Annotated in this window: 50 protein-coding genes and 2 pseudogenes (1 of these 52 cut by a window edge); 24 read left to right on the top strand and 28 right to left on the bottom strand. The window is 72.0% G+C overall.

What is annotated here, in order from left to right; translation table 11 throughout:
* Positions 1-2094: the 3' portion of an ATP-dependent chaperone ClpB gene (clpB, locus tag AB0G15_RS21365; RefSeq protein WP_362842293.1), read on the top strand. The gene continues 513 nt to the left of window position 1, outside the view; only the last 2094 of its 2607 coding nucleotides appear in the window; its start codon lies beyond the left edge, outside the window; its stop codon occupies positions 2092-2094.
* A gap of 580 nt (positions 2095-2674) precedes the next feature.
* Here the strand turns inward: clpB and AB0G15_RS21360 are convergent.
* Together AB0G15_RS21360 and AB0G15_RS21355 are read right to left on the bottom strand one after the other, a co-directional pair.
* The gene (locus AB0G15_RS21360) at positions 2675-4978 is read right to left on the bottom strand and encodes an AAA family ATPase (RefSeq protein WP_362842291.1); all 2304 of its coding nucleotides are present in this window, start codon (positions 4976-4978) and stop codon (positions 2675-2677) included.
* Positions 4979-5245: 267 nt separating this feature from the next.
* The gene (locus AB0G15_RS21355; RefSeq protein WP_362842288.1) at positions 5246-5986 is read right to left on the bottom strand and encodes a GntR family transcriptional regulator; all 741 of its coding nucleotides are present in this window, start codon (positions 5984-5986) and stop codon (positions 5246-5248) included.
* 236 nt (positions 5987-6222) lie between these two features.
* On the opposite strand from AB0G15_RS21355, the gene AB0G15_RS21350 reads away from it, so the two are divergent.
* The 3 genes from AB0G15_RS21350 (at position 6223) to AB0G15_RS21340 (ending at position 9853) form a co-directional block, all read left to right on the top strand.
* On the top strand, positions 6223-7026 hold the full coding sequence (locus AB0G15_RS21350) for an inositol monophosphatase family protein (RefSeq protein ID WP_362842285.1): 804 nt from the start codon (positions 6223-6225) through the stop codon (positions 7024-7026).
* Between the two features lie 142 nt (positions 7027-7168).
* A complete protein-coding gene (locus tag AB0G15_RS21345; RefSeq protein WP_362842283.1) occupies positions 7169-8491 on the top strand; it encodes a lanthionine synthetase LanC family protein in 1323 nt (440 codons plus the stop codon).
* Positions 8492-8962: 471 nt separating this feature from the next.
* Positions 8963-9853: a hypothetical protein gene (locus AB0G15_RS21340; RefSeq protein WP_362842280.1), complete on the top strand. Its 891-nt coding sequence runs from the start codon at positions 8963-8965 to the stop codon at positions 9851-9853.
* A 224-nt stretch (positions 9854-10077) separates the two neighbouring features.
* Here the strand turns inward: AB0G15_RS21340 and AB0G15_RS21335 are convergent, their stop codons facing one another.
* Entirely contained in the window at positions 10078-11064 is a 987-nt protein-coding gene (locus tag AB0G15_RS21335; protein WP_362842278.1) for a sulfotransferase, read from the bottom strand.
* A 640-nt stretch (positions 11065-11704) separates the two neighbouring features.
* Here AB0G15_RS21335 and AB0G15_RS21330 point away from each other — a divergent pair.
* The 3 genes from AB0G15_RS21330 to AB0G15_RS21320 all read left to right on the top strand — a co-directional run bounded on the left by AB0G15_RS21330 (position 11705) and on the right by AB0G15_RS21320 (position 14666).
* On the top strand, positions 11705-12688 hold the full coding sequence (locus tag AB0G15_RS21330) for a sugar ABC transporter substrate-binding protein (protein WP_362842275.1): 984 nt from the start codon (positions 11705-11707) through the stop codon (positions 12686-12688).
* Positions 12685-13713 (top strand): ABC transporter permease, encoded by a 1029-nt coding sequence (locus AB0G15_RS21325; RefSeq protein WP_362842273.1) that lies wholly within the window; start codon positions 12685-12687, stop codon positions 13711-13713. The genes AB0G15_RS21330 and AB0G15_RS21325 overlap by 4 nt, the downstream gene beginning before the upstream one ends.
* Positions 13714-13835: 122 nt before the next feature.
* A complete protein-coding gene (locus tag AB0G15_RS21320) occupies positions 13836-14666 on the top strand; it encodes an ATP-binding cassette domain-containing protein (RefSeq protein WP_362696067.1) in 831 nt (276 codons plus the stop codon).
* A gap of 141 nt (positions 14667-14807) precedes the next feature.
* Here AB0G15_RS21320 and AB0G15_RS21315 read toward each other — a convergent pair whose 3' ends face one another.
* Both AB0G15_RS21315 and AB0G15_RS21310 read right to left on the bottom strand, forming a co-directional pair.
* The gene (locus AB0G15_RS21315; protein ID WP_362842271.1) at positions 14808-16217 is read right to left on the bottom strand and encodes a ferric reductase-like transmembrane domain-containing protein; all 1410 of its coding nucleotides are present in this window, start codon (positions 16215-16217) and stop codon (positions 14808-14810) included.
* Positions 16214-16813, bottom strand: a complete 600-nt coding sequence (locus tag AB0G15_RS21310; protein ID WP_362842268.1) for a DUF305 domain-containing protein — start codon at positions 16811-16813, stop codon at positions 16214-16216. The genes AB0G15_RS21315 and AB0G15_RS21310 overlap by 4 nt, the downstream gene beginning before the upstream one ends.
* 389 nt (positions 16814-17202) lie before the next feature.
* Here AB0G15_RS21310 and AB0G15_RS21305 point away from each other — a divergent pair, with 389 nt between their 5' ends.
* The 3 genes from AB0G15_RS21305 (at position 17203) to AB0G15_RS21295 (ending at position 20889) form a co-directional block, all read left to right on the top strand.
* The gene (locus AB0G15_RS21305) at positions 17203-19113 is read left to right on the top strand and encodes a sigma-70 family RNA polymerase sigma factor (RefSeq protein ID WP_362842265.1); all 1911 of its coding nucleotides are present in this window, start codon (positions 17203-17205) and stop codon (positions 19111-19113) included.
* A gap of 44 nt (positions 19114-19157) precedes the next feature.
* On the top strand, positions 19158-19787 hold the full coding sequence (locus tag AB0G15_RS21300) for a YigZ family protein (RefSeq protein ID WP_362842262.1): 630 nt from the start codon (positions 19158-19160) through the stop codon (positions 19785-19787).
* Positions 19788-20253: 466 nt separating this feature from the next.
* Positions 20254-20889, top strand: a complete 636-nt coding sequence (locus AB0G15_RS21295; RefSeq protein ID WP_362842258.1) for a DedA family protein — start codon at positions 20254-20256, stop codon at positions 20887-20889.
* Between the two features lie 141 nt (positions 20890-21030).
* Here the strand turns inward: AB0G15_RS21295 and AB0G15_RS21290 are convergent, their stop codons facing one another.
* The gene (locus tag AB0G15_RS21290) at positions 21031-21867 is read right to left on the bottom strand and encodes an NAD(P)H-binding protein (RefSeq protein ID WP_362842256.1); all 837 of its coding nucleotides are present in this window, start codon (positions 21865-21867) and stop codon (positions 21031-21033) included.
* Complete coding sequence (locus tag AB0G15_RS21285; RefSeq protein ID WP_362842254.1) at positions 21864-22151, bottom strand: antibiotic biosynthesis monooxygenase; 288 nt, start codon at positions 22149-22151, stop codon at positions 21864-21866. The genes AB0G15_RS21290 and AB0G15_RS21285 overlap by 4 nt, the downstream gene beginning before the upstream one ends.
* Before the next feature lie 62 nt (positions 22152-22213).
* Here AB0G15_RS21285 and AB0G15_RS21280 point away from each other — a divergent pair, with 62 nt between their 5' ends.
* The 3 genes from AB0G15_RS21280 to AB0G15_RS21270 all read left to right on the top strand — a co-directional run bounded on the left by AB0G15_RS21280 (position 22214) and on the right by AB0G15_RS21270 (position 25220).
* Positions 22214-22666, top strand: coding sequence for a helix-turn-helix domain-containing protein (locus AB0G15_RS21280; RefSeq protein ID WP_362842251.1), 453 nt, complete (start codon positions 22214-22216; stop codon positions 22664-22666).
* Between the two features lie 289 nt (positions 22667-22955).
* The gene (locus AB0G15_RS21275) at positions 22956-24338 is read left to right on the top strand and encodes an FAD-binding oxidoreductase (RefSeq protein WP_362842249.1); all 1383 of its coding nucleotides are present in this window, start codon (positions 22956-22958) and stop codon (positions 24336-24338) included.
* 318 nt (positions 24339-24656) lie between these two features.
* Positions 24657-25220, top strand: a complete 564-nt coding sequence (locus tag AB0G15_RS21270) for a TetR/AcrR family transcriptional regulator (RefSeq protein ID WP_362842247.1) — start codon at positions 24657-24659, stop codon at positions 25218-25220.
* 616 nt (positions 25221-25836) lie between these two features.
* On the opposite strand, the gene AB0G15_RS21265 is transcribed toward AB0G15_RS21270, so the two are convergent.
* The gene (locus AB0G15_RS21265) at positions 25837-26313 is read right to left on the bottom strand and encodes a DUF6194 family protein (protein WP_362842244.1); all 477 of its coding nucleotides are present in this window, start codon (positions 26311-26313) and stop codon (positions 25837-25839) included.
* Between the two features lie 87 nt (positions 26314-26400).
* On the opposite strand from AB0G15_RS21265, the gene AB0G15_RS21260 reads away from it, so the two are divergent.
* From AB0G15_RS21260 to AB0G15_RS21250, 3 genes are all read left to right on the top strand, one after another.
* A complete protein-coding gene (locus AB0G15_RS21260; RefSeq protein WP_362842241.1) occupies positions 26401-27093 on the top strand; it encodes a MerR family transcriptional regulator in 693 nt (230 codons plus the stop codon).
* 136 nt (positions 27094-27229) lie between these two features.
* The gene (locus AB0G15_RS21255; RefSeq protein ID WP_362842238.1) at positions 27230-28432 is read left to right on the top strand and encodes a histidine kinase; all 1203 of its coding nucleotides are present in this window, start codon (positions 27230-27232) and stop codon (positions 28430-28432) included.
* On the top strand, positions 28423-29067 hold the full coding sequence (locus AB0G15_RS21250; RefSeq protein WP_329079758.1) for a response regulator transcription factor: 645 nt from the start codon (positions 28423-28425) through the stop codon (positions 29065-29067). Before AB0G15_RS21255 ends, AB0G15_RS21250 begins: the two co-directional genes overlap by 10 nt.
* A 220-nt stretch (positions 29068-29287) precedes the next feature.
* Here the strand turns inward: AB0G15_RS21250 and AB0G15_RS21245 are convergent, their stop codons facing one another.
* The 3 genes and pseudogenes from AB0G15_RS21245 to AB0G15_RS21235 form a co-directional block, all read right to left on the bottom strand.
* Positions 29288-29998 carry a L,D-transpeptidase family protein gene (locus tag AB0G15_RS21245; RefSeq protein WP_362842236.1) on the bottom strand — a complete coding sequence of 237 codons (711 nt, stop codon included), beginning with the start codon at positions 29996-29998 and terminating at the stop codon, positions 29288-29290.
* Positions 29999-30219: 221 nt separating this feature from the next.
* Positions 30220-30951, bottom strand: coding sequence for a M15 family metallopeptidase (locus AB0G15_RS21240; protein ID WP_362842233.1), 732 nt, complete (start codon positions 30949-30951; stop codon positions 30220-30222).
* 28 nt (positions 30952-30979) lie between these two features.
* Positions 30980-31854 (bottom strand): annotated as a pseudogene (locus tag AB0G15_RS21235) (IS5 family transposase).
* Between the two features lie 220 nt (positions 31855-32074).
* Between AB0G15_RS21235 and AB0G15_RS21230 the strand changes: the two are divergent.
* Positions 32075-32221, top strand: a pseudogene (locus AB0G15_RS21230) (RHS repeat-associated core domain-containing protein); the annotation flags it as partial.
* 263 nt (positions 32222-32484) lie between these two features.
* Here AB0G15_RS21230 and AB0G15_RS21225 read toward each other — a convergent pair.
* From AB0G15_RS21225 to AB0G15_RS21215, 3 genes are all read right to left on the bottom strand, one after another.
* Positions 32485-33852, bottom strand: a complete 1368-nt coding sequence (locus AB0G15_RS21225) for a hypothetical protein (protein ID WP_362842230.1) — start codon at positions 33850-33852, stop codon at positions 32485-32487.
* 173 nt (positions 33853-34025) lie between these two features.
* On the bottom strand, positions 34026-34580 hold the full coding sequence (locus AB0G15_RS21220; protein WP_362842228.1) for a GNAT family N-acetyltransferase: 555 nt from the start codon (positions 34578-34580) through the stop codon (positions 34026-34028).
* Positions 34581-34761: 181 nt separating this feature from the next.
* Positions 34762-35955 (bottom strand): isochorismate synthase, encoded by a 1194-nt coding sequence (locus AB0G15_RS21215; RefSeq protein ID WP_362842225.1) that lies wholly within the window; start codon positions 35953-35955, stop codon positions 34762-34764.
* Between the two features lie 215 nt (positions 35956-36170).
* Here AB0G15_RS21215 and AB0G15_RS21210 point away from each other — a divergent pair, with 215 nt between their 5' ends.
* Positions 36171-37049 (top strand): GDSL-type esterase/lipase family protein, encoded by an 879-nt coding sequence (locus AB0G15_RS21210; protein ID WP_362842222.1) that lies wholly within the window; start codon positions 36171-36173, stop codon positions 37047-37049.
* Positions 37050-37075: 26 nt separating this feature from the next.
* On the opposite strand, the gene AB0G15_RS21205 is transcribed toward AB0G15_RS21210, so the two are convergent.
* The 5 genes from AB0G15_RS21205 to AB0G15_RS21185 form a co-directional block, all read right to left on the bottom strand.
* Positions 37076-37681 (bottom strand): response regulator transcription factor, encoded by a 606-nt coding sequence (locus tag AB0G15_RS21205; RefSeq protein WP_362842337.1) that lies wholly within the window; start codon positions 37679-37681, stop codon positions 37076-37078.
* 17 nt (positions 37682-37698) lie between these two features.
* Positions 37699-38877, bottom strand: a complete 1179-nt coding sequence (locus AB0G15_RS21200) for a sensor histidine kinase (RefSeq protein WP_362842219.1) — start codon at positions 38875-38877, stop codon at positions 37699-37701.
* A gap of 61 nt (positions 38878-38938) precedes the next feature.
* Positions 38939-39664, bottom strand: a complete 726-nt coding sequence (locus AB0G15_RS21195; RefSeq protein WP_362842215.1) for an ABC transporter permease — start codon at positions 39662-39664, stop codon at positions 38939-38941.
* Positions 39664-40596 (bottom strand): ABC transporter ATP-binding protein, encoded by a 933-nt coding sequence (locus AB0G15_RS21190; protein ID WP_362842213.1) that lies wholly within the window; start codon positions 40594-40596, stop codon positions 39664-39666. Before AB0G15_RS21190 ends, AB0G15_RS21195 begins: the two co-directional genes overlap by 1 nt.
* A gap of 211 nt (positions 40597-40807) precedes the next feature.
* Positions 40808-41557: an alpha/beta hydrolase gene (locus AB0G15_RS21185; RefSeq protein WP_362842210.1), complete on the bottom strand. Its 750-nt coding sequence runs from the start codon at positions 41555-41557 to the stop codon at positions 40808-40810.
* A gap of 77 nt (positions 41558-41634) precedes the next feature.
* Between AB0G15_RS21185 and AB0G15_RS21180 the strand changes: the two genes are divergently transcribed.
* The 3 genes from AB0G15_RS21180 to AB0G15_RS21170 all read left to right on the top strand — a co-directional run bounded on the left by AB0G15_RS21180 (position 41635) and on the right by AB0G15_RS21170 (position 44426).
* Positions 41635-42594, top strand: a complete 960-nt coding sequence (locus AB0G15_RS21180; protein ID WP_362842208.1) for a YafY family protein — start codon at positions 41635-41637, stop codon at positions 42592-42594.
* Positions 42595-42851: 257 nt separating this feature from the next.
* Positions 42852-43178: a hypothetical protein gene (locus tag AB0G15_RS21175; RefSeq protein ID WP_362842205.1), complete on the top strand. Its 327-nt coding sequence runs from the start codon at positions 42852-42854 to the stop codon at positions 43176-43178.
* A 444-nt stretch (positions 43179-43622) separates the two neighbouring features.
* Complete coding sequence (locus AB0G15_RS21170) at positions 43623-44426, top strand: inositol monophosphatase family protein (RefSeq protein WP_362842202.1); 804 nt, start codon at positions 43623-43625, stop codon at positions 44424-44426.
* 35 nt (positions 44427-44461) lie between these two features.
* On the opposite strand, the gene AB0G15_RS21165 is transcribed toward AB0G15_RS21170, so the two are convergent.
* Entirely contained in the window at positions 44462-44959 is a 498-nt protein-coding gene (locus AB0G15_RS21165; protein WP_362842199.1) for an SRPBCC family protein, read from the bottom strand.
* A 168-nt stretch (positions 44960-45127) separates the two neighbouring features.
* Here AB0G15_RS21165 and AB0G15_RS21160 point away from each other — a divergent pair, with 168 nt between their 5' ends.
* Positions 45128-45523 (top strand): VOC family protein, encoded by a 396-nt coding sequence (locus AB0G15_RS21160; RefSeq protein WP_362842197.1) that lies wholly within the window; start codon positions 45128-45130, stop codon positions 45521-45523.
* A 102-nt stretch (positions 45524-45625) separates the two neighbouring features.
* On the opposite strand, the gene AB0G15_RS21155 is transcribed toward AB0G15_RS21160, so the two are convergent.
* Complete coding sequence (locus tag AB0G15_RS21155) at positions 45626-46486, bottom strand: alpha/beta hydrolase (RefSeq protein ID WP_362842194.1); 861 nt, start codon at positions 46484-46486, stop codon at positions 45626-45628.
* An 89-nt stretch (positions 46487-46575) separates the two neighbouring features.
* On the opposite strand from AB0G15_RS21155, the gene AB0G15_RS21150 reads away from it, so the two are divergent.
* Complete coding sequence (locus AB0G15_RS21150) at positions 46576-47688, top strand: sigma-70 family RNA polymerase sigma factor (RefSeq protein WP_362842192.1); 1113 nt, start codon at positions 46576-46578, stop codon at positions 47686-47688.
* Between the two features lie 82 nt (positions 47689-47770).
* Here the strand turns inward: AB0G15_RS21150 and AB0G15_RS21145 are convergent, their stop codons facing one another.
* The 4 genes from AB0G15_RS21145 to AB0G15_RS21130 all read right to left on the bottom strand — a co-directional run bounded on the left by AB0G15_RS21145 (position 47771) and on the right by AB0G15_RS21130 (position 49938).
* On the bottom strand, positions 47771-48061 hold the full coding sequence (locus tag AB0G15_RS21145) for a DUF1905 domain-containing protein (RefSeq protein ID WP_362842190.1): 291 nt from the start codon (positions 48059-48061) through the stop codon (positions 47771-47773).
* Positions 48062-48216: 155 nt separating this feature from the next.
* Positions 48217-49407 carry a transposase gene (locus AB0G15_RS21140; protein WP_362842187.1) on the bottom strand — a complete coding sequence of 397 codons (1191 nt, stop codon included), beginning with the start codon at positions 49405-49407 and terminating at the stop codon, positions 48217-48219.
* A complete protein-coding gene (tnpA, locus tag AB0G15_RS21135; protein WP_362842335.1) occupies positions 49394-49645 on the bottom strand; it encodes an IS200/IS605 family transposase in 252 nt (83 codons plus the stop codon). Before tnpA ends, AB0G15_RS21140 begins: the two co-directional genes overlap by 14 nt.
* Complete coding sequence (locus tag AB0G15_RS21130; RefSeq protein WP_362842184.1) at positions 49645-49938, bottom strand: transposase; 294 nt, start codon at positions 49936-49938, stop codon at positions 49645-49647. Before AB0G15_RS21130 ends, tnpA begins: the two co-directional genes overlap by 1 nt.
* 34 nt (positions 49939-49972) lie before the next feature.
* On the opposite strand from AB0G15_RS21130, the gene AB0G15_RS21125 reads away from it, so the two are divergent.
* Positions 49973-50719, top strand: a complete 747-nt coding sequence (locus AB0G15_RS21125) for a hypothetical protein (RefSeq protein WP_362842181.1) — start codon at positions 49973-49975, stop codon at positions 50717-50719.
* Between the two features lie 187 nt (positions 50720-50906).
* Here the strand turns inward: AB0G15_RS21125 and AB0G15_RS21120 are convergent, their stop codons facing one another.
* The 3 genes from AB0G15_RS21120 to AB0G15_RS21110 form a co-directional block, all read right to left on the bottom strand.
* Positions 50907-52736 (bottom strand): ABC transporter ATP-binding protein, encoded by a 1830-nt coding sequence (locus AB0G15_RS21120; protein WP_362842178.1) that lies wholly within the window; start codon positions 52734-52736, stop codon positions 50907-50909.
* 73 nt (positions 52737-52809) lie between these two features.
* Positions 52810-54621 carry an ABC transporter ATP-binding protein gene (locus AB0G15_RS21115; protein ID WP_362842175.1) on the bottom strand — a complete coding sequence of 604 codons (1812 nt, stop codon included), beginning with the start codon at positions 54619-54621 and terminating at the stop codon, positions 52810-52812.
* Between the two features lie 314 nt (positions 54622-54935).
* Positions 54936-55268 carry an Atu4866 domain-containing protein gene (locus AB0G15_RS21110; RefSeq protein WP_362842172.1) on the bottom strand — a complete coding sequence of 111 codons (333 nt, stop codon included), beginning with the start codon at positions 55266-55268 and terminating at the stop codon, positions 54936-54938.
* Between the last annotated feature and the right edge of the window lie 305 nt (positions 55269-55573).

Genomic DNA, 55573 nt, shown 5'->3' with positions numbered 1-55573 from the left:
GACCTGGTGGCGGACGCCGTCTCGGGCAAACTCGACCCGGTCGTCGGGCGCGACGCCGAGATCCGCCGCGTCGTCCAGATCCTGTCCCGCAAGACCAAGAACAACCCGGTCCTCGTCGGCGACCCCGGGGTGGGCAAGACCGCCATCGTGGAGGGGCTCGCCCTGCGGATCAGCCACGGGGACGTGCCGGAGGGGCTCAAGGGCAAGACGGTCTTCAGCCTCGACATGGGATCGCTGGTGGCCGGGGCCAAGTACCGGGGCGAGTTCGAGGAGCGGCTCAAGGCGGTGCTCAACGAGGTCAAGGCCGCCGAGGGGCGGATCCTGCTCTTCGTCGACGAGATGCACACCGTGGTGGGCGCCGGGGCCGCCGAGGGCGCCATGGACGCGGGCAACATGCTCAAGCCCATGCTGGCCCGCGGCGAGCTGCACATGATCGGGGCGACGACCGTCGTCGAGTACCGCAAGCATGTCGAGAAGGACGCCGCCCTGGAGCGCCGGTTCCAGCCGGTGATGGTCGACGAGCCCTCGGTGGAGGACGCCGTGTCCATCCTGCGCGGCCTGCGCGAGCGCCTGGAGATCTTCCACGGGGTGAAGATCCAGGACAGCGCGCTGGTGGCGGCCGTCGTGCTGAGCCACCGCTACATCTCCGACCGCTTCCTGCCGGACAAGGCCATCGACCTGGTGGACGAGGCGTGCGCGATGCTCCGTACGGAGATCGACTCGATGCCCGCCGAGCTCGACGAGCTCACCCGCAGGGTGATGCGCCTGGAGATCGAGGAGGCCGCGCTCGCCAAGGAGGAGGACGCCGCGAGCGGGACCCGGCTGGAGGAACTGCGAAGGGAGCTCGCCGACCTGCACGCCGAGTCCGACGCCATGCGGGCGCAGTGGGAGGCCGAGCGGCACGCCCTGCGCGCCGTCCAGGCCCTGCGCGCGGAGATGGAGCAGGTACGCGCGGAGGCCGAGCGGGCCGAGCGCGACTACGACCTCAACCGCGCCGCGGAACTGCGGCACGGCAGGCTGCCCGAGCTGCTGCGGCGGCTGGAGTCCGAGGAGGAGCGGCTGTCGGCCAAGCAGGGTACGTCGCGCCTGCTGCGCGAGGTCGTCACCGACGAGGAGATCTCGATGATCGTCTCCCGGTGGACGGGCATCCCGGTGAGCCGGCTGCGCGAGGGCGAGCGCGAGAAGCTCCTGCGGCTCGACCAGATCCTGCACGAGCGGGTGATCGGCCAGGACGAGGCGGTACGGCTGGTGGCCGACGCCGTCATCCGGGCCCGCTCCGGCATCAAGGACCCGCGCCGCCCGATCGGGTCGTTCGTCTTCCTGGGACCGACGGGCGTCGGCAAGACGGAGCTGGCCAAGGCGCTCGCGGAGGCGCTCTTCGACACCGAGGACAACATGATCCGCATCGACATGAGCGAGTACCAGGAGCGGCACACGGTCAGCCGCCTGGTCGGCGCGCCCCCCGGCTACGTCGGGTACGAGGAGGGCGGCCAGCTGACCGAGGCCGTGCGGCGCAAGCCGTACTCCGTGGTGCTCTTCGACGAGGTGGAGAAGGCGCACGCCGACGTCTTCAACACGCTGCTGCAGGTGCTCGACGACGGGCGGCTCACCGACGCGCAGGGCAGGACCGTCGACTTCCGCAACACCGTCCTGATCATGACCTCCAACCTCGGCTCCGTGTACCTCCTCGAAGGCGTCACGTCGAGCGGGGAGATCGAGCCCGAGGCGCAGCAGCGGGTCATGGCCGAGCTGCGCGCCCACTTCCGCCCCGAGTTCCTCAACCGCGTCGACGACATCGTGATCTTCAAGCCGCTCACCCCCGAGGAGATCGAGCGCATCGTCGGCCTGATGTTCGTCGAGCTGCGGAACCGCCTCGAGCAGCGGGGCATCCGGCTGGAGGTCACCGAGGCGGCGCTGCGGCACATCGCCGAGCGGGGCTACGACCCCGTGTACGGCGCCCGCCCGCTGCGCCGGTTCATCGCCAGGGAGGTCGAGACGCGCATCGGCCGCGCGCTCCTGTCGGGAGAGGCGGACGAGGGAGCCGTGGTCCGGGTGGACCTCGCCGGGGACGAGCTCGCCGTCACCTACGGATGAGGATGGCCGTTCATACCACCAAATATCGTGCGATGTCGGAACTGTGGGAAGCGGAAACGGAAACGGATGCCGCCGGGCACCGCCGGCTGAGGAGGATCGCCACCCGCGACCGCGGACTCGGGGACCTGCTCCTGCGGGCCTGCCTCGCCCGCCGCCCGCTGCCCACCGCCGGCGGGGCCGGACTGAGGATCGTCGGTTCCCGCTACTCGCCCGGCGGCCGCGGGAGTTCGCCGCCAGGAACCGGTCGCCGCACCGCTGGATCGACCTGGAGGAGGACGGGGAGGCCGAGGCGCTCGTCCTCAACCTCGGCGTCGCGCCGGACGAGACCCCCGTGGCGATCCTGGGCGGGACCCGGGTCCTGCGCAACCCCTCCGACGCCGAGCCGGCCCGCGCGACCGGGCTGCCCGCCCGGACCGCGCCCGGGGACGTCCACGACCTCGTCATTGTCCGCAGCCTCGCCTGGCAGGGCCGTTCCCGCCCGGCGGGGCCCCGAAGCAGGCCCCAGATCTCAGGCCGGGTGTCCCCGGCCGGGTGTCTCCGGCAGGGCCTCGGGCCTCGGGGCAGGCGCCTCGGCCGGGCCTCAGAGGGGGCGCCGGTGGCCGTTCTCCTCCGCCGCCAGCCTGGCCAGCTCGACCCGCGAGCGGATGCCCAGCTTGCGGAAGACCTGCCGCAGGTGGAAGGCGACGGTGTGCTCGCTGATGAACATCTGCTCGGCGGCGTGCCGGTTCGTCAGCCCCTGGGAGACCAGGCCGCAGACGGCCTGCTCGGTGCCGGTCAGGCTGGCCCACCCCGACACGGGATGGTCGGTCCTGGCCCAGTGGCGGCATCGCTCGCCCAGCAGCCGCAGCCTGCCCCGTACCCGCGCCGCGTCCCGCGCGGCCTCCACGGCCCCGTAGCAGGCCAGAGCGGTCTTCAGGCTCTCCACGGCCAGGTCCCGGCAGCCGCCGCCCGCGCCGAGCAGCACGCCGAGATCCTCCGCGGCCGACCCCCTGGCCCAGGGGTCGGCGTGCCCGGCCACCGCGCGGCCCAGCGCCTCGGAGTCACCTTCCCGCAGCCCTCGCGCGTGGTCGGCGGACGCCGACGGGCCGGGCAGGGCGGGGTTGCGCCGGGCGATGTCCTCGGCCGCGCCGACCACGGCGTCGGCCCTGCGCCGGTCGTCCACCGCCATCGCCACCCGCACCAGCCACGCCGCGGCCGCGGGCTCGCCGTTCAGCGCCCCGATGTGCCGGGGCAGCGCGTCGTAGATCCCGCCGAGCGAGCTCATGCCGCCCGCCGCGCCGTCGCGCGCCTCGCTGATCCGCCCGGCCGCCAGTTCCGACCGCAGCCGGGTGCACGGCGGTATACCGGGTGCCGACCTGACCAGGTCCCTCTCCATGTACCTGATGGCCCCCGGCAGGTCGCCCGACCGCAGCGACGCGGTGCCGAGCACCGACAGGGCCGAGGAGGCCAGGAGCGGGGCGTCCAGGATCCCGGCGGCGGCCAGGCCGGCCTCGCCGTGCTCGATCGCGCCGCCGGGCCGGCCCGCGGCCAGCGCCAGCCGGGCGCGCAGGACGGGGATCTCGGCGGCCCAGGCGGGCTCACCCTCGGCGTCGGCCTCCCCGGCGGCGCTCTCCGTCGCCGACTCCGCCTCGTCCAGCAGCCACAGGTCGATCAGCATCGAGGCCAGCACCGCCCTCGGCTGCCGGTGCCGGCCGCGGGCCGGTCGCTCCACGGCCTCGCGCGCCAGGTCCAGCCCCCGCGAGAGCCCGCCCTCGTCCCAGGCGAGCAGGGCCAGGTCCACGAGCCTGCCCGTCCCGCCGTCGCCGCCGCCGCGGGACGCGAGGGTCCCGCGGGCCCCGGCGGCGCGCTCGACCTGCTCCCGCAGGGCCCGCCGCACCGGTGACGGCACCTTGTCGACGATCGACCGCCACACCAGCTCGTGCCGGAAGGTCAGCTCGTCGCGGGTGGCCACGAGCACCCCGGCCGCCAGGGCCTCCTCCAGGGGGGGAAGCAGCGCGGCCGGGGTCTCGCCGAGCATCTCGGCCGCGTACGCCGGGGTGAACGAGCGTCCGAGGACCGCGACGGCCTCCAGCAGGTACCGGGTCCTGGTGCCGAGCTCGTCCAGGCGCCGCCGGACGGCGGTGTGCAGGCGCAGGGGCAGCACCGCACCGGCGGGGGTGATCCCGGCCAGCCGGGCGACGCCGTCCTCGACCAGGATGGCGTCCTCCTCGCGCAATCCGGTGAGAAGCTCGGCGAGCAGGAGCGGGTTGCCGCCGGCCTGGGCGGCCAGCGCCGCCAGCCCCTCCCCGGGGGCCGCGCCCAGGATGTCGGCGGAGACCTCGGCCACCGTCCCCTCGTCGAGGGGACACAGGGCGATCCGGGTGGCCCCCTCCTCCTCCAGCAGGTCGAACAGCCGTCCCGCCTCGCCGCGTCCCGGGGTGTCGCGGCAGGCCAGCAGCCACGCCACGGGGTGCGAGGCCAGCCGCGAGGGCATCGTCCGCAGGGCCATCACCGTGGCGGGATCGGCCCACTGGAGATCGTCCAGCATCACCAGCAGCGGCCCCGAGGCCAGCCTTCGCTCCAGCGAGGTCCGGACCTGCTCGGCCAGCCACAGCAGCAGTCCCGGCCCGTCGGGGAAGGCACTTCTGGTCAGGGGCATCGAGGCCGTCGGCGACTCCTCGAGCGCTGCCAGCAGCGGTCCCAGCGGGGTCAGCCGCCCCAGCTCGTCGGCCCGCCCGCTCGCCACCGCCGTCCCCCGCGCGGTCGCGACGCTCGCGGCCTCGGCGAGCAGCAGCGACTTCCCCGTCCCCGGCTCGCCCTCGACGAGCATGACGCTCCCGGTCGCGGACGTGACGCCTCCCAGCAGGGCGAGGACCGCCGCCCACTCATCTTTCCGGCCGCGCATAGTCTTGTCTCGGATCTGGGGTCATACGGCGGGCTTCCTGAGCAGTGATTACGCATATGACATCCCCAAGGGACGAATCATCACGCGCCGGGCACTGCCGCGCGCCGGTGGTTTGGGACAGATTTGACCTCGGGGACCCCGCCACCCGGTCACCCCGCCGGCGTCCGGCCGGCGCTCGACCGGCGTGCTCTCCTCGTCCGGCCGATGTTCGGCCAGGGTGCTCTCCCCGTCCGGCCGGTGTCCGACGAGCGTGTCCTCCTCGCCCGGTCAGCGCTCGATGAGCGTGACCTCCAGGGAGTAGTGCGAGGCGCGGTAGACGTGGGAGCCGTGCTCGACGGCCCTGCCCTGGTCGTCGTAGGTGGTGCGGACCATCGTGAGCAGCGGTGCCCCGCGCCGCTCGCCGAGCAGCCTCGCCTCGGCCGCCGTGGCCGCCCGCGCCCCCACGCGCTGGTTCGCCACGCGCATCCGCACCCCCGCGGCGCGGAGCATCTCGTACAGCCCGCGCTCCTGGAGACCCTCGGCGGTCAGCGGCGCTAGCCCGGAGGGCAGCCAGTTGTGCAGCAGGGCCAGCGGCTCCCCGGCGGCGTAGCGGATCCGCTCCAGGCGGAGCATCTCGGTGCCGGGCGCGACGCCGAGGACGGTGGCGACCTCCTCCTCCACCGGGGCCGGCCCCAGGACCAGCACCCTGGTGGCCGGCTCCTGGCCGGCCCTGCGCAGGTCGTCGTAGAGGCTGGTCAGCTCGACGGAACGCTTGACCTGGCCGTGCACCACCTGGGTGCCGACGCCCCGCTTGCGCACCAGCAGGCCCTTGTCGACCAGATACTGGATCGCCTGGCGGACGGTCGGACGCGACAGGCCCAGCCGGTCGGCGAGCAGGATCTCGTTGTCGAGCCGCGATCCCGGGGGCAGGTCGCCGCGGCGGATGGCCTCGGAGATCTGCTCGGCCACCTGGAAGTAGAGCGGGACCGGGCTGGACCGGTCGAGATCGATGGCGAGCTGCGCCGTCATTCGCCCTCCCGGTTGACACGCCGCGCCGTCAGGCTAGCGGACATCAGAATGTCTTGACAAAAACCGGCCAGGGCCCGTCGAGGTGCCCGGCGGACGCGTACGGGGCCGGTGTCCTCGTACAAGATGGAAAGCGGTTCGCGCACCGGGTTCACGCCGCCGGGTTCGCGTCACCGAGCTCGCATCACCGGGTTCGCGTCGCCGGGTTCAAGCGCCGGATTCGCGTCAATGGAGGAAGCATGGATCAGAGCACCGCAGCAGATCTCTCCGCCGTCGCGGTCGAGGCCGCCCGCGCGGTGGGCGACCGGCTCCGCGAGGCGTTCAGGTCGCGTCCCGCGGTCGAGACCAAGAGCGACTTCCACGATCCGGTGACCGAGCACGACCACGCCGCGGAGGAGACCATCCGGGAGGTCATCGACAGGCGCGTCCCGGGAAGCACGATCATCGGCGAGGAGGGCGGCAGCATGGGCTCCGGCGAGATCCGCTGGTACGTCGACCCGATCGACGGGACCGCGAACTTCGCCGCCGGGCTGCCGTTCTTCTGCGTGTCGATCGCCGCCGCCGTCGGGGACGAGGTGGTCGCCGGGGTGGTGTACGACCCGGTGCGCGACGACGAGTTCCGGGCCGACCTGGGCGGGTCCTGGTGCAACGGCGTGCGGCTGCGCAGCTCCGGCGCCGTGCGCGACCGGGAGGGGGTGCTGCTGACCAGCTATCCCACCCCCTGGGAGCTGGCCGAGGGCGGGGAGGAGGCGCTGCGCCGGTTCGGCAGGATGGTGGAGGCGTTCGCCTCCACGCGCCGTCCCGGCAGCACCGCGCTCAAGCTGGCGCACGTCGCGGGAGGGTGGGCGGACGTCGCCTACGGCAGTAGGGTCAGTCCGTGGGACATGGCGGCGGGGTCGCTGCTGATCCGCCAGGCGGGTGGCGTCTTCATCCCGCTGGACGGGTCGGTCTTCGAGCCTGGCGGCTACCTCGCCCATGTCGGAGGCTTCGACCTGGCGGGGTCGGTCATGAGCGACCTGCTCCTCCGCGATCGCCCGGCCTGAGCGCCGGTGACCCGGGAAGGGGCGCGGACGGGCCCGCAGGGAGACTCCCGCGGGCGGGTTCCGCGTGTCGGCCACCGCATTACCTATTGATCCTGTAGGAAATACAGGTAAAATGATTGTCTCGCCGTACGAAGGAGCCGCCATGAGCCTGGAGCCGGAGGCCGAGAGCCCGCTGGCCGCCGCGGTCGGGGCCGCGCGCTGGATCCGTTCGGCGGCGGTGGACGACGAGCGGGGGCGCCACTGGCGGGCCAACCCCGATCCCCGGGGCCGGGCCGCCATGCCCGACCACCCCCTGTCGCTGTACTCGGGGGCGGCCGGGATCATCCTGTTCTTCCTGGAGCTCGCCGCGGCCACCGGCGACGACGGCTATCTGGACGACGCCAGGGCCGGGGCCCGCTACCTCACCGCCACCTGGCGGGAGCAGGCGGACCTCTCCCTCCACCACGGCCTGACCGGAGTGATGTTCGCCCTGGCCGAGGCCGGATGGGCCACCGGCGAGGGGGCCTTCGAGGTCGAGGCCGGCGCCGTCGCCGACCGCATCGTGCGCAGCGCCCGCCCCATCGACGGCGGCCTGGGCTGGACCGGCGACCCCGCGCAGCGGGGCGACGGCGGGATCATCCTCGGCCTGCTGCACGCCGCGGGCATCCTGGGGGTGCCCGCCTACCAGGAGGTCGCCGTCGAGGCCGGCGCCCGCATCGCCACGCTCGTCGTCCCCGGCCACCGCTTCGGCGAGGGCGCCTGCGCGGACCTGCCGCTGGACGCGGTCACCCCGGGCTTCCTGTCCGGCACCGCAGGGACCGCCTTCCTGCTCGCCCGCCTGTACGGCGTGACCGGTGAGAGCGACTTCCTCGGCGCCTCCCGCAGGGGGGCCGACTTCGTCCGCGCGGTCAGCGCCGTGACCGAGAGGTGCGCGCTGGTGCCGCACCACATCCCGCAGGGCCGCGACCTGCACTACCTGGGCTTCTGCTCCGGCTCGGCCGGGGTCGCCCGGATGTTCTACGAGCTGCACCGGGTGTCGGGCGACGCCGGGGACCTCGACTGGGCCGAGCGGCTGGCCAGGGGGATCGTCCGCAGCGGCGCCCCCGCCAACCAGAGCGGCGGATCCTGGAACTCGGCCTGCCAGTGCTGCGGCACCGCCGGCCTGGTGGAGCTGTTCGTCGGGCTCTGGGCGGCGACCGGCCACCGCCGGCACCTGGAGTTCGCCCGCACGCTGGGGGAGAGCCTGACCGGCCGGGCCACCGGCCACGACGGCAGGGGCACCCGCTGGTACCAGGCCTACCGGCGGTTGCGCCCCTGGGAGGTCACCGCCGACACCGGCTACATGGTCGGCGCGGCGGGGATCGGGGCCGCCCTCCTGCACCTGGACGCCACCGCCCGCCCGCAGGAGGCCCGGCGGCTCGTCCTGCCCCCGGACAACCCGTTCCCCGCCATCCCGCTGCCGAGCGCGACGCTCCGCCGGTCCTGAAAGATCATGAAAGGCACGTCGCCGGTGAGCCGGCCGGTCATCGCCGACGAGCGTGACGCGAGGGCCGGCAGGCAGGGCCGTGAGGTTTTCGGCGGGAGCGGCACGGGTCGCCGTGACCCGGTGGCGCGGGAGGGCGCGACACGGGGGCCGTTGCGGGGGCCGCCGCAGGGGCCACCTGGCACGCCGCGCCCGCGCACGTCCCCGCACCCTGTACGGTCGGGCATCGAGGCATCCATCGGGCCCGGCGCCGCGGACACGTCCGCCGGCGCCGACCCGGCACTCCGGACCGTGTCACCCCCCGGTACGCCCGACCGTGCCGATCGGGCCGGGAGGGGCGGCAGCCGCCGGTGCCTCTCGCGCCGGAGGAACGAAGGACGATGTGCCCTTTGGCCGTCAAGGGGTGACAAAGCTCGTGATGATGATTGGTGATTCTCCGTGAGTGCTACCCAGGGCTTGCCTAATCTCGGTGTCGTGACAATCGAGGATTTCCTTCCCGACCCCGACCGTTCCACCGTCGCGATCGAACCGGCGCAGCCGGGTGCCGGCCACTGGGCCGGTGCCCCGAGCGCCGTGGCGAGCGACGGCCTGATCTACCTCGCCTACCGGCTGCGCCGCCCCGTCGGCGAGGGCCGGGGCTACGCCGTGGCCGTCGCCCGTTCCACCGACGGCGAGCGGTTCGAGACCCTGCTCACGATCGGCAGGGAGGAGATGGACACCGAGTCGCTGGAGCGGCCGACCCTGATCCGCACGCCGGAGGGGCGCTGGAGGCTCTACCTCAGCTGCGCCACCTACGACACCAAGCACTGGCGGGTCGAGGTGCTGGAGGCCGACGACCCGTCCGGCTTCCGGGCCTCGCAGCGGCAGGTCGTGCTGCCCGGCGACCCGAAGACCGGCGTCAAGGACCCGGTGATCGTGCTGCGGGACGACGTGTGGCACCTGTGGGCCTCCTGCCACCCGCTGGACGAGGCCGACGAGGCCGACCAGATGGTGACCGACTACGCCACCAGCGCCGACGGCATCGAGTGGACCTGGCAGGGCACCGCGCTCAGTGGCCGTCCCGGCACCTGGGACGCCCGGGGCGCGCGGGTGGCGGCGGTCCGCTTCCTCGGCGACAGGGTGGTGGCCTTCTACGACGGCAGGGCCACCGCGTCGGAGAACTACGAGGAGAAGACCGGTGTCGCGGTCGGCACCGACCCGGCGGAGCTGACCCCGATCGGCACCGAGCCCGTCGCGGTCTCCCCGTACGCGGGCGGCGGCCTGCGCTACATGGACATCGTGGACCTGCCGGGTGGCGGGCGGCGGCTCTACTACGAGTACACCCGCGCGGACGGGGCGCACGAGCTCCGCACCGAACTGCGCTGATCCCGGGCACGGCCGCCCCGGCGCCGGTCACGGCACGGTCGTCCCGGACCGGCTCGTCCGTGTCCGGGGCCGGTCTGTCCGTGCCCGGGATCGGCTCGTCCGTGCCCGGGATCGGTCCGTTCGTGCCCGGGGCCGGCTCGTCCGTGCCGGGGATCGGCTCGTCCGTGTCCGGGATCGGCTCGCCGGTCCCGGGAGATCGTTCGGTCACGCCTGGAATCGATCAGCTAGGTCTGGGGGCGGCCGTTGCGCGCCTGACGCTGACCGTTGGGGCGGATGCCCACCAGCCCGCCGGAGCGCTCGCGGGGACGGAGCCAGTCGCTGAAGTCCTCCCCGGTCACCTGCTGCAGCAGCGCCACGTCCTCGGTGAAGTAGGAGATCAGTTTCTCCCGCTGGTCCCAGGTCAGCGGCTGGCGGGAGCGGGCGCGCTCCTGCAGCCTGCGCTCCAGAGGGTCGGTCAGCGCCACGCTCATCCGCGCCGGCAGGAACCGCCCCACGGACGATCCCGCGCGCAGCGCCCGCGACAGCACCCGGTGACCGCGGGTCGGCTCCGGGTGGGCGGTCACGTTCTCCCGGGGGACCTCGGTGACCACGCCGGTCTCCACCCCGAGGAAACGGAAGATCCGGTCGAGGGTGTCGGCGGGGCGGTCGACCAGGTCGCGGTAGCGATAGACGAGCACCTGTTCGCGAGGGAAGAGGGTGAACAGGTGTTCGAGCTGCTCCCCGTACTTGCCGAGCCCGCGATAGTGCCAGAACGGGGCCCAGCCCGCCCTGATCCGCCGCTCCTCCTCGGCGCAGGCCCGCACCACGTCGCCGATCGGTTCCAGCCCGGCCGACCACAGGTGGGTCCAGTTGGAGTGGGCGCGCTCCACCGGGTCGCGCAGCACCACGATGAGCCTGGCGTCGGGGATGGCCTCCCTGATGCGCCGCTGCGCCGCCAGATCGTAGAGATAGAACGGGGTCGACTCGCCGGTGAGCGTTCCCGGCGGTGCCGCGTCGAACAGTGCCTCGTAGTCCTCGCGCCTCCAGACGTGTTCGCGGTAGGTCTGCGCGTCGCCCGGTCCTCCCCTGGTCGGTGGAGGACCGTCGCTGAGGAAGAACTTCGGTTCCTTCACCGGGGACATGAACAGTCCCGGGTGCCGGGCCAGCGCGGCGTGCAGGGCGGTGGTCCCGGACTTGGGAGCACCGATCGTGAGGAAATTCGGCAGGGGCATCGTTATTACCCTTAATCCCTACTATGATTATTGGTAAATATAGCCTCTTCTCCGGCAAAGGCAAGCGTCCGGCCGCGCGATCGCCGTGATCCGAAGGGCTACCCGGTTGCGGGGATTCCAGTCGTCGACGCCTATCTCCAGGTCGTGGATGCGAAGGGTGTCGTCCCGTTCAGTGAACGCTGAGTTCTTTTCCGCTATTTCATTGCGGGGGAGGAGTTTTGTCGTGTTGAGAATAAACAGGATACTCGTGCCGTATTTCAGATTCGAGTCTCCCGCGAACCTTCGCCCCCCGATCTCCCGCGCCCCGGTACGGACGGCCTCCCGCCCGTACCGCCGTCAGATGGCCTCCCGTGGCACCGTGACGTGCCGTGACGTACCCTCGCCGTGTTGTTTGCCGTGCTTTGCCGTGCCGGGGTGGGCTCCCTGGCGGGCCGTGCCGTCACGCCGCGCCGGCGAGCGGCGAAAGCCCCGGCCGCAGCGGGCGTGAATGTCATGGTGCGAAGGGGAAACCCGGCGGGAGCGGGCCGTCGCCGCGATTTCATAAGTCTTAATGTCACGACAAATCATTGACACGCAGGTAATGCGTTGGTTACAAACCAGGGATAAGGGAGATCCGGCGAGGCGACGCGCGGAGGTACCGATGAAGTGGACGACAGGGCTGGTCGCGGTGGCCGTGCTGGGCATCTCCGCCCTGACCGGCTGTTCGGCGGGGCAGCCCTCCGAGGAGACCGCGGGCGCGGCGAGCGGCCCCGCCCCGGCGGCCGGCGGCGGCACCTTCGCCGTCGTCACCCACGCGAGCGCGGGGGACGCCTTCTGGGACGTGGTCAAGAACGGCGCCGAGGCGGCCGGGAAACGGTACGGCGTCACCGTGACCTACCAGGGCGACGGCGACCCGGCCAGGCAGTCCCAGCTCATCGACCAGGCCGTCAGCCAGAAGGTCGACGGCCTGGTGGTCTCCATGGCCAACCCGGACGCCCTGAAGGAGTCCGTCGGCAAGGCCGTGACCGCCGGGATCCCGGTGATCACCATCAACTCGGGCGGCGACGTCTCCCGCGAGTTCGGCGCGGTCACCCACGTCGGCCAGTCGGAGGACGTGGCGGGCCGGGGAGCGGGGGAGAAGCTCAAGGCCGAGGGGGTCACCAAGCTGCTCTGCGTGATCCACGAGGCCGGGAACGTCGGGCTCGACCAGCGCTGCAACGGCGCGACCCAGGGACTGGGCGGCACCGTCGAACGGCTCCAGGTGGACGTGGGCAACCTCGCCGACGCCACCTCCAAGATCAAGGCGAGGCTCCAGTCGGACACCTCCCTCAACGGCGTCCTCACCCTGAACCCCGCGGTGGCCGTCGCCGCCCGCGACGCCATCGCCGACGGCGGCTCGAAGGCGAAGCTCGGCACCTTCGACCTGTCGGCCGACGTGGTCGCCGCCATCGAGGACGGCGAGATCCTGTTCGCGGTCGACCAGCAGCAGTACCTGCAGGGCTGGCTGCCGATCACGTTCCTGACCCTTCACAAGGAGAACCTCAACACCGTCGGCGGAGGGCTCCCGGTCAACACCGGCCCCGGCTTCGTCACCAGGGACAACGCCGCGAAGGTGGCCAAGCTGGCCGAGAGCGGCACCCGGTGACGGTGGCGGACGAGCGGCTGGCCGGGACGGGGGTCGCCCGCAGGCTGCTGATCAGGCCGGAACTCGGCGCGGTCGTCGGCGCCCTCGTGGTCTTCGCGTTCTTCGCGGGGCAGTCGGAGGTCTTCCGCTCGGTCGAGGGCGTGGCCAACTGGCTGGACCCGGCCTCCACCCTCGGGATCATGGCGGTGGCGATCGCGCTGCTGATGATCGGCGGCGAGTTCGACCTGTCGGCCGGCGTGCTCACCGGCACCGTCGGCCTGGTCACGGTGATCCTCGCCACCCGCTACGACCTGCCCGTGTGGGCGGCGATGCTCGCCGCCCTGGCCGTGGCGCTGCTCGTCGGCTTCCTCAACGGCCTGGTCGTGGTCCGCACCGGGCTGCCCAGCTTCATCGTCACCCTCGCCACCTTCCTGATGCTCCAGGGCGTCAACCTCGGTGTCACCAAAGCCCTCACCGGGACCGTGCAGGTCGGCGGCCTGCGCCGGGCCGAGGGATACGAGGAGGTGAGGGCGGTGCTCGCCGGGACGATCCCGGTCGGCGGGACCGACTTCCGGGTGGCGATCCTGTGGTGGCTGGCCGTCACCGCCCTGGCCACCTGGGTGCTCACCAGGACCAGGGCCGGAAACTGGATCTTCGCGGTGGGCGGTGACGAGCGGGCCGCCCGCGCGGTCGGGGTACCCGCCGAACGAACGAAGATCGCGCTTTTCATGACCACCGCCGCGGCCGCCTGGCTGGTCGGCTCGATCATGGCGCTGCGCTTCACCTCGGTGCAGGCGGGCTCCGGCGTCGGCCAGGAGTTCGTCTACATCATCGCGGCGGTCATCGGGGGCTGCCTGCTGACCGGCGGCTACGGCTCCGCGATCGGCGCCGCCGTCGGCGCGGTGATCTTCGGCATGGCGGACAAGGGCATCGTCTTCGCCGGCTGGGACGCCGACTGGTTCACTTTCTTCCTCGGCGCCATGCTGCTGCTGGCCACGCTCGCCAACCGGTTCGTCCGCCGGTACGCGGAGGAGGTGAAGCGGTGACGGGAGACGAGACCGTGACGAACCGCGAGACCGTGACGAACCGCGAAGCGGTGACGGGCCGGGCGGCGGTGACGGGCCGTGAGGCGGCGACGGGAGACGAGACCGTGGCGGAAGACGAGACCGTGACGGAGGGCGGGACGGACGCCCCGCCCCTGCTGGAGGTCCGCGACGTGGGCAAGACGTTCGGCGGCGTGATCGCGCTGCGGGACGTCTCCATGCGGGTGCGCGCCGGGGAGGTGAGCTGCGTCCTCGGCGACAACGGCGCGGGCAAGTCCACGCTGATCAAGATCCTCTCGGGCATGCACGCCCCCGACTCCGGCTCGTACCTGGTGGACGGCGCCCCCGCCGCCTTCGCCAGTCCCCGTGACGCCCTCGACAGGGGTATCGCCACCGTCTACCAGGACCTGGCGATGATCCCGCTGATGTCGGTCTGGCGGAACTTCTTCCTCGGCTCCGAGCCCGTGCTCGGCCGGGGGCCGCTGCGCCGTTTCGACGTGGCGGGGGCGAAGCGGACGGTCCGGGAGGAGCTGCGCTCCATGGGCATCGACATCCGCGACGTCGACCAGCCCGTCGGCACCCTGTCCGGCGGCGAGCGCCAGTCCGTGGCCATCGCCCGCGCGGTCCACTTCGGCGCCCGCGTCCTCATCCTGGACGAGCCCACCTCCGCCCTGGGCGTCAAGCAGGCCGGCGTCGTGCTGCGCTACATCGCCCAGGCGCGCGACCGGGGTCTGGGGGTCGTCTTCATCACCCACAACCCGCACCACGCCTACCCGATCGGCGACCGCTTCCTGCTGCTGAACCGGGGGGCGAGCCTCGGCGAGTACGCCAAGGCGGACATCACCCCCGAGGAGCTCACCTCCCTGATGGCGGGAGGTGCCGAGCTGGAGCAGCTCGCCCACGAGCTGAGCCGGGGCGGCCCTCCGGCCGGGCCGGCGGCACCGCCGCCCCGGTGAGCCGGGGCGAACCAGGCGAACCGGACCGCCGTCCCGGCTGACCGTGCGAACCGGGCCGCCACCCTGGTCAACCGTGCGAACCGCACCGCCGTCCCGGCTGACCGTGCGAACCGGTCGAGCCGGTCGGGCCGGGTGAACCGCTCAGAAGTCGAAGGACTCCACGTGGATGCGGCGGCTGGGGACGCCCGCGCGGCGCAGGGCGTGGCGTGCCGCGACCGTCATCCCGGCGGGGCCGCACAGGTAGACGTCGTGGACGGCCAGGCCGGGGATGAGGGTTCGCAGGGCGCGCCCGGTCAGCGGCACGCTCCGCCCGCCGGACGATCCGGTCAGCTCGTCCACGGTGTAGTGGATCGTGGCGCCGCGCGCGGCGGCGATGGCGTCCAGCTCGTGGCGGAGGATCAGCTCCTCGTCGCGGCGCGCCATGTAGACCAGGGTCACCTCGCCGGGCAGCGTCTCGAAGAGCGCGCGCAGCGGGCTGATGCCCACGCCGCCGCCCACCAGCAGCACCTGGGGCCTGCGGCGCCGCGCGGCGGTGAGGGCGCCGTAGGGACCCTCGGCCCACACGCGGGTGCCGGGCCGCAGCCCGGCCAGCGCGCGGCTGTGGTCGCCGACGCCCTTGACGGTGATCCGCAGGAAGCGGGCGTTGGCGGGTGCCGACAACGAGTAGGGGTTGGCCGTCCACCACATGCCGGGGGCGAGGAACCGCCACCGGAAGAACTGGCCGGGTTCCGCGCCCAGCTCGTCCAGGTGCTCGCCGGTCAGATAGACCGACACCACGGAGGACGACTCCCGGCGGACCTCGGCGACCCGGAGCCCGTGGCGCAGGGCGCGGTGGACGGGGATGAGGAAGCGGTGCCAGACCAGCAGGGCGGCGACGGACACGTACAGCGCGTACCAGAACAGGCTCATGACGACGCCGCCGGCGAAGTCCGGGCCGGTGAGCTGGTGACCGAACCCGAGGAAGACGGCCCCGTAGGTGACGAAGTGCAGGTAGTGCCAGGTCTCGTACCGCATCCGGCGCCGCACCTCGCGCACCGAGACGACCGCGACGCCGACCAGCAGCAGGAGGGCGAACGTCGCCTCCAGCATGGCCGGGCCGTTCAGGACCAGCCCCGCGACCGCCTCCGGCGCGCCCGCGCCGGACCGCGCCACGTGGGCCGCGACGGCGAACAGCATGTGGGCCACCGACAGGACGACGGTGTGGCGGCCGCCCGTCGCGTGCCAGCGGGCCAGCCGGTCGGTCCCCACCCCGCGGTCCAGCGCGGGAACGCGGGCCATCAGCCCCAGCAGGACGGCGCAGGCGTAGCCCGCGAGCAGGCCGGTGAGCCTGCCCGCCCAGGCGAGTGCCCCGGCGAGCCCGGAGACCGAGGTCAGGTCGGACCAGCACGTCGCGGTCGCCGCGACGGCTCCGGCGTGGATCAGGGCGAGGACCAGGGACGGCCGTGCCCGGCGCGCGGGCGGGCGGACGGGAACCCTGCGCCGTCGCGTGCGGGAATGCGTACGCGTGCCGGCGTGCGGGCGCGTACCGGAGTCGGGGGCGGCGCCTCTCACGGCTCCAGCCGGGTGAGCTGGGCGCCGTGGGTCTTCTCCATGGCGGCGGCGAACGCCTTGGTCTCCTGGTCGGCGCCCGACCTCTGCTCGCTCTTCGCGACCAGGACGGACTGCGTGAGGTATTCGCGCGCGTTCTTGGTGAGGAGCCGGTCGAACGCGGCGCCGTCGGCCCGCTCCAGGGCCGCGAAGTCGTCGGAAATCACCATGCCCGGGATGTCATGCCCCTCGTGTTCGTTGCTCTCCGGCACCCCGGACCGCCGCAGCAGGTCGCGCAGTTTCCGGAGTGTCGTACGGCGGTCGGCGACGTGCTCCTCGGCGAACCGCTTGAGCCTCGGATCGGAGGTCCTGCCGGGGGCGAGCTCCAGCAGGCGCACCGCCTGCTCGGTCATCGGGATCATCAGTTGCAGCCATGCGATGTCGGTGCCGTTGAAGGAGCCCGACGCGCTTCCGGTCGGTGTGGGAAGCGCGTCGGGAGCGCTTCGCGACGGCGGGTGGTTCGCGGCCGAATGGGTCTGGGGCTCGGCGGCGACACATCGCGAGACCAGCAGGACGGTGAGCACGACGAGTACCGACGCACCGATCGTGGACGCCTTCATGCCGCTCCTTCGCTCGCCGTTCCCGTGGTGTGGCGAGGCCCGGTATGCCGGGCCTCGCCACGTTCAGGTCAGACGGTACGCTTCCGCCCGAAGACGGTCACCTGCCGTCTCAGGGGGTGCCGTCATGGACGTGGTGCTCGACGGCGTCCCGGCCGGCGCCGGGCGTGTTCTGCTCCTGCACAGGAGACCGGCGGGGGGCCGGGCGACAACACAAACCTAAAAAAGACGCGGAGAAAAATTTTCGTTGTCCGTCTGACCTGCCGCCGGTCTCCATGACGGGGGCTCATCGGTCTTCCGCTATCAGGAGTTATGGAGAGAATCGTCCCTGCCCCGCGCCCGGTGTGGCGCGGGGACGACGAACCGTGGACGGCGACAGGAAGCGGAGTGCGATGCTCGGAACCGGTAGGGGCGGACCCGACTCGGCGATGGTGGCCGCCGCGCGCGACGGAGACCAGCAGGCGCTGGACGCCCTGGTGGCCGATTCCCTCCCGCTCGTCTACAACATCGTCGGCCGGGCGCTGAACGGCCACACCGACGTCGACGACGTGGTCCAGGAGACGTTTCTCCGGGTCGTCCGTGCCCTGCCCGACCTGCGGGACCCGCAGGCGTACCGGTCCTGGCTGGTGGCCATCGCCGTCCGCCAGGTGCGCGACCACGAGCAGGACCGCAGGACCACCCAGCACCGCAGGGCCGACCTCGACACCGCCGAGGAGATGCCCGACCCCGCCTCCGACTTCGCCGCCGTGACCATCCTGCGGCTCGGCCTCACCGACCAGCGCCGCGAGGTCGCCGAGGCCACCCGCTGGCTGGACGGCGACGACCAGGCGCTCCTCGCCCTGTGGTGGCTGGAGGAGACCGGCGAGCTCGACCGCGCCGACCTCGCCGGAGCCCTCGGCCTGTCGGGGCGCCACGCCGCCGTACGCGTCCAGCGGATGAAGGAGCAGGTCCAGACGGCGCGCACCATCGTGCGGGCGCTGCGCGCCGAGTCCGGATGCCCCGAGCTGCGCGCCCTCACCGCGAACTGGAACGGCACCCCCAGCCCGCTGTGGCGCAAGCGCTTCGCCCGGCACATCCGTGACTGCGCCGTCTGCCAGGGGCGCACGACGGGCCTGCTGCCCATCGACCGCCTGCTCAGCGGGCTGCCGCTGCTGCCCCTGCCCATCGGTTTCGCCCTGCACCACCTCCAGGCCGTTCCCCCCGCCGTCGAGGCGGTGGCGCACGCCACGACCTGGGGGGCGTCCCACGGCGCGCACGCCCTCGAGACGACGCGGCCGGGCCTGCCGGCCTCGCTGCCCCCGGCCCCGATCACGATCGGCGGCGCGGCGGCCGTCGTCGTCGTCACGGGCATCCTGATCTTCGGGCAGCTCACCGCCCCCGCCCCCGAGCCCGCCCCGCCGCTGGCCGTACCCACGCGGACGGCCTCGCCGCCGCCCCTGCCGTCGCCTCAGTCGGCGAGCGCCACGCCCGAGCCCTCACCGTCCCCCACCCCCAGCCGTGAGAAGGCCACCCGCACGCCCACCCCCACGCCGGCCCGGACGACGACGCCGCCCGCCTCCGTCGCGAGCTCCCCCAGGAAGGGCGTGGGGGTGTGGAAGATGCCCGGCCTCAGCACGGCCTTCGCGAAGTCCGGCGCGAGCTGGTACTACACCTGGTCCACGCGCCGCGAGGGGGTCACCGGCCCCAGGGCCGACGGGTTCGTCCCGATGATCTGGGGAAAGGGCAGCGTCACCCCGGAGAACCTCGCCCAGGCGAAGAGCGCCGGACCCTACCTGCTCGCCTTCAACGAGCCCGACCTGCCCCAGCAGGCCAACATGACCGTGGAGGAGGCGCTGTCGCTCTGGCCGAAACTCATGTCCGCGGGCCGCGTGCTCAGCAGCCCCTCCGTCGCGTTCGGCGCCGACACCCCGGGCGGCTGGCTGGACCGCTTCATGACCGGCGCGAAGGAACGGGACTACCGCGTCGACTTCATCGCGCTGCACTGGTACGGGGCGGACTTCCGCACCCAGCCCGCGGTGAACCAGCTCAAGTCGTACCTCCAGGCCGTGTACAAGCGCTACCGCAAGCCGATCTGGCTCACCGAGTACGCCCTCATCGACTTCTCGAACGGCACCCGCTACGCCAGTGACGCCCAGCAGGCCGCGTTCGTCACCGCCTCCACCAGGATGCTCGCCTCCCTGCCGTACGTGCGGCGCTACGCCTGGTTCGGCCTGCCCTCCTCCGGCACCGAGCCCAACAGCGGGCTGTTCCGCCACGACGGGACCGTCACCCGCGCGGGCCGCGCCTTCCAGGCGGCCCGCTGACCGCCCTGTCCGGGGGGCGGCCGGCGGGTGGATAGCCTTGCCGGGTGCCCGACCCGTACCTGACTCCGCAGGACACCACGGAACACGAGATCGAGATCAAGCGCTCCCGGTTCCTGTGCGCGGTCGGCCCGGCCTCCTCGGAGGAGGAGGCGAGGGAGTTCGTCGGCGCGCGGAGGCGGCTGTACGGTGACGCCACGCACAACTGCTCGGCGTACGTGATCGGCGGCGACCGCCTGGTCCAGCGGGCCGACGACGACGGCGAGCCCGGCGGCACCGCCGGGACCCCGATGCTGGAGACCCTGCTGCGCCGGGGCGTCGCCGACGCGGTGGCGGTGGTCACCCGCTACTTCGGCGGGGTGAAGCTCGGCGCCGGGGGACTGGTCCGGGCGTACGGCTCGTCGGTCGGCAAGACGCTGGACCTCACGCCGCTGGTCGAGATGGTGCCCGCCAGGATGATGACCGTGACCGTGGACCACGTCAGGGCCGGGCGGCTGGAGAACGACCTGCGTGCCTCGCCGTACGAGGTCAGGGGGGTCGTCTACGGCGAGGAGGTCGGCTTCCGCGTCGCGGTGCGCGAGCGGGACCTGCCCGCCTTCCCCGGCTGGGTCGCCACGCTGACCGCCGGACGCGCCGGGATCGAGCCGGGCGAGGCGATCCACCTCAGGGGCGCCTGACCCGGGCCGGGCTCTCGCCGGCTTCCTGTCTGATCCGCGCCTGAGCCGGGCCGGGCTCTCGCCGGCTTCCTGTCTGATCCGCGCCCGACCCGGGCCGGGCTCTCGCCTGACCCGCGCCGGGTTCGGGCCGGAACCTGAGATCTTTCCCCGGCTGGACCCCGGATACGCGCCGGCCCCGGGGGCGGCGAATGTGGGATGGGTCACACTCGGTGCGGGGCGAGGGCGCCGATCGGCGGCCCCGGCCGCCCTTCCCTGGGTCGTGACGGGCTCGGCGGGCGGCACCGCCGTCCCCGTCCTGACCGCCCGGCACCTCGCTGACGTGCGGAAATCTCGGAGAACACCCGGCCGTCACGGGCGCGCCGCGGGCGGCTGTGGTTTTCCGCAGCCGTGCTGTGCGGTGCGTGCCAGGCGAGACGGGGAGCGTTCCGCATCCACACCGTACGCGGCTCTCCGTAGCCTTGTCCCTATGAGTTCACCGAATGTCGACGGGATCGCCGGATGGGCGATCAACCTTATGGAAACCCTGGGTGCGCCCGGGGCGGGGCTGGCGATCGCACTCGAGAACCTGTTCCCGCCCCTGCCCAGCGAGGTGATCCTGCCGCTGGCCGGGTTCACCGCGAGCAAGGGGGACATGGGACTGTTCGACGCCGTGCTCTGGACGACCATAGGATCGGTGGTCGGCGCGCTGGCGCTGTACGCGGTCGGGGCCCTGCTGGGCCGGGAGCGCGTGGTGTTCATCGCCTCCAAGCTGCCGCTGGTCAGCGTCTCCGACATCGAGAAGACCGAGGCGTGGTTCGCCAGGCACGGCAGGAAGACCGTTTTCTTCGGCCGGATGATCCCCATCTTCCGCAGCCTCATCTCGATCCCCGCGGGGGTCGAGCGCATGCCGATCCTGGTCTTCACCCTCCTCACCACCCTGGGCAGCCTCATCTGGAACACGGCCTTCGTGATGGCGGGGTTCCTGCTCGGTGAGCAGTGGGATCTGGTCGAGCGCTACATGGGGGTGGTGTCGAAGGCGGTGCTGGGCATCGTGGTCCTCGCCGTGGTGGTCTTCATCGTGGTGAGGCTGTCCGACCGGCGCAAGGGCAGGCACCACGCGTAGCCGTGGACGCGCCGAAGGGCCTGCCGGGTAGCGGCGGGGTTCGCGCCGGGGTCTCCTTCCCCGGCCGTTCCCCCTCCTGCCCCGGCGGGCCCTTTCCCGTTCGTGACACGCCCCCCGGAGGCCCGGTCCGGCGGCGCGGCCTCACCCGCCGATCTGGTCGGCGTAGTCGCGGGCGAACTGGGCGAACGTCCTGCCCGGACGGCCCGTCACGGCGGTGTACGTGGGCGTGGTGTAGTCGCCCCAGCCCGCGTCGTAGGCCCTCAGGTACTCCTGGGTGACCTCCGCGTCCCACTCCTTCATCCCGGCCTTCAACAGCACGGGATAGGCGTCCTCGGGGTCCAGCGGCCGGTAGGTGAGCGGCCTGCCGTACACCTCCGACAGCGTGGCCGTCATGTCCCGCAGCCTGATCGTCTCCGGCCCCGTGAGCGTGTAGGTTTCCCCGTGGTGGGGTGCGGGGTCACGGAGCACGGCGGCGGCGAAGTCGGCGATGTCCCGAACGTCGATCATGCCGATCCGGCCCTCTCCGGGAGCGCCGTGGAAGGTGTCGCCGTCGACCGAGCCGAGAATGTTCTGCATGAAGTACGCCGGGCGGATGACGGTCCAGCCGAGGCCGGAGGCCGAGAGCTCGATGTCCGACAGGACGTGCAGCCGGCCGTTGCGGGTCGGGGCGTCGTGCCCCGCGCCGATGGCCGACATGCGGACGACGTGCCGCACGCCCGCCTTCTTGGCCGCCGAGAGCGCGTTGCCGCTGGCGTGCGTGGAGTCCGGGCCCATCGCGGTCAGCAGCCACACCGTGTCCACGCCCGCGAAGGCCTGGCCCAGCGTGTCCGGGTGGTGGAGGTCGCCGACCGCCACCTCGGCGCCCGACGGCGCCTTGGCCCTGTCGCGCACCAGCACCCGCAGGTCCGCCGTGCCCCGCAGCGAGCGCAGTACCTCCGTGGAGACGGTGCCGTTGGCACCGGTGATCAGGATGGTCATCGTGATGTCCCCTCTTCCGTGGAAACGAGTTCGTCGATCAGGGCGAAGAAGGCCTGGATTCCCGGCAGGTTGCCGCCCGTGGCGCGGGAGGCCGCGAAGTCGGCCGGCGAGCGCCACTCCACGATGTCCAGCCATTCGCCGCCGGGCAGCTGGACGAGCCTGGCGCCCAGAAACCCGTCCCGGTCGGCCTGGAAGTCCGAGATCATCCCGCCACGGGCGGCCAGAAGGTCCGCCGTGTGCTCCGGGGAGACGCGGAACCTGGTGATTTCCACTGTCGTCGTCATGCCACGACGATATGGTCAAAATTAGTGACAGTCAAAATCGGTGACTAAATGGGAGGCGTGCGGTGTCGAGGAGCGAGCGCAAGCGGGAGCTGCCCGACCTGGGGATCCTGTCCAGCCGGACGCTGTTCGGCCTGCAGAAGGAGCTGTTCTCCCGGTTGTCGGAGATGGGGCACGCGCAGGTCAGGCCGCGGCACGGGGCCGTGCTGGCCTACCTGGACGTGGAGGGCAGCCGGGCCTCCGACCTGGCCGCGCAGTCGGGCCAGCACAAGCAGGTGATCGGCAACCTGGTGGACGAGCTGGTGGCGCTCGGGTACGTGGAGCGGCGGCCGGATCCCGCCGACCGCAGGGCCAAGCTCGTCGTGCCCACCGAGCTGGGCCTCGATCACATGGTGAAGTCGGACGCCATTCTCGTGGAGATGGAGGCCGAGCACGCGCGGGCTGTCGGCGAGGAGGCGTACGCGGAGTTCAAGCGCGTCTTCCAGCTGGTCGCCGAGCGCCAGGCCGGGGCGAAGTGATCGTTTCCGGCCCTGCGGCGGGCCGGGTCCAGCAGGGGGCGGCGTCACCGGGTGGTGCGGGGGAAATCTCGGAAACGCGCATAAATCGGTATCGTGATACCGTATTGCTGTGCCGATCGCATGACGGTCGGCTCGAACAGAACGCAGGGCGATCGACCACGGATCGCGGATCGCATGCCGGGCGACCCCACCTATGCGCCGGGCGACAGAGGGCCGCCTCCGACGTGCCTGCGGCCATCGGCACCCGGCTCGCACCGGCTGCGCACAACAAGATCGGAAAGACATCCCCATGCCCCTCCGTTCACGTCCCTCGCTGCTCTCATCCGTCGAAGGGCCCGTCCTCTTCCCGGAGGACGACGGTTTTGCCGACGAGGCGTCGGTGTTCAACACGGCCGTCACCCATCGCCCGAGCGTGATCATCGGTGCCACCGGCGTCGCGGACGTCCAGGCGGCGGTGCGCTTCGCCGCGGAGCGGGACCTCCCCGCCGCGGTCCTCAACACCGGGCACGGTCCCTCCGTGTCCGTTCCCGGGGAAGCCGTCATGATCACCACGCGTCGCATGACGGAGGTGAGCGTCGACGGCGCGGCGAGGACCGCGCGGGTCGAAGCCGGCGTCCGCTGGGGTCAGGTGGTGCAGGAGGCCGCCAAGGCCGGGCTCGCGCCCCTCGCCGGTTCCTCGCCGCAGGTCGGTGTCGTCGGTTACACGCTCGGCGGCGGGGTGAGCGTCGCGCTGGGGCGGGCCTTCGGCTACGCGGCCGACCATGTCCTGGCGATCGACGTCGTGACCGCGGACGGCCTGCTCCGTCACGTCACGCCGCAGTCCGACGCGGAGTTGTTCTTCGCCCTGCGCGGCGGGAAAGGCAACTTCGGCGTCGTCACCGCGATGGAGTTCGGGCTGTTCCCCGTAACGGAACTGTACGCCGGGGCGCTGCAGTTCCCGGGTGAGAACGCCCGCGCGGTGCTGCGGGCCTACCAGCGGTTCACCGCCACGGCGCCCGACGACATGACCTCGTCGATCGTCTTCCTGCGTGCGCCCGACCTGCCGTTCGTTCCCGAATTCATGCGCGGAAAGCTCACCGTCTCCGTACGGGTCTCCTACCTGGGCTCGGCGGGCGACGGTGAGACACTGGTCGCCCCGTTGCGGGCGGCCGCGCCGGTACTCTCCGACACCGTGACCGTGATGCCCGCCGCGAACATCGCCGCCATCACCAACGATCCGGCCGAACCGGGCGCCGCCGTCGAGCACTTCACCGTGCTCGACGCACTGCCTCCCTCGGCCATGGAGGCGATCCTGGAGGTCGTCGGAACGGATTCCGGCACGCCTGTCACCATGGTCAACCTGACCCATCTCGGTGGCGCGTTCGCGAAGGCTCCGGAGCGGGCCAACGCGGTGGGACGGCGTGACGCCGCTTTCGCCGCGTTCACGCTGGCGGCGGTCGCGCCCGGCGATGTGAAGGACAGCGAGAACGTGGGCCTGGAACTGATCGACAGGCTCGTCGCGTCCGGAGGCGGCCGGAAGCACCCCGTTTACCTCTCGCCGGCCGACGCCTCCGTCGAAAGCGTGCGGCTGGCGTATGACGAGCCGACCTACGAGCGGCTGCAGGCGGCGAAGACCATGTACGACCCGCGCAACGTGTTCCGCCACAACCACAACATCCCGCCCCTGGCGTAGTCGCGGGAGACCGTGCGCCTTTGTTTCCCCGCCGCTGTTTCCCCGCCGCGCGGCCTCCGCCGCGATCGACCGGTCGCGCCGGCTCCGGCCGCACGGGCGGGACGGCACCGGGGGACCGCCACCCCGGATGCGAAATTCCGGGGCGGCGATGCCGGACGTGCACACCTTTTGTATTGCGGGAACGACTCGCAATTGTCCGGACACGCCTCTCCATGGTTTGACCACCACCAGGTATGAACGTATGGTACGGCCATGCCTATAGCGAACCGGAAAAGGCGTGCGGGCGGGGAGAAACGAACTCTCGTCCTGGATGCGGTAATGAACGTGCTCGCCGAACGCGGCTATGAGAACACCCGCTTCGCCGACGTGTCGGCTGCCAGCGGTGTCGCGATCAGCACGCTGCAGAACTACTTCGGTTCGCGTGAGGACATGGTCATCGAGGCCATGGGGCTTTCCGTCGATCGGGAGGTGGCGGCCTTGGAGGCGGTGGCCGCCGCCGAACGCGATCCATGGGAGCGACTGGTCGCCATGATCGATCGGAGCCTGAACAACTCCGATCGCACGCGGCGGATGCTCGTCGAATTCTGGCGGTCCGCCATGCGGGACGACGAACTTCGCGCCTACAGCACGGAGGTGCAGCAGCGCTACCGGGCGCCCTTCCTGGCCGCCGTGCGGGAAGGCGGTGAGCAGGGCGGGTTCACCCTCGTCCACGGACCCGACGACGTGACGGACTTCCTGATCTCCGCTCTGATCGGAGTCATCGTCTTCAGGGTCCTGCGCCATCCCGCGCCGCCGGCTCCCGCCGACTTCCGTGGCGTTCTGCTGTCCCAGCTCCGCCTGATGCTGGGACTCCACGGTGCGAGCCCCGCGGCTCGCCGGTGAGGAACGCCGCGCGGGCGTCGGCCGCCCTCGGCGGGGGCGGGGGCGGCGACGCGCCCGGGCGGGATCACCGGCTCACGCGAGAACGAAAGGAATAAACGTTCCCGCGTGAACGACCGGAAGTTCTTCATCCCGTCATGAATGTTCTCGTACGGGCGGACATCGCGGTGGATCTGGCGTTCCATCGACGGTGACCGGCTCGCCGGAAATCACCGGAACGGCAGGTGTGAATTTCCGCGGTATCGTCCCGTCCTCATTTGATCGGCGATATGCCCATGGCAATGAATCGAGCGAGCATGAGGTGGACGGCGGGCTTCCGCACCGCGGTGATCAGTCCCTACGGGCGGATCCGGTTCACCGAACCACGCGGTTTCGCGGACCAGACGGTGCGTCAGGTGCTGCACATGGCCGGCGGAGGAGAGCTTCTCCGCGTGCGCCTGACGAACCGCTACGGCCGCGCCCCCCTGACCGTCGCCGCCGCGGCGGCCGCCACCGAGCGCGGGCGGGCCGGCCTCACCGTCGACGGCGCCGCGAGGCTCACCATCCCGCCGGGAGAGGAGATCGTCACCGATCCGGTGGATCTGTCCGTCGCCTCCGGCGTGTTCGGGCCGTCCTCGGATCAGGGTGACGCCGATCCGGCGCGCCGCCGGTGGCGAGAGCGGGCCAGGTCGTGGGCCGTGCGGAGCAGCTCCCGGACCGCCGGTTCCGTCCGCGGCCCCGGGTTCACCACGGCCAGCCAGCCCAGCGTGCCGTAGACGGGGTGCGCCATCACGGAGTCGGCCTCGCCCGGGTCGTCCTCGCCCGGGGCCGCGTCGCGCGGCTGCCGGCCCGTCCGATCGGCGAAGGCGTCCTTCCCGGCGAAAACGTTCAGGCGGAAGACGCCGGGACGGTCCAGCCGTGACAGCTCGTCGCCCGGGTAGTCCTTCGTCACGATCGTCGCGAAGGGCTGGGTCGCCTTCGGGACCTCGCCGTCGGGCGCGTAGTAGAAGAACGTGTCGCCCCAGCTGATCTCGGGTGAACCGTCGCCGGGGGCCGGCCGGAGGATCAGGATCCCGTCGAGGCCGGCGAGGAATTCGATGATCTCGTCGATACTCATGTGTTGTAGCGTGTCATTCACGTGCTTGTGGAGACTTTGCCCCGAACACGTCGAGGTGGACGGGTGATAAGTCGCAAATCAGGAAATATGCGGACGGTTGATGTCGCGCGGCATGCCGGGTGCTCCGTCCAGCAGGTGCGCAATCTCGAGCGCGACGGGGTGCTGCCTCCGGCGACGCGTACCGGCACGGGGTACCGGATCTACGGCGAGGCGCACCTGCGTTCCGCGGTGGCCTATCGGGCCCTCGCGGCCGGCGCGGGACCGGTCGAGGCCAAGAGGATCATGCGCGCGGCGCACGCGTATCCCGCCTCGGACCTGCTCGCCCTGCTCGACGCGGCACACGCCCGGCTCGACACCGAGCGGCGGGAACTCGCGCTGGCCCGGGAGGCCGCCGCGACGATCTCCGGGGAGTCGATCGGCGACGTACGCCCCTCGGACGTGATGGGCGTCTCCGAGCTCGCCGGCGCGCTCGGCGTGCGCCCCTCGACGTTGCGGCACTGGGACGCGGAGGGTCTCGTCGTGCCCCGGCGGACCTCCCCGGCAGGACCGCGACGATACTTCCCGGACGACGTCCGGGACGCGCGGATCGTCCACCAGCTGCGCATGGCCGGCCATCGCGTCGCCTCGCTCCGGGCTCTGATGCCGGAGCTGCGAGGCTCCCGCCGCTGGGACGAGGTGACGGCCACGCTGGCCGCCAGGGACGCGAGCGTCGACGCCCGCTCCAGAGCCCTCCTCGACGGTGCCGCCGCACTCGGCACCCTGCTCCCGCCGGTGGGCTGAGACCCGTGCCCGTGCGTGCCCGCGGCTTCCGGCGGGGTGTGGTTCTCCACAGCCCCGAAACGGCCACGTACCTCATTCCGGTCACGTCCCGATCGTTTGTAGCCTCTGGAACATGTCAGATGGGCCGGTTGGACCGATGGAAGGCCGCGGGGCGCCGGGGCCGGTGATCGCGCCGGTGCCCCCGGCCGTCCCGGTGCTCGCGGGCGCCGGGCCGGTCGAGCGGCACGGGAGGCGGCGCGCGCCCGCCGCCGAGGGGCTGCGGCTGCTGTGGGCGGTGGTCCTCGGGACGGTCACCGCCCTGCTCGGCGTGGTGTTCCTGCCGCTCGCGCTGCCGTTCGCCGGTCGCCCGGCCGTGCGGGAGGCGGCCCGGCGGCTGGCCGTGCTCGAAGCCCGCCGCCTGCGTCTCGACCCCGCCGCCCTCGAACTCGACGCGGATCGCCCGGACGGGCAGGAGCTGCGCTACCTGGCGGCCAGGGTGCCGGTGGGCGTGCTCGGCGGCCTGGTGGTCGTGCTGCTCGTCTGCGGCGCCTGGACGGCCCTCGCCCTCGCCTGGTCCTGGGGGAGGGGCCTGCCGTTCGACGGCATGACGCCGAGTGTGCCGCTGCTCGCCTACATCCTCCTGGGGGGCGTCGTCCTGCTGTTTCTGGACCTGTCGGGCCTGGTGGGGGTGTACGCGCTGGAGCGGAGGCTGGCCGTGCGCACGCTCGGGCCCGATCCCACCGAGGCGCTGCGGCGCCGCATCGCCGAGCTGGCCGAGAGCCGCGCGGGCGCGCTGGCGGCCGTCGACTCCGAGCGGCGCAGGATCGAGCGGGACCTGCACGACGGGCTGCAGCAACGGCTGGTGGCGCTGTCCATGCTGGTCGGACGGGCGCGCAGAGGACGCTCCGAACTGCTCGCGCAGGCGCACGAGGAGGCGCAGCAGGCGCTGGCCGAGCTCCGCGAGGTGGCCTGGCGGGTCTACCCGTCGGGACTGGACACCCTCGGGCTCGCCAACGCGCTGGCCGGGGTGGCCGAGCGCTCCGGCGTCCCGGTCAAGGTCGTCTGCGAGCTGTCCGCACGGCCGCCGATGGCGGTGGAGACGGCGTCGTACTTCGTGGTCAGCGAGGCGGTGACCAACGCGGCCAAGCACGCCCGCGCCACCGTGATCACCGTCGAGGTCCGCGAACGCGACACAATGGTCGTCGTGCGGATACAGGACGACGGCGTGGGCGGGGCGAGCGCGGCGGGCGGCGGCCTGTCGGGGCTGGCGCGGCGGGTGGCCGCGCTGGACGGCCGCTTCGGCGTCGACAGCCCGCCCGGCGGGCCCACCGTGATCATCGCGGAGCTTCCGTGCGGGTGATCCTGGCCGAGGACTCGACCCTGCTGCGCGAGGGGCTGGTCCGGCTGCTGCTGGAGGAGGGCCACGAGGTGCCGGCCGCGGTCGGCGACGGCGAGGCGCTCGTCGCCGCGGTCGCCGAGCACCGGCCCGACGTCGTGGTCGCCGACGTGCGGATGCCGCCGACCCACACCGACGAGGGGCTGCGGGCGGTGCTGGAGATCCGCCGCCGCCACCCGGGGACGCGCGTGCTGGTCCTGTCGCAGTACGTCGAGAAGCGCTACGCCACCGAGCTGATGACCGGTGACGTGGACGGGGTCGGCTACCTGCTCAAGGACCGGGTGGCCCAGGTCGCCGACTTCCTCGACGCGCTCGACCGCGTCGGCGCCGGGGGAGCGGCCTTCGATCCGGAGGTGGTACGGCAGCTGCTGGCCAGAACCACCCACGCCGACCCGCTGAGCCGCCTCACCTCCCGCGAGCGCGAGGTGCTCGACCACATGGCGCAGGGCCTGACCAACGCCTCCACCGCCGAGCGGCTGCACGTCTCCCAGAGCGCCGTCGAGAAACACGTCAACGCGATCTTCGACAAGCTCGGCCTGCTCCACGTCACCGGCTACAGCCGCCGCGTCCTGGCGGTGCTGCGCTATCTCGGCTCCTGAGCTCGAGTTCCGACCTCCGGCGGGGCGGCACGGCCCGCGATGCCCGGCGACCTCGGGTTCCCCGCCGCCAGGACAAGGTCCACGGTGCGCTCGGGCCCCCGCCGAACGTGCGAATGCCCGGCCCAAGGTACGTTTCAGGGCGCTCCGCGGCGTCGGCGAGTGCCCCTGGAAGATCGGTGGCACCGTCGACGCGGCGCTCGTACGGGCCGTCGCTCCGTGGTCAGGCGACCCTGATGTCTATCTGCGGAGAGTGCTTCGGGTCCATCCAGCGCAGCAGCCGCAGCAGTTCGTCGACCGGCAGGCTGACGCAGCCACTGGTGGGCCCGCCGTTGCTGACGTGGAGGAAGATCGCGCTACCCAGGTGGGGTGTGCGGTTCTCGGTGTTGTAGGCGATCACGGCGCCGTAGTCGTAGGCCGGGGGGTTCATCATGTCCTCGGGGGTGGTCCCCGGATCGGCGTGGCGGGCGTCCACCCATGTGTTGTAGAGGGGACTGGCGGAATCGTCGTTCCACTTGTCGTGGGAGAGCGCCTGCCGGTAGGGGAATCTCACACCGGGATCGGGTTTGACCCCGAACATGAAGTCGAACCCGTACGTGCCGGACGGGGTGCGCCCGTCGCCCTCCCGCTTCTGGCCCGGCGGGGCGATGCCGCTCTCCCCGACGTTCGCCGTCCACGGCCCGTACGCCTTCACCCAGCGGCCGTTCTCCGCGGTGTAGGCGACCAGCGTGGCGGTGCTCCTGTGGTAGGCGTCGGCCGTCACGGTGATGAGCTGCCGTCCCGGCGACGGGGGTGGCAGGGCGGCGGCCGTGGAGGCGGAGGCGGCACGGGCACCGAAAAACCCGCCGAAGGCCATGACGAGTGCGAGCAGGGCGGCGCTCACGAGGGAGGCCGTTCCCAAGCCTGCGGGCGCTCGCCGGTCAACGTTGTCCATACGTGCAGGTTAGCCAGGTAAGAGGGGTGCTCGGTGTACTAAAGGCCAGGTCAGAGCCTCGATCATGGTGGATGCCTCGCTCGCGCCGGACGTCCTGCCCCTGAGGTCCGGCCTCCGCTCATGTCCGGCCAGGGCTCACCGGCCGGCGGTCCCATGCCGCCGAGACGGCCGCCGGCGGCTCCCGCCGTGGCACGGCACCGGGAGATCTCAGTACGAAGGCGTCATCGTCCGTTCTGGGAGAAGTGCTGGTAGTCCTTCGAGGACGACCATGATCCGCCCCAGACCCAGCCGATCTTCTCGAACGCGCGAACCACGTCGTCACCGGGGTTGATGACCCCTGGCCGATCCAGGGGCCGCCGGACGTAGTCCTTCGCGTTCGGGGGATCGACGGTGCCGCCTGGATAGGGATGGATGTAGGGGTTCTCCCGGGTGTTGACGTCGATCGCCAGGCCGTAGGCGTGCTGCGACCAGGTGCCGCTGGTCCCGACGCGACGGCAGTTGAAGGCCGAGGTGTTGTCCGCCGCCATGGAGGCGTCGTCGCTGCCCTTGTAGGCCTCCACCGGCTGCATCCGCCGGATGGGGAAGCGCTGACCGTACAGCTTCCTGAAGACCGAGACGACCTGGCCGGCCACCGATTTGTTGATCACCATCTTTCCCGTGTGGGGTCTGCCGTCGAAGCCCCAGTGGGTCATAGTGATCATTCTGAGGTCGTCGGGTCCCACCGGGCATCCCCGACGCCAGGAATGGCGGAGCTGGCCCGGGGACACCGGCGTCACCGTGGCGGTGAACGCCTGTGACGTGCCCGGGGCAGGGGTCACCGGCGGGGATGCCTGTGGTGTGCCCGGAGCGACGGGCACCGGCGGGGCCGCCGCGACCGTCACCGCGGCGATGCCGGTCACGCCGAGGAGAGCGAGTGCCGCCGCGGCCGAGGTGTGGCGTGGAATGAATGCCATCTTCCCAGACTAGGACCTGTTTTGTGGATCATCTGAGCCGGAGCAGTAGGCAGGCGATGGTCACGGCTGATCGGTAGTGGGCGGCGAGCTTGTCGTAGCGGGTGGCGATGCCTTTGAAGTGCTTGAGCCGGTTGAAGCAGCGTTCGACGACGTTGCGCCGCTTGTAGCGGATCGGGTCGAAGGCATGGCGGCGGTGTCCGCGGCGGGCTCGTCCGGCCAGTTGGTCGGCGCGCTCGGGAATGGTCGCGCCGATCTTGCGTCGGCGCAGGTAGGTGCGGATGGCGCGGGAGCTGTAGCCCTTGTCGGCGATCACATGGTCGGGCCGGGTGCGGGGCCGGCCGGTGCCGGTGCGGGGCACGCGGATGGCTTCCATCACGGCCGCAAACTGGGTGCAGTCGTTGACGTTGCCGCCGGTGAGCACGAACGCCAGAGGCAGGCCGCGTCCGTCGACGGCCAGGTGGATCTTGGTGGTCAGTCCGCCGCGCGAGCGCCCGAGCGCCTGTCGGCCCTGATCGTTCTGACCAGGTTGCTGCCCGGGTGTGCCGTGGTGGGTCCCCCTTTACGGGCTCCGGCCACGTGCTGGTGAGCGCGCACGATGGTGGAGTCCACGCAGATGGCCGACCAGTCGACCTGGCCGACGGCGTCGTCGTGCACCTGGACATGCTCCAAGAGCCGGGTGAAGGTGCCGTCGGCTGACCAGCGGCGAAAGCGCTGGTAGATGGTCTGCCAGGGGCCATAGCGCTCAGGGACGTCACGCCAGTCGGCGCCGGTGCGGATCTTCCAGACGATGCCGTTGAGGACCTGGCGGTGATCACGCCAGCGGCCACCGCGTTCGGGGTTGGCCGGAAGCAACGGGGCGATGCGCGCCCAGGCGTCATCGGTGAGTTCATGGCGACGAACCATGTGCTCTATCCAGCCACACGATTGATGAGGCGTCAGGCGAATTGGTTGGCGTCCGGGGAGGGTGAGGGGCCGGAAGGCCCCTCACCTGGGGTTTGGGGCGAAGGCCCAAACAGACACAGCCTGAGCGTGATATGCGCGCAGCGCGAGGACCCAGCGAGGTCCAAGACGCGAGTCGCACCATTCAACACTCAGTGATTCACAAAACAGGTCCTACGGCAAGCGCCGCGGCTCCGATGACCTGCCCTTCACCGACCGCGGCTTCCTCGGCAAGATCGAAGACGACTCCACCGGGTTGGACTACTTGTCGGCCCGCTACTACGACCCGTCCATCGGGAAATTTGTCTCCCCTGACCCTCTACTGAGGTGATCTCAGCGAGAACAGGCCAAGCATCTGTGGTGTCATGTCGCCAAGCGTCATTGACGCGTACGAACCGGGATAGGTCGCGATGTCCCTGAAATGAGCGTGGAGCCCCCGGTAGAAGAGGTCTCACCACAAGATCCTCGACCGGAAAGCTCCACGTGATCACCTATCGTGCCACGCTCGACGTCTCCCGGGACCTGGTTCGCCATGTCGCAACCCTCCTGGCCGCCGAACGCCGCCGGCGCGAACCGGCAGCTGAGGATCGAACGTCAGGAGGTTTCGCCGAACCGCGCCCGCCACGGCCCGGGCAGGTCCTGCCGTTTCCAGTCGCCGGTGTAGGCCGGCGGCTTGACGCCCCGGTGGGTCACGATGATGTCGTAGCCGCGTTCCCGGAACTTCTGGATGCGCCGGGGCATGGTGGTGTCGAACCGCTGGGCGATGGCCTGCGACTCGCAGCCCAGCAGGTAGCCGAGCTGGGCGCCGCCCTGCCCGTAGATCACGCATGGTCCCTCGATCCGGGGCCTGAGCTCCTCGGCGGCGGCGTTCATGACGTCGCGTTCGGTGCGGGCATCCGACGACATGGCGACGGCGACGGTGCCCTGAAGGATCAGATGGGCCGCCACACCGGCCAGGACCGGTATGGGGGCCGGGTGCGCGGCGGTCGCGATGGGCAGGGCCAGCAGGGCGTACACCGGGAGCAGGAAGCGCGGGGCGGCGTAGTCGACGTAGAAGAAGTACGGCAGTGCCATCGCCACGGCCGTCGCCGTCGCCAGCGCGAGCGGGCGGAACCAGGCGGTGTGCCGAGCCGCCCACAGGCCCGCGCCCGTGGCCAGCAGGATCGCGATCCACCAGATGATCAGGGCGGGGGACACGCCGCCGCACTCGACCCCGAAGCGGCACAACGCCGGCCCGTCGAGGGCGCGGGCCTGCTCGTCCAGGGTGCTGGTCAGCCCGGTGTCGTTGTGTTCCCCGGCAGCCCCGAGGCGTTCGGCGACCCCGCCGAACCGGACGACCGCCTCGGCCATCCACTGGCCCCAGCCGATCGCCAGCCCCGCGGCCAGCGCCGCCAGTTCCCGGAACCGCCGCTGCCACAGGGCGTAGGCGGCCAGCGGCACCGCCAGCACCAGCGCGTCGGTCGGCCGCATGAGCGAGACGAGCACCATGGAGCCGCCCAGGCCCAGCGGGGTCCCGGTCAGCAGGAAGCCGGTGGCGGCGACCGCGCCCAGCGCGACGTAGAGGTTGGGCATCGCCTGGTTGCCGTAGAAGAGGGACAACCAGCATCCGGCCAGCACCAGGGCGGCCAGCGGCACGACCCAGTGGTTCCTGACCCGCAGCCAGACGGCGAAGGCGCCGAAGAGGGCGGCGGAGGAGACCAGGGTCAGCCAGATCCGCAGCACGACCACCTCGTCGGTGATCGCCACGATCGGCGCGACGAGGAGCGGCACCCCCTGGGCACGCGGGGCGGAGTAGACGGCGGGCGGCGCGTGGGCGGCGTACTGGGAGGCGTAGACGGCCTCGTCCCAGCCGATCCCCATGCCGGGGGTGGGGATGAGGAACTGGGCGGTGAGGTAGAGCAGCGCGACCCCCGCGAGCAGGACCGCGGGGGTGGTGACGACCTCTCGCCGGACGATGACCATGGCGCCCTCCCGATGCCGCCGGAAGGGCCCCCTAACCTCCAGACAATCGGACACACCTGGCCGACGGGAGAATCTTCCTCGGGCCGTTCTCGATGCGGCCGGGCTCCAACGCGTCTTCCCCGCCTGTGACCACGCTCGGTCGCCACCGAAAGTGAAGGGGGACGGGTGGATCCTCAGGGACGCAGCGGGTCCTCGTCCGCGGGGGAGAGGTCGCTGGGCCAGAGCCGGTAGACGTTGAGGCGCGTCTCGTAGTACTTGTCCGTCTCCCCGACCCACTGCATGCCGATGCGCTTGGCCGTTCCCGCACCGCGGTCGTTGTTCACCCGGACGACCGCGACGAGCTCGTGGGCACCGATGGAGAACGCCCACTCGGCCAGGGCGCGGCCGGCCTCGGTGGCGTAGCCCTTCCCCCAGGCGTCGGGAGCGAGCTGCCAGCCGATCTCGATGTCCTCCTCGTCGGGCGGCAGATACCTCAGGGAGAGGCCGCCGACGACCCTCTGGTCGGAGTTGCGGACGATCGCCCAGCGGCCCAGCGGGGGCGTGAGGGTGCTGCGGCTGCGGGTCCAGGACTCCAGCGTGGCGCGCATCGCCTGCTCGCCCTCGAGTTCCGTCATCGTCGGGGACAGCCACCGGGTGACCTCGGGGACGCCGTAGATGTGAAGGGCCTCAGCGGCGTCGTCGGGACTCCAGTCACGCACCGTGAGGCGGGTGGTGGTCAGTAGTGCCATGTTTTCCTCTCCCTGACGAGTTGGCCGGCCGTGCGGCGACGAGAGGACGCCGATCTTGAGAAAATATCGGTTTCTTGCCGGAAATGTCCGATGTATTGCCATTGTGAGGGTACGCCCATTAGCCGGGTGGTCACCAGGCCGCACGGAAACTACCTGGTCGCCGGTGTGTCCACCCGGAGGGTCAGCCCTCCAGGGCGTACTGCATCACGCGGAGCTTGGCCTGGGCCTCCGCGAGCTCGGAGGCGGGGTCGGAGTCGCCCATGATGCCGCAGCCGGCGAACAGGCGGGCTCTGGGGCCCTCGATCTGGGCGCAGCGCAGCGCGATGCCCCACTCCCCGTCACCACGCGCGTCGATCCAGCCGACCGGCCCGGCGTACCCGGCCCGGTCCATGCCCTCCAGCTCCCGGATGACGCCGAGCGCCGCCCCGGTGGGGGTGCCGCCGACGGCGGCGGTCGGGTGCATGGCCGCCACCACGTCCAGGACCGAGGCCCCGTCCGACAGGCGCCCGCTCACCGGGCTGGCCAGGTGCTGGACGTTGGAGAGCACCAGGAGCTCGGGCTCCTCGGGGATCTTCAGCTCGGCGCAGAGCGGGTCGAGCGCCTCGCGCACCGACGCGACCGCGCAGGCGTGCTCGTGGCGGTTCTTCTCCGAGGTGAACAGGGCCGTGCCGCGCGCCACGTCGTCGGCCTGGTCGGCGCCCCGCGCGATCGTGCCGGCCAGCACCAGGGACTCGATGGTCTCCCCGGTGCGCCGGACCAGCAGCTCGGGGGTGGCGCCGACCAGTCCGGCGCAGGAGAAGGTGTAGCACTCCGGGTAGCGGTCGGCCAGGCGGGCCAGCAGCAGCCGGACGTCGATCGGCCGCTCCGCGACGGCGGTCAGGTCGCGGGCCAGCACGGTCTTCTCCAGGTGGCCCGACCTGATCCGCCGGACGGCCCTGGCCACGGCGTGCTCCCACTCGGGCGCGGTCAGGCTGCCGTCGCCGTACCGGATCCTGCCCGGGGCGCGGAGCGGGGTGACCGCGTCGAGCCGCCGCTCGCCGACGGTGGTCAGCCAGGAACGGCCGTCGCGGCGGGCGAGGATGGTCTGGGGGACGACGAGGACCGAGCCGCGGGCCTCCGGGTCGAAGGTGAACGAGCCGAAGGCGACGGGGCCCGAGCCGGGCGCCGTCACGTCGTCGTCGACGTGCGCCTCGCCGAAGAGGTCCGAGAGCCGGTCACGGGCCCAGTCGAAACGCCGGGGGCCGGGCGGCACGGCCAGACGGATGGCCTCACCCCAGGCGACCAGGCCCTCCCCGTGCCTGACCCAGGCGTAGGGGGCGGTCTCCGGCAGTCGTGCGAACAGGTCACCGGGGTCGTCGACGGGGGTGGTCGTCACCACGAGAGGACGGGTTGATCCGAGCGCTACACTCACCCCCGCCACTCTATGCGGGAAACTGAACGTGTTCGACGGCGGTTCTCCCGTCAGCACACCCGCCACGCGGTGTCAAGAAAACCAAGGTACTCGGTCAACGGGCCGTACTGTCCTGGCCTGCGGTGATACATCCGAAGCAGACGCGATCTCTCAGCGGAGGTGTCATGCTTCGCACGACTGTGACAGCATTCACAGGGCTCGCCGCCCTCGCGACCGCCTGGGCGGCCCCGGCCGGAGCCACCCGGACGGCGGAACCCTGGCGGCCGGTGATCATGGCCGCGCTCGGCGACTCCATCAGCGCGGGATTCAACGCCTGCGGCTGGTATCTCACCTGCACCTCCCGCTCCTGGTCCACCGGTGACCACCGAGGCGTCCAGAGCCAGTACGTGAGGCTGCGCGCCCTGAACGCGGCCGTCGCCGGGCACAACGTGAACCTCGCCGTCCCCGGCGCCACCAGCGCCGACCTCGCCGGGCAGGTGGCCCGCGCGGTCGGCAGGCGCGCCGACTACGTGACGGTGCTGATCGGCGCCCAGGACGCCTGCGTGTCCGCAGAGCGGCTGATGACCCCGGTGGCCGTCTACGAGCGGCGGGTGGCCGAGGCCCTGGCGCTGTTCCGGGCCGGGCGGCCCGGCGGCCGGGTGTTCGTGGCGAGCGTCCCCGACATCAAGCGGCTGTGGCAGATCGGCAAGGGCAACCCGGTGGCGCGCGGGTTCTGGGCGGTGGGCCGGATCTGCCCCACCATGCTGGCGCGGCCCACCTCGCCCTCGGCGGCCGACCGGGCGCGCCGCGACCGCGTGCGCGCCCGGGTGGCCGCCTACAACGCCGCGCTCGCCAGGGTCTGCGCGGCGTACGGCCCCGCCTGCCGGTTCGACGGCAACGAGGTGTTCAGGCAGCGGTTCACGGTCGGCCACCTCAGCAAGTGGGACTACTTCCACCCCAACGCCGCGGGCCAGAAGCTGATCGCGGAGAAGACCTACGCGATGATGCGCGACTGGCTCACCGAGGACGCCACGGAACCCGCTCCCGTCCCCGCTCCCGCCCCGGCCCCCGTTCTCTGATCCCGTCCCCGTCCGGCCCCGGCGGCTCAGAGCCAGCCGTTGTGCCGGGCGGCGCGGGCGGCCTCGATGCGGTTGCGGGTGCCGGTCTTGCCGATCGCGGCGGACAGGTAGTTGCGCACCGTGCTCTCCGACAGGTGCAGCCGCCGGGAGATGTCGGAGACCGTCGCGCCGTCGACCGCCGCGGCCAGCACGTCCCGCTCGCGGTCGGTCAGCGGGCTGGCACCGGCGCTCAGCGCGGCGGCGGCCAGCGCGGGGTCGATCACCTTCTCGCCCGCCAGGGCCCGGCGGATCGCCGCGGCGAGTTCCTCCACGGGGCCGTCCTTGACCAGGAACCCCGCGGCGCCCGCCTCCATCGCCCGCCGCAGGTAGCCGGGCCTGCCGAACGTGGTCAGGATCAGCACCCGGCAGCCCGGCAGCCGGTCCCGCAGCTCGGCCGCGGCGTCCAGGCCGCTGCCCCCCGGCATCTCGATGTCCAGCAGGGCGACGTCGGGGCGCGCGGCGAGCGCGGCGGGCACGACCTCGTCGCCCCGGGTGACCGTGGCGACGACCTCGATGTCGTCCTCCAGGCCGAGGAGCAGGGCCAGCGCGCTGCGCATCATGCCCTGGTCCTCCGCCAGCAGCACTCTGATCACGGGAGCGTCAGGAGCGGTCATGGGAGCGTCACCCTCAGCAGGAAGCCGTCGCGATCGCGGGTCTCCAGGGTCCCGCCGAGCGCGACGACCCGCTCGGACAGGCCGCGCAGGCCGTTGCCGAACGGGCTCCCGCCGCGCCCCCGGCCGTCGTCGCGGATCTCCAGCGTCGTTCCCTCCAGGGTGATCTCGCAGGTACGGGCGGCGCTGTGGCGGACCACGTTGGTCACCCCCTCCCGCACGGCCCAGCCCAGCAGGGCGTCGGCCTCCGGTGCCGGCCGCTCCCCGGTGACGGTGACGGTGGCGGCGATGTCCGCGTCGGCCAGGACCGTACGCGCCGAGGCCAGCTCGGCGGCCAGCCCCCGGCCGCGGTAACCGGTGACCGCGGCCCGCACCTCGGTCAGCGCCTTCCTGCCGACGGCCTCGATGTCGGCGGCCTGCCGCGCCGCCGCCTCGCCGTCGCGGGGGGCCAGCCGCCGTACGGCCTCGGCCTTGACCACCATCACCGACAGGGTGTGCCCGAGCAGGTCGTGCAGGTCGCGGGAGAACCGCAGCCGCTCCTCGGCCACCGCGGCGCGGGCCAGCTCCTCGCGGGTCTCCTGGAGCTCGGCGATCACGGAGAACAGTTTCAGGACGATGCTGACCACCAGGCCACCGGTGGCCGTGCCCCAGGTGGCCAGGGAGATGCTCGCCCAGCTCGCCCCCGCGCGCCACATCACCACGACCAGCGCGAGCGTCAGGGCCGTGAGGAGGAGGTAGACGGACCTCCCGCGCAGCACGGCCCCGCAGGCGATGGTCATCAGCGGCGCGAGGTAGAACCAGTTGTGCGCGAACCCCGCCAGCAGCAGGAAGGCCACCACCAGCAGCCCGGCCAGCACCACGGCCGCCGCGCGCCGCCGGTCGCGGAAGGACAACCGGATGCACAGCACGTACAGGACGGCGAAGGCGGCGATCCCCAGCGCGGCGGGCGGCACCGGCCGCACCTGCCCCGCGGCGAGGTCGCTGATCGGGGGGTAGACGAGCAGCAGCCACGGGTAGAAGGCGAGCTCTCCCGGCCCTCCCCGCCTGGCCCTCCCCGGCTCTCCTCGCCCGGCCCTCCCCGGCTCTCCCGGTTTCACCGTTTCAGGTCCTCCCCGGCCCGCCGCCTCCGGCACCTCGGACTTCGCCGCCTGCGGCACGCCGGGTCTCACCTGCCTCACCTGCCGCGCCTCTCGCGGTCCTTCCGGCTTCCCGCTCACCCGGCCACTCCTATCACGCGGTTCACCCCACGCGCCCGGACCGGCGGTAGCCGTACACCGCCAGGATCCCGAAGACGACCAGCCAGCCGGTCAGCGTCAGTGCCGTGCCCACCTCGGGTGCCTGCCCGAAGGCGACCTTCCGCGACAGGTCGGCGTAGCCGAAGCTCGGCGTCCACTCCGCGACGGCCCGCAACCAGGAGGGGAAGGCCTCGGCGGGCAGCCACAGTCCCCCGATGATCGCCATCGACATGTTGGCCGCGATGTTGAGCACGGAGGCGGTCTGGCCGCTGAACAGGTAGCCGAAGGCCAGGCCGAGCAGATTGAAGGGAAGCGAACCGGCCCAGAGCAGGAGCACGATCGAGATCCACTGCCAGGTCTCCATCCGTACCCCGTTGAGCAGCGCCGCCGCCAGGGACACACCGATGATCACGGGCAGTACCACGAGCATGCCGGTGGCCGCCTTGCCCGCGACCACCCGTGCCGGGGCCAGCGGAGTGATCCGCAGCTGCCGCAGCCAGCCCGCCGACCTGTCCTCGGCGATGCCGCCGCCGTTGTTGAAGGCCGAGCCGATCGCGCCGAAGGCGGCCATGTTGACCATCAGGTAGAGGGCGGCCAGGACGCGGTCGTCGCCCGTCACGCCGAGGTTGGTGAAGAGGAGGTACATCGTCACGGGCATCGCGAAACCCATGATCACGTATCCCGGGTCGCGGAGGGTCCTGGTGAACTCCAGGCGGACGTAGCCGAGCATCACGCCTCCACCTCCGTCAGCGCCGTTGCCCCGGGGGCCGGCTCTGCCGGCTCTGTCAGCTCTGTCAGCGCGATGAAGGCGTCCTCGAGCGCGGCGGGGACGACTTCGAGGTCTCGTACGGCTCCCGCCGCCGCCAGCGCCACGACGGTGGCGTCGGCGTCGCGGGTACGCAGGTGGGCCCGCCCACCCCGGATCTCGGCCGAGACGACCCCGGGCAGGCGTTCCAGCGAGGCGGCCTCCCCGGTGGCGGTGACGCTGACCGTGGACAGCGCGACCAGGCGCTTGATCTCCCTGCTGGTACCGTCGGCCGCGATCCGGCCCCGGTCGATCACCACCACCCGGTCGGCGTACTCGTCGGCCTCCTCCAGGTAGTGGGTGGAGAACACGATCGTCTTGCCGCGCGCGGCGAAGGCGCGCATGCTCTCCCAGAACTCCCGCCTGGCCCGCACGTCCAGCGCCGCGGTCGGCTCGTCCAGCAACATCAGGTCGGGGTCCCCGGCCAGCGCCAGCGCGAAGCGGACCCGTTGCGCCTGGCCGCCCGACAGCCGTTCCATCCTGCGGCCGGCCAGCCCTTCCAGTCCGGCGGTCGCCAGCACCTCCTCCAGCGGGAGCGGCGAGCGGTAGGTCCCGGAGACGAAACCGACCAGCTCGCGGACCGTGGTCCGGGGAACGAGGCCGCCCTCCTGGGGCATCGCCGCCAGCCGCCCGCTCCGGACCGCGCGCTCGGGGGAGCCCCCGAAGACGCGCACCGTCCCGGAGCCGGGGGCCAGCAGCCCGAGCAGCAACCCGATCGTGGTCGATTTCCCCGCGCCGTTCGGGCCGAGCAGGGCGACGGTCTGCCCGGCGGGAATGTCGAGGCTGAGGCCGTCCACGGCGCGCACCGCCCCGAAACATCTGGTCACGTCCCTGAGGGACACCGCGTCGTTCGTCATGCGGACGACGCTACGGAGAGCGCGTTATCCGGGGCAGATCCATCGATCCGGAACCACCCGTGACAAATGTCCTGCCACCCCGCGCCGCCCGGTCCTCCGGCCCTCCCGGTGTCCCGCCTTCCGGGGTCCTTCCGGAGCCCCGAGAAGCCCTGCGGCGTCCCGCTTTCCAGGGGTTTCCCGGAGCGCCGCGGTGTCCCGTCCTCCGGTTCCCTCAGCCCGCCAGCGCGGCCAGCGCGGCGGCGGTCTCCTCCGGCCTGGAGACCATCGGCCAGTGCCCGGTCGGCACCTCGGCGAAGCTCCACTCGGGCCCGGCGAGCGCGGCGAAGAAGGGGTGACCGGAAGCGATCATGGCGTGCACCTGCTCCAGCGGGAACGAGCAGGTGACGAGCGTCTTGGGCAGTGCGCCCGTGCCGCCCTTGAGCACCAGCGGCCGGGTCATCGTCCCGTACGGCTGCGGGGTCGCGCGGGAGGCGAGCCACTCGCGCTCGGCCTCGCCCAGTCCCTCCAGGCCGGCCCCGGCCTCCTCCTGTTCCTCCCAGGAGGGGAGCGGGTAGCGCACCCCGTCGCCCCGCTCGGCGACCCGCCTCTCGATGAACGCCCGCCACTCGGGCTCGTGGAGGTCCAGGTGGGTCATTCCGTCGGCCGTCGGCCCGCTCTCGACGTAGACGATCCGGGCGACGCGCTCGGGGATCCGGTCGGCCGCGCCGGTGACCGGGGCGCCGGCCCCGCTGTGGGCGACGAGGATCACCTCGGTCAGGTCCGCGAAGACGATGGTGTTGACGATGTCCTGGATGTGGGTCTCCAGGTCGACCTCGGGGCCCGCCAGGTGAACCCTGTCGCCGAGGCCGGTGAGCGTGACCGGGTGGACGTCGTGCCCGGCCTCGCGCAGCGGTCCGGTGACCTTCTCCCAGGCCCACGCGCCGAGCCAGAAACCGGGGACCAGGACGTATGTGCTCATCATGTCTCTCCTCTGTTCGCCTGGTTTCACCCTAGAATCGAATCCGGACAGTATCGGTCCTGATTTTGAAGGGAATTCCGATGACCGCCGCCCGGGTGCTCGCGTTGCTTGAGCTGCTGCAGGCCGCCCCCGGCCTGACCGGCCCCGACCTCGCCGCGAGGCTGGAGGTGGACGAGCGCACGGTCCGCCGCTACGCGGTGAGGCTGTCGGAGCTCGGGGTGCCGGTCCAGGCCGAACGGGGCCGCCACGGCGGTTACCGGCTGCTGCCCGGCTACAAGCTCCCGCCGCTCATGCTCACCGACGACGAGGCCACCGCCGTGGTGCTGGGGCTGCTGGCCGGGCGGCGGACCGGGCTGGCGGTGGGGGAGGCCGCGACCGAGAGCGCGCTGGCCAAGATCCAGCGGGTGCTCCCGCGTCCGCTGCGCGAGCGTGTCGACGCGGTGTCGGAGACGCTGGGCCACACCGGGAACGCGGCGCCGAAGGTGAGCACCCCGAAGGCGGGACCGCTGCTCGCCCTCGCCGGCGCCGCCCGGCGCCGGGTCACCGTCCGGCTGGCCTACCGCTCCTGGCGCGGCGACGCCTCCGAGCGCGATCTCGACCCGTACGGCATCGTCTTCCACTCCGGCCGCTGGTACGTCGCCGGGCTCGACCACGGCAGCGGGGAGATCAGGACGTTCCGGGTGGACCGGGTGGCGGGCGCCGTGCACACCGAAAGGGGCTTCCAGGTGCCCGACGGCTTCGACCCGGTGGCCCACGTGGTCGGGTCACTGTCGGCGGTGCCCTACCGGCACGAGGTCAGGGTGCTGCTGGAGACCACCTTGGAGGAGGCCGCCGCGCGGATCCCGGCCTCCACGGCGACGCTGGCCGAGACCTCCGGCGGGGTGCTGCTGGACACCAGGGCCGAGCGGCTGGACGGGATGGCGCAGATGCTCGCCGGGCTCGGCTGGCCGTTCACCGTGATCACTCCCGCCGAGCTGCGCGACGAGGTCAGGGCGCTGGCCGCCCGCCTCGTCGCCTCCGCCGGCGATCCCCCGCCCTGAAGCCGCTCGGGCGGAAAGGTCGCCGGCCCCGTCCCCGCCGATGACCGCATACCGGGCGAACGTGCGACCGAAGTGCCAGCGCCTTTCCGAAAAGTTCCGCTGTCCTCTTGAACCAGCAGGTCATACGGGTTAAAGCCGCTCACGTCCCGCGAACCCGCGAAACAAGACACAGAAGCTTATTGTTGTCCGAATTAGGTTGCCGTAGTGTTGCCGCCACGGACTGATGGGGGCCGTCAAAGTCCCAACGGGAGGAAGTAATGAGACAGAGAATCAGCAGGAAATCGGCGTGGTCGATGCTGGCCGTCGCACCCCTACTCGGCGCATCTCTCTTCACGGCGGCACCCGCGTCCGCCTCGGCCGCGGCGGTGACGGCCGGCGTCTCCGGGACGGTGGCGATCATGGGCAACGACTGCGGCTTCCCGACTTCCGCGCGTCCCAACAGCAGGTTCGTCTCCAGCCACGGCAACTGCAATGACTGTCTCAGGAAAAAGACGGCGTTGCAGTACAAATACAGCTGGCGCTACTACTACTGTACGTACAACCCCAGTAACAATCTGAACGACCTGCACTACCAGGGAATCTGAATGACCCTCCGGTAGGCCCCGGGTGGCCGGCGCCCTTAAAGAGGTCGCGCCCATCGAGGCGGAGAAAAGGCGAGCCATCAGGACAGGTGACCGGATAACCGAGTGATGTCTCCCGGTTTTTGCGGGGACACTTCGGTTGACCGGCATCCCTCGAATCCGGCCCGGTTCGATCGGAAGAAACGCACCTGCGGATCAGGGGACACTCCGGCAACGGGTCGCCCGCGCGGCGACCGTGTCCGGCGTGTCCCCTCTCCTGGAGCCGTGCCGTGGTGGTCGGTCGAAGGGGAAACTCCCGGCGTGGGGCAGAATCGTCGCCCGTGAGGGAGGTTTCTTCGCGGTCCGCGGGCATGAAGGCGGCAGACCCCGGTCCGGACGCCGGCCTGGACGTCGTCGCCCCCGGGGGGGCAGGCGGGCGCTGGTGGAGATCGCGCCTATGCTGTGCACATGCCGATCACGGACGAGGAAGTGGCCCTCACGGCAGCGCGATCAGAAGCCGCTGTGGTGAGAGCCATGTACGGTGCGCCGCTGGAGCGCTTCGCGAAAACCGCGACCGACTTCGCCACCTCCGCTGACATCGACGCGGAGAGCGCCATCCTTGACATCATTCGCGCCGCCCGGCCGGACGACGTCGTGACAGGCGAGGAGAGCGGGCGCACCGGCTCGGCCGGGGCGGAGCGCATGTGGCTGGTCGACCCCCTGTGCGGCACGCTGAACTACGCCGCGCGCACCATGCTGGTCGCGGTGAACGTCGCCCTGCGCGTCGGCCGGGACCTCACGGTGGCCGCCTCGGCCGACCCGTTCGCCGACGAGGTGTTCTGGACGGACGGTGATCGCGCCCACGTCCGCCGCGACGGCGTGGACGAGGAGCTCGTGCCGTCGTCCGAGTCGCGGCTGGTGGACCTCAACCTCGACCCGCCGTTCCCGAACGAGCCGGGCTTCCGGGCGGTCCGTCTGCTCGCCGACCCGAGGTTCGCCGAGCGCTTCCAGCCACGCGTTTTGTCCACCACCCTGGCGCTGGCCTGGGTCGCCGCCGGCCGGCGAGCCGCGTACGTCACCGACGGCCACCCGCGGGACAACGTGCACTTCGCCGCCGGGATCGCGTTGTGCCAGGCCGCCGGGTGCGTGGTGACGGGCATCCACGGCCAGCCGCTGTACACCGGCGCGGGCGGGCTCGTCGCGGCGGCCGACCACGAGACGCACGCCGCGCTGCTCGAAATGATCGGCGATCGGTCCCCTGCGGCTTTGTGACCACCGGTGGACCTTCTGCGTCACGCGGTGATGCTCTAACGAGCGGTCGAGAGCGCGTCGAGTCGTTCCAGTGTCGCTGTCATGCTGGCGATCCACGCCCTGCCGTTGTCCATGTTCTTTCGAGTCTTTTCGGGGACACGGGAGCAGTCGTAGGTGTGCGTCACGGTTGTGGCGTTGGCTCCATCCGGAGTCAGGGTGAACCCCCATCGATGACCCCAGTGTGCGGACGGGCTTCCAGGAAGGGAGTCGGGGTGACCGAGGCCCGCTTCCGGTTCCCAGGCCAGGCGTCGGTTCGTCTCGTACTCAACTACGTGGTTGATCATCTCGTAGTCACCGAGCTCCCGATAGTGCATCCTCATCGTGAACACGTCTCCGACACCGGAGACGACCTGAGGGGAAACAGCGCCGCGCAACATGCCGGAGCCATCGAGATCGATGTGTCTGGCCGGGTCCGTCAGGATGTCGAAGATCCGGGACGCGGGCGCTGGGATTCGCCGTGACACCGAAACCGGTTCGATTTCACTCTCTGTCATCGCAATGTCCTCTGCATCATGTTTGACTTATATAAATTTATGCTGAAATATTTATCGAGCACATGTTCTAGGCTTTCGGTGAATCCGGCGCCGGAGCCGCCAGCGAGCAGGCCGTCCCCGTGGCCGGGCGCATCCTCGTCCCTCACATCCCTGCCAGGAGTTCACCCGATGTCGCAGAAGATCACTACTTTCCTGATGTTCCAGGGCACCGCCGAGGAGGCGATGACCTTCTACACGTCGCTGTTCGACGACGCCGAGATCCTCGCCATCGCCCGCTACGGCCCCGAGGGGCCAGGCGTGGAGGGCAGCGTGCAGCACGCCACGTTCACGCTGGCGGGCCGGGAGTACATGGCCATCGACAGCAACGTGCAGCACGCCTTCGGCTTCACCCCGTCGATCTCGCTGTACGTGCAGTGCGAGTCGGAGGCGGAGATCGAGCGCCTGTACGCGGCGCTGTCGGAGAACGGCGAGCCGCTGATGCCGCTCGGCTCCTACGGCTTCAGCAAGCGCTTCGGCTGGACCAACGACCGCTTCGGCGTCTCCTGGCAGCTGAACCTCGCCTGATCCCCAGGTCCCGCCCTCGCATGTGACCGATCCCCGCCCCCGCGGCGGGATCGGTCACATGCGAGCACGTGGCCGTGCGTTCTCATGCGTTCTCGTACGTGCTCACGGCGTCGTCGCTCGGCTCTCCCGCGGGACCTCGTTCTCCCGCAGGACCTCGCGCAGCCGGGGGGCGAACCCGGCGGGGTCGTCGGCGAAGGCGATGTGGCCGCCGGGGAAGTACGTCGGCCTCGTGCCGAGCGCCGCGGCGAGTGCGGTCGACGCGTGGTCGCAGAGCTGGCCTGCCGACTCCTCCCCGATACCGACCACGACGGAGCCCGGCCCGGCACGCAGGGCGGCGATGTCGGGCTCCCAGCGGGTGGTCGCGCGCATCTCGTGCAGGAACCAGAAGCGCTCGTCCGCGGCCTCCTGCGGATCGGGCTCGGCCGGCGCCTCCGCGGGACCGCCCGCCGGCTCCTCGGACTCGGGCATCGGGATGTTGGCGTTGATCATGAACTTGGCCCAGTCGCCGGAGACGTAGGTGGCGATGATGTCCTCGACCGCGACGTCGCGCTTCTCGGGGTCGTCGAGCAGGCGGTTCAGCGGGGGCTCGTGCGCGATCACGGTGCGCACCTGCTCGGGGTGGGCGACGGCGAGCGCGAGCGCGGTGACGGCGCCGCCGCTGGAACCGAAGACCGCGGCCGGACCGGCGTCGAGGTGGGTCAGGAGCCGGGAGAGGTCGTCGGCGCGCTTCTGCGGGGTCGAGTCCTGGCCGGGTTCGTCGAGGGAACTGCGGTTGACGCCCCGGGGGTCGGTGGTGAGCACGGTGTGGTCGTCGGCGAGCAGGTCGGCCAGCGGTGCGAAGTGCGCGGCGTGCATCGGGGCGCCGACGAGCACCACGAGGGGCCCCCGGCCCCGTACCTCGTAGTAGAGCGTGGCGTCGGGGACCTTGAGGTGATCGGCGGTGACGGTCGTCGCGGGGCTCATGGCAATCTCCTGGAACGGTCTGGGAGGGTCTGGACGGTACTGTGGTGCTCAGAGGGGAAGACTTCCGGCGTGGGGCAGAATCGTCGTTCGTGAGGAAGATTTCTTCGTGGTCCGCGGGCGAGGCGGCGGAAGACGCCGGGGACGCCGGCCCGGTCCTGGCGCGTGGCGCGGACACGGGCGCGATCCGGGCGCATGACGGTGAGGACGACCTGGCCCGGGCGCGTGACGGGGACGACGCCGCGTTCACCCGCCTCGTGGAGCCGTTGCGCCGCGAGCTGCACGCCCACTGCTACCGCATGCTCGGCTCCACCCACGACGCCGACGACGCCCTGCAGGACGCCCTGGTACGGGCCTGGCGGGGACTCGCGCGCTTCGAGGGCCGCGGCTCGTTGCGCTCGTGGCTCTACACCGTGGCCACCCGCACCTGCCTGGACATCGTCGCCACCCGAGGCAGGCGGGCACTGCCCGTCGACCTCGGCCCCTCCAGCGAGCGCGCCGTGCTCGGTGACACCCCGCTGACCGACGCCGCCTGGCTGAGCCCCTACCCCGACGCGGGCCTCGCCGGCGGTCCGGCAGGCCCGGACGCGCGCTACGAGCAGCGCGAGGCCGTCGAGCTCGCCTTCGTCGCGGCCCTGCAGCACCTGCCGGGCAACCAGCGGGCGGCGCTGCTGCTGTTCGAGGTTCTCGGCTTCTCCGCCGCCGAGATCGCCACCATGATGGACACCACCACCACGTCGGTGAACAGCGCCCTGGCGCGAGCGCGCAAGGTCGTCGCGGACAAGGCCTTCCCCCGCGCCCAGCAGCCGACGCTGCGGAAGATCGGCGACGCCCGGGTACGGGAGATCGTCGCCGGCTACTCCTCCGCGCTGGAACGCGGAGACACCGACGCCCTGGTCGCGCTGCTGACCGAGGACGTCACCTGGTCGATGCCGCCGATGGCGCACTGGTACCGCGGCCTGGAGGCCGTCACCGACTTCGCCGTACGGGTCCCGCTGACCGGTTGCGGAAGCTGGCGGCACCTCCCGGTCGGTGCGAACGGCCAGCCCGGAGTGGGCTGCTACCGCTGGGACGAGGACGCCGCCGCCCATCTCGCCTGGGCGATCAACGTGTTCACCCTGCGCGGCGAGCGGATCGCCGAGATCACCTCGTTCATCGGCTCCGACCATTTCGTCCGCTTCGGGCTGCCCGCCTCGCTGCCCTGAGCCCGGCGCGCGCCACGGTCCGGGCACGGTGGCGTGACCTGCCGCCACGGCCCGTCCCGGTCCGGGGGCCGGCTCGGGTGGTTCAGCTGAACCGCTGATCGAGGTGAAACGTCACCTCGGTGCCGGCCTGGTCCTTGCCGATGAGCCTGCACAGCGCGGCTCTGATGGGAAGCCAGTGCGGCCCGCCGCCGGACGGCATGAGGGTGGCGGTGAACGGGTGGCCGTCGATCGTCCCGCCGACCTTCACCGCCCGTCTCGTCCCGAGGATCTCGGCGGAGGCCGGCACGGTCACGAAGGTGGCGAAGGCCCCGTCCTTCTCGATCGGCGCGGTGAAGGTGTGGTCGAGCGGCTGCGCGGGCTTCTGTGCGGGCATCTTCGTCTCCTGAGTGGTGATGGCCTGTCGAAGAGGGGACTCCCGTGATGGCAGGGAATCGTCGCTCGTGAGTGAGAATTCTCCGGAGTCTTCACCTCATCGGCGACAGGAGTGACGTGGTGACTCCTCCGCTCCCTGAAGGGAGCGGCTTCTCGCTAGGCCGCTTCCGCAGCGTCGCGAAGGGCAAGCCCTGCCCTGAGGATGTTGATTGCCGCGTTGGCGTCGGCGTGCGCCGTATGAGCGCACCGCTGACAGTGGAACTCGGCTTGGGTGAGACGGTTCTCCTGCGCGCAGTGCCCGCAACGCGAGCAGGTGCGGGAGGTGTTGGCGGGGTTCACCGCGATCAGCTCTCGACCGGCGCTTTCAGCCTTGTCCGCGAGGACTCGCAGGAACACCCCCCAGCCCGCGTCCAGGATGCTGCGGTTGAGGCCGGACTTTTGCGCCACGTTCCGACCCGGGGCGTCGATCGTGCCGGATGCCGAACGGGTCATGTTGGCGATCCGCAGGTCCTCATGCGCGATCACGTCGTAGGCCCGCACCAGGTGCAGGGCCGCCTTGTGCGCGCCGTCCAGACGTTGACGGCGGACCTTGCCGTGCAAAGTGGCGACCCGGGCTACAGCCTTGCGGCGCCGCTTCGAGCCTTGCTTGGTGCGGGCGAGGTCCTGCTGCGCGGCGGCGAGGCGGTCTGCGCAGGCTGTCAGGTGGCGCGGGTTGTCCAGGTGGTCTCCGTCGCTGGTGGTGACCAGCGACGCCACTCCCATGTCGATCCCGACGGTGGCGCCCGTGGCGGGCAGGGCCTCGGCGGGTACGTCGTCGCAGGCGAGGATCACATACCAGCGCGAACCTTCACGTTTCACGCTGATCGTCTTCACGGTGCCGCGTACGGGGCGGTGCTGGTGGATGCGTACGTGCCCGATGCCCTGGAGGCGGACGAACGTCGCGGTGGGGTGTTCGGGCGGGGAGTCCCACCGGCAGCCGTCGCCGTCCTTGGGCCAGGTCACCGTGTCGAACCACCCCTTGCCCTTGAAACGCGGGTAACCCGGTATGCGCCCGGCCTGGAGGCGGGCGAAGAACGCGGCGAACGCCCTGTCGAGACGGCGCAGGGTGGCCTGCTGGGAGGAGAACGACCAGCGGCCCTGACCGTCGGCGTCATCGGCGCGGATGTGCTTGAGGTCGGCCGACTGCTCGCCGTAGCGGACCGTCACGCCTGCCTTGCGGTAGGCGGTGCGGCGGTGCTCCAGCGCGGCGTTGTACAGGGTGCGGTGGTCATCCAGGCACGCGGTGAGGGCGACCTCTTGATGGCGGGTGGGACGCAGCAGGAACTTGAACGACCTACGCACGAGCACCCCCGCTCGTGGGGACACGATCGTCCTGGAGCTCGATGTAGCGCCGCACGGTATCGACCGACACCGCGCCGACCGTGGCCACGAAGGACGACCGCGACCACAGCGCGGGCAGCTGAGAGCACAGGTGCGCAAACCCGGCACGCACGTGATGGGAGGTGAAGCCCTTGAACCGGTTGGCCACGCACGACGATGAGTTCTTCGGATACGGCTTGACGAACAGGTGCACGCGGTCGGACATCACCCCAAGCGCCACGATCCGCCAGCCGTGCTCACCGCCCCGGGCGCGGACAACTCCTCCAGGCGGTCCTTCACCCGCCCACCAAGAACCGGACGGCGGTACTTCGGACACCACACCACGTGGTACCCGAGGTCGTACGCCGCACCGGGACAGGTGCGCACCTGACGAGTCACACGACCATTACAACAGCACCATCCATCCAACGCGCGACGATCGGAGATCTCCAATGCGCAGACCTGACCGGCCAGGGCACACTCGGGCCCTGGCGGCCCTCCCGCTCCCGATTCCCCCATCGCCCAAAGGCGACGGTCCCTTCGGGGGGGACTGATGGATCGACACCGCCGGCGGATCCTCCGCAGGAGAGGGGGGTGGCTGCTCGCCCTGCTCGGCGCGCTGATCGTCGCCGCGCTGGCAGGGGTCGCGGTCGCCTTCCCTTCGGTCGCCGCCACGACCTGTCCCGGCTGTTACGGAATGGAGCGGATCAGGCCGGGCCTGTACGTCGAGCCGGACCTGCCCGCGGCGCGGCAACGGCAGGTGGCGGAGGCCGTCGACGCGGCCGCCCGGCGGGTGGAGGACTTCTACGGCGGGCGCGAGAGCTCTCCCGGCGTGCTGGCCTGCGTGACCGGCGCGTGCTACCGGAGGATCGGCGGGGGAGGGGAACGGGGGATCGCGGTGCTGAGCCGCACGGTGATGCTGTCGCCGCGCGGCATCGACCCGGTGATCGCCTCGCACGAGATGTCGCACGTCGAGCTGCACGCCCGGCTCGGGTCGCGGCGGGTCCCGCAGTGGTTCGACGAGGGACTCGCCGTCCTGGTGTCCGGCGACCCGCGCTACCTGGCCCCCGAGACGGCCCGCGACCGGTGCCTGGTGGACTCGAAGGAGGCGCTGCCCGAGACTCTTGAGGACTGGCTGCGTGCCGCGAGCGCCGATCAGCGGCTCTACGCCAAGGCCGCGTGCCGGGTGAGCCGCTGGGCCGAGGCGAACGGCGGGCGGCAGGCCGTGCTCGAACTGATCGAGCACGTGGCGGGCGGCGGCGAGTTCCCGGCGGCCGGATCGGCCGGCGCCCCCTCCTGACCGCGCGAACGGGCGCGGCGGCGCCTTCCCCCGGTCCGTGAACCGCGACCGTGATCGCCGCGGCGCCGGACGGCCCCTTCCCCGGCCCGTGAACCGCGGAAGGGGCACGGCGGCGCCGGACGACGCCCCCGCCGGCCCCGACCGGCGACCGGAGGCCGCGTGCCGGGCCGTCCGCCACGCTACTTCGCTACGTCGCGCCCGATGCGCCGCTCTCCGGTCGTTCCCCGGCCTCGGTGACGCGTTCCTCGCTCCACAGCCGCCGCATCTCCGGGCAGCTCTCCAGCAGCTCGCCGAGCGGGCCCTGACCGGCGACCCGGCCACGGTCGAGGACGACGACCTGGTCGGCCCGCTCCAGCGCCGCCTGCCGGTGGGAGACCACCAGCAGCGTTCCCGGGCCGCGCCCGTCGCGGGCGGCATCGGCGATCCGGTCCCAGAGCAGCCTCTCGGTCTCCACGTCCAGGGCCGACGACAGATCGTCGACGACGAGCAGATCCGGCGCCCGGACCAGCGCCCGTGCCGCGGTCGCCCGCTGCGCCTGGCCACCGGACAGCCGTACGCCACGGGGACCGACGACCGTGTCCATGCCCTCGGGCATCCCGGCCAGATCCTCCTCGAACGCCGCGAGCTCCAGCGCCAGGCCGAGCCGGTCGTCGTCCGCGGACCTGCCCAGGAGCAGGTTCTCCCGCAGCGACTCCGAGAACAACCGGGGGACCTGGCCGGCGTACGCCGCGCGGCCGGGGACCAGGAACGTCCCCGGGTCGTCGACGGGCCGGCCGTTCCAGGTGATCGTCCCGGCGTCCAGCGGCACCAGGCCGAGCAGGGCGCGTACCAGGGTCGTCTTGCCCGAGCCGACGGCGCCGGTGATCACCGTGAACGACCCCCGCGCCACCCGCAGGTCGACCGCCCGCACGCCGCGGCCGCTCCCTTCGTGGCGCACGGTCAGCCCGCGCGCCTCGACGACCCGGAGCGGGTCGCCGTGATCCGGCGGCGACGCGGCGGGGGGCGGCTCCCGGTGGAACCAGACGTCGCGGCCGTGCGACAGGTCGCCGGCGTCCTCGTACGGCGCCATCAGCCGGGTGAGCCGTTCGGTGGCGACCGCGCCCTGGGGCAGGCGGTGGAGGATCGCGCCGATGGTGCGCGGCAGCGCCGTCAGCCATCCGACATAGGTGGTGAACAGCGCGAGGTCGCCCACCGTGAAGTCACCACGGCGCATCGCCGGCGCGCACAGGAGCAGTACGAGACCGGTGCTGATCTCGACGGCCGCGCCTGTCGCGGCGGCCGGCATGTCGGTCGCCAGCCGATCCTTGACGGCGGCGTCGCGCCGCCCGCGGTTGTGCTCGCGCAGCCGCTCCAGCACCGCGTCCTCGGCCCCGGCGGTCTTGATCGCCAGCACGCCGCCGAAGGTCTCGCCGATGTGGGCCGTGACGGCCGCGCCGAGCACCCTGGCACGGTGGTGCAGCCGCCGGATCACCTCGTTCAGCAGCCGGCTCAGCGCGCCGACCGCGATCATCGGCACCACCAGCACCAGGGTGATGACGGGATCGACGGAGGCCATGACGACCAGGGCGGCGCCGCCGAAGAGAGCCGAACCGGCCAGCGGGACGCTCTCGTCGGTGAGGTTGACCAGATCGCTCACGTCGTCGCGGAAGCGGGCGACCGCCTCGCCCGGCGAGTGCGGCAGCCGGGTCGCCGCGGGCCCGCGCGCGGTGAGGATCGAGCGCAACGCGTTGGCCCTCAGCAGGGTCGCGGCGGCGGTCCACCAGTAGACCCCGTAGGACCACGCGACGACGAGCACCAGGCCGCGGACCACCTCCACGCCCACGAACGCCGCGCACAGCCACAGCGACTGCTCCAGGCTCGCGGCGCGTTGCCCGCCGATCTGGTCGAAGAGCCGCTGCAGCACCAGCCCGCCGGCGAGCGGGATGACGCTGACCGGCATCCACAGCAGGGCGCCGATCAGGTAGCGGCGCAGGTCGAAGCGGGCGAGGCGGGTGGCCACCAGCATCACGGGCCTCATCGGACGACCTCCGGGGCGTCCGGCGTCGCGGGCCTCGGCGGAGCGCCCCCGAGGGCATCGGGCGTCGCGGGTCTCATCGGAGGACCACCCCCGCGGCGTCCAGCATCCGGGCGAACCGGCTCCGCGGGTCCGCGACGAGGTCCTCGCGGTGGCCGTACTCGACGACCCTGCCCCGGTCGATGACGGCGATCTTGTGCACCCGTGACAGGGAGGAGAGCCGGTGCGCGATGAGCACGCCGGTCCGGTCGGCGAGCAGCCGGTCGACGCTCGCCTCGACGCGCCGCTCGGTGGCCGGATCGAGCCGGCTGGACGCCTCGTCGAGCACGACGAGCCCGGGGTCGGTCAGGAACGCCCGCGCCAACGCGAGCAGCTGTGCCTCCCCGGCCGAGACGCCGCTTCCCCGGCCGCTTCGCGAACCGCCGCCCAGCTCGGTGTCGAGCCCGTCGGGCAGGGCGGCCAGCCAGTCGCCGAGGCCGACACCGGCCAGGACGGCGCGCAGCCGGTCGTCGCCGGCGAGTGGCCGAAAGAGGGTGAGGTTGTCCCTGACGCTGGCGGCAAAAAGCTGCACGTCCTGGGTGACCACGCACATCCGTGCGCGTATCGACGCGGGATCGACGTCCCGCAGGTCCAGCCCGCCGACCCGGACGATGCCCTCGGTCGGGTCGTACAGGCGCAGCACCAGCCGGGCGACGGTCGTCTTGCCGCTACCCGTACGGCCCACCAGGCCGAGCGTCTCGCCCGGCGCCAGCGTGATCGTGACGCCGGACAGGACCGGCTCGTCGTCGGCGTACGCGAAACCCACGTTTTCGAGGCGCAGGGCGAGCGGCCCGGACGCGGGCAGCGGCAGCGGGTCGGCGGGCGCGGGGAGCGTGCGCCGCTCGGCCAGCAGGTCGCCGATGCGCGCGATACCGGCCAGCGCCGCCTGGTACCGCCTCAGCTGGTCGATCAGCCGCTCGAACGGCACGCGCACCATCTGCGTGTACTGGAAGAGCAGCACGGCGGTGCCGACCGTGAGCGTCCCGGACTCCCGGGTCCACACGGCGAGGCCGAGCACGATCGCCGTACCGGCCGCGAACGCCACCGCCGTGCCCGCGAGGATGCCGGTCCCGATCCGCGCGTCCCGGAACTCCGCGCGGTACAGGGTCGCGGAGGCCCGGTGGAACCGGTTCACGACGTGCTCCCCGGCGCCGTTGGCCCGGATGTCCTCCACACCGGCCAGCCGTTCCTCGAGACCGCCGAAGAGCGCCGCGCTCTGCGCCCGCGAGCGGGTGGCCGACGGTACGGCCAGCCGCTGCGCGCGGGCCATGCCGAACCCGATCAGCGCGCAGTACGCCAGCAGCACGCTGCCGAGACGCGCGTCGACGGTGAACACGACGACGAGCACCCCGGCCAGGAGCAGGAGGCCGACCACGACGTCCAGCAGGAAGGCGACGACGAACTCGGCCACGGCGACCACGTCGCCGTCCACCCGCTCGATCATCTCGCCGGGTGTGCGCCGGCCGTGGCAGGCCATGTCGAGGCCGAGCGCGTGCTCGGCGAGCCGCTCCCGCAGCCGGTTCGTGCCGTCCCAGGCGAGACGGCTCGCCAGCCAGGCGGTGGCCATGCGGGCGGCCTGCCCGGCGACGGCGAGAGCGAGGTAGCCGAGGGCGATCAGCGTGAGGTGGCGGGTGCTCGCGCCGCCGATCGCGTCGTCGACGAAGCGACGGGTGAGCTGGGGCGCCGCCAGCGGCAGCGCCGTCGCGGCGGCGACGGTGGCGGCGAGGGCCACGGCGGAGCGGCGTCCAGGGCGAAGGTGGCGCAGGACGGCGCGCCGGGCGGAGCCGCCGGGACCGGGAGCGGAGTACCGGGTGAAGGTGTCGTGGGTGACGGTGCCGGGAGCGGTCATCGGCCGGACCCGCCCCCTGCCGCGCGGCGGGTCTCACCGCCGATCGCGTCGGCGGCCCCGGTGGCGTGGAGCGGCCGCTCGGTCAGGCCTGTCTCAGCGGCGTCTCCACGCGCCGAAGCCCCTGGGGTGAGCGTTCTCACTGAGCGTCATGTCCTTTGGATAGGTGAGAGTTCCCTTCTGGATGAACATGAACGCTTCGCGCATTTCCTTCTCCTCGATCGATCGGCCGTCACCGGCAGTCCAGCAGAGGGCCACCCGGGAGGGCAACCGATTTGCCGGCCGGCGGAGGCCGGGGAGGACGCGGCCGGCGGTCCCTACCGTTCCCGGTGGAGCACGAGGTGTTCGTGGTAGAGCACACCGTCGCGGACGTCGCCGGTGGCCGTGAAGCCGGTGTCGTCGACGTAGTCGATGTGATCGCCGGTGACGGTGTAGCGGCCGGTGTAGGCACGTTCGCGACCGTCGCGCTCCTCCTCGTACCGGCCGTCGGGCAGGAGTTCCTGCCGGATGCGGCCGTCGGCGGTCACCCACATGCCCACGTGGGGATGGCCACCGGTGTCGCGGGCCGGCGCCCTGCCGGGCTCAGGGCCGGAACACGCGGTGGTCAGCATGGTGAGCACGCTGAGCGCGAACAGCACGTTCGGTTTCATGGGAGGGCCTTCCTGGTCGGAGCCGTGGAATGTTCCGGGCGGGGCTCATCGGCCGGCCCTCCCTCGAGAGCGGGAGCGGGTGAGGGGCCCGGCGGCCTGGCGGTGCAGCCGGCCGGGTTGCGTGCCGGCGTTCGCGGGGCCTTCTCTCCGTCGTCGCGGCGCGGGGCCGACCGCTGACAGGTCCGAGTCTGTCCAGTTCGCCCGGAGGGAAGAAGGCCGCCGGTTTCCTGGGAGTGTCACACCCAGGAAGACGCGGGTCCCCGCCGGAGCTCGTGGCGGCCGGCACCGGCGTTCACCCCGCCCAA

It is taken from the genome of Streptosporangium sp. NPDC023825 (assembly GCF_040639575.1).
Lineage (GTDB): Bacteria > Actinomycetota > Actinomycetes > Streptosporangiales > Streptosporangiaceae > Streptosporangium.
Note: the sequence above shows the minus strand (reverse complement) of the source record. Positions and strands in the feature narration are given on the sequence as shown.

Bases quoted from the DNA above. Each gene is read 5' to 3' on its own strand.
- AB0G15_RS21265 (WP_362842244.1), bottom strand. From the start codon at position 26,313: ATGAGTATCGACGAGATCATCGAATTCCTCGCCGGCCTCGACGGGATC.
- AB0G15_RS21180 (WP_362842208.1), top strand. From the start codon at position 41,635: ATGACCGCCGCCCGGGTGCTCGCGTTGCTTGAGCTGCTGCAGGCCGCC.
- AB0G15_RS21350 (WP_362842285.1), top strand. From the start codon at position 6,223: ATGGATCAGAGCACCGCAGCAGATCTCTCCGCCGTCGCGGTCGAGGCC.
- AB0G15_RS21225 (WP_362842230.1), bottom strand. From the start codon at position 33,852: ATGGTCATCGTCCGGCGAGAGGTCGTCACCACCCCCGCGGTCCTGCTC.
- AB0G15_RS21245 (WP_362842236.1), bottom strand. From the start codon at position 29,998: ATGGACAACGTTGACCGGCGAGCGCCCGCAGGCTTGGGAACGGCCTCC.
- AB0G15_RS21305 (WP_362842265.1), top strand. From the start codon at position 17,203: ATGCTCGGAACCGGTAGGGGCGGACCCGACTCGGCGATGGTGGCCGCC.
- AB0G15_RS21260 (WP_362842241.1), top strand. From the start codon at position 26,401: ATGCGGACGGTTGATGTCGCGCGGCATGCCGGGTGCTCCGTCCAGCAG.
- AB0G15_RS21120 (WP_362842178.1), bottom strand. From the start codon at position 52,736: ATGAGGCCCGTGATGCTGGTGGCCACCCGCCTCGCCCGCTTCGACCTG.
- AB0G15_RS21170 (WP_362842202.1), top strand. From the start codon at position 43,623: ATGCCGATCACGGACGAGGAAGTGGCCCTCACGGCAGCGCGATCAGAA.
- AB0G15_RS21355 (WP_362842288.1), bottom strand. From the start codon at position 5,986: ATGACGGCGCAGCTCGCCATCGATCTCGACCGGTCCAGCCCGGTCCCG.
- AB0G15_RS21295 (WP_362842258.1), top strand. From the start codon at position 20,254: ATGAGTTCACCGAATGTCGACGGGATCGCCGGATGGGCGATCAACCTT.
- AB0G15_RS21190 (WP_362842213.1), bottom strand. From the start codon at position 40,596: ATGACGAACGACGCGGTGTCCCTCAGGGACGTGACCAGATGTTTCGGG.
- AB0G15_RS21360 (WP_362842291.1), bottom strand. From the start codon at position 4,978: ATGCGCGGCCGGAAAGATGAGTGGGCGGCGGTCCTCGCCCTGCTGGGA.
- AB0G15_RS21290 (WP_362842256.1), bottom strand. From the start codon at position 21,867: ATGACCATCCTGATCACCGGTGCCAACGGCACCGTCTCCACGGAGGTA.
- AB0G15_RS21335 (WP_362842278.1), bottom strand. From the start codon at position 11,064: ATGCCCCTGCCGAATTTCCTCACGATCGGTGCTCCCAAGTCCGGGACC.
- AB0G15_RS21275 (WP_362842249.1), top strand. From the start codon at position 22,956: ATGCCCCTCCGTTCACGTCCCTCGCTGCTCTCATCCGTCGAAGGGCCC.
- AB0G15_RS21270 (WP_362842247.1), top strand. From the start codon at position 24,657: ATGAACGTGCTCGCCGAACGCGGCTATGAGAACACCCGCTTCGCCGAC.
- AB0G15_RS21175 (WP_362842205.1), top strand. From the start codon at position 42,852: ATGAGACAGAGAATCAGCAGGAAATCGGCGTGGTCGATGCTGGCCGTC.
- AB0G15_RS21255 (WP_362842238.1), top strand. From the start codon at position 27,230: ATGGAAGGCCGCGGGGCGCCGGGGCCGGTGATCGCGCCGGTGCCCCCG.
- AB0G15_RS21155 (WP_362842194.1), bottom strand. From the start codon at position 46,486: ATGAGCCCCGCGACGACCGTCACCGCCGATCACCTCAAGGTCCCCGAC.
- AB0G15_RS21240 (WP_362842233.1), bottom strand. From the start codon at position 30,951: ATGGCATTCATTCCACGCCACACCTCGGCCGCGGCGGCACTCGCTCTC.
- AB0G15_RS21125 (WP_362842181.1), top strand. From the start codon at position 49,973: ATGGATCGACACCGCCGGCGGATCCTCCGCAGGAGAGGGGGGTGGCTG.
- AB0G15_RS21345 (WP_362842283.1), top strand. From the start codon at position 7,169: ATGAGCCTGGAGCCGGAGGCCGAGAGCCCGCTGGCCGCCGCGGTCGGG.
- AB0G15_RS21285 (WP_362842254.1), bottom strand. From the start codon at position 22,151: ATGACGACGACAGTGGAAATCACCAGGTTCCGCGTCTCCCCGGAGCAC.
- tnpA (WP_362842335.1), bottom strand. From the start codon at position 49,645: ATGTCCGACCGCGTGCACCTGTTCGTCAAGCCGTATCCGAAGAACTCA.
- AB0G15_RS21310 (WP_362842268.1), bottom strand. From the start codon at position 16,813: ATGAAGGCGTCCACGATCGGTGCGTCGGTACTCGTCGTGCTCACCGTC.
- AB0G15_RS21145 (WP_362842190.1), bottom strand. From the start codon at position 48,061: ATGCCCGCACAGAAGCCCGCGCAGCCGCTCGACCACACCTTCACCGCG.
- AB0G15_RS21220 (WP_362842228.1), bottom strand. From the start codon at position 34,580: ATGGCACTACTGACCACCACCCGCCTCACGGTGCGTGACTGGAGTCCC.
- AB0G15_RS21160 (WP_362842197.1), top strand. From the start codon at position 45,128: ATGTCGCAGAAGATCACTACTTTCCTGATGTTCCAGGGCACCGCCGAG.
- AB0G15_RS21130 (WP_362842184.1), bottom strand. From the start codon at position 49,938: ATGGGGGAATCGGGAGCGGGAGGGCCGCCAGGGCCCGAGTGTGCCCTG.
- AB0G15_RS21330 (WP_362842275.1), top strand. From the start codon at position 11,705: ATGAAGTGGACGACAGGGCTGGTCGCGGTGGCCGTGCTGGGCATCTCC.
- AB0G15_RS21185 (WP_362842210.1), bottom strand. From the start codon at position 41,557: ATGATGAGCACATACGTCCTGGTCCCCGGTTTCTGGCTCGGCGCGTGG.
- AB0G15_RS21165 (WP_362842199.1), bottom strand. From the start codon at position 44,959: ATGACAGAGAGTGAAATCGAACCGGTTTCGGTGTCACGGCGAATCCCA.
- AB0G15_RS21115 (WP_362842175.1), bottom strand. From the start codon at position 54,621: ATGACCGCTCCCGGCACCGTCACCCACGACACCTTCACCCGGTACTCC.
- AB0G15_RS21195 (WP_362842215.1), bottom strand. From the start codon at position 39,664: ATGCTCGGCTACGTCCGCCTGGAGTTCACCAGGACCCTCCGCGACCCG.
- AB0G15_RS21110 (WP_362842172.1), bottom strand. From the start codon at position 55,268: ATGAAACCGAACGTGCTGTTCGCGCTCAGCGTGCTCACCATGCTGACC.